The following is a 55,173-nucleotide window of genomic DNA, read 5'->3' as shown; positions in this document are numbered from 1 at the left end:
TGCAGGCAGATGCCGGCGTGCAGGGTGATCGCCTCGAAAACGTGGCGGGTCAGGGAGCCTGTGAAGTGACCGCCGATCAGGTGGTACTCCTGGCCCGCGGGCTCTCCGGCGTGCACGAGGTACGGGCGTCCGGAGACGTCGACGACGGCCTGCGCGAGGGCTTCATCCAGGGGAACCGTGGCTTCGCCGAAGCGCCGGATGCCGGCCTTGTTGCCAAGTGCGGTGCGAAGGACCTCGCCGAAGGTGATGGCAACATCTTCCACCGTGTGGTGCACGTCGATGTGTGTGTCCCCTGTCGCCTTGACCGTCATGTCGATCAGCGAGTGCTTGCTCAGCGCCGTCAGCATGTGGTCGTAGAACGGGACCGAGGTGCTGATGTCCGAGACGCCGGTGCCGTCCAGATTGATCTCGACCAGGACGGATGACTCGCTGGTGGTCCGTTCCATACGTGCGGTACGGCCCTGGGCAGCGGTTGATCCGGTGTTGCTCATGTGGAGGTGTCCTTTGGCTGAAGGCGTGGTGTGGGGCTTTTAGGCTCCGGGCTTGCGGGCGGGGCTTGCTGGCTCCGCTCTTAAGTCTAGGCCTGCTGTACTGCGCGGCTGGTCAGGATACTCTCCAGGGCTTCGAGGAAGGCTGTGGTTTCCGTCTCAGTGCCGGCGGTGACCCGCAGGTGTCCGGGGATGCCGACGTCGCGGATCAATACCCCCGCGTCCAGCAGGCCCTGCCAGGTCTCGTGCGAATTCTCGAGGCCGCCGAAGAAAACGTAGTTGGAGTCGGAGGCCGCGGGCTTGAGCCCCATCCGCCGCAGTCCGGAGACTATCCGGTCGCGCTGGCGCTTGATGTCCTCGACGTCGGCCATCAGCGCAGCCCGGTGATGCAGTGCGGCCAGGCCTGTCGCCTGTGTGATGGCGGAGAGGTGGTACGGCAGCCGGACGAGGCGCAGTGCGTCGGCGACCTCGGGGGCCGCTGCCATATAGCCCAGCCGCGCGCCAGCGAGGGCGAAAGCCTTGCTCATGGTGCGCGAGACGATCAGCCGCTCCCGGCCGGGCAGCAGCGTGAGGGCGCTCGGAGTGCCGTCGTGGGCGAACTCGTGGTAGGCCTCGTCAACGATCACGATGGTCTGGCTGGCTTCGCCGGCTTCATAGACCGCTGCCACGACGTCGAGGCCAAGGCCGGTGCCGGTCGGGTTATTCGGGGAGCACAGGAACACGATGCCGGGCTGGAGTTCGCGGACCTGGCGGGCCGCCGATTCGGCGGTGAGGCTGAAGTCATCGGCGCGGACCCCGACGATGTATTCCGTGTCCGTGCCGGCGGCCAGAAGGGGATACATCGAGTAGGTCGGAGGAAAGCCGAGGGCGGTGCGGCCCGGCCCGCCGAAGGCTTGGAGGATCTGCTGGAGGACCTCGTTGGAGCCGTTGGCTGCCCAGATGTTCTCCGCACCCAGGCCGTGCCCGAGGTATTCCGCCAGGCCTTCGCGCAGCTCGGTGAATTCACGATCGGGGTAGCGGTTGAGTCCGGCTGCAGCGATGGTCACGGCCTCGGAAATCGCGGCACGGACATCGGCCGGCACACCATGGGTGTTCTCGTTGACATTGAGCAGGATCGGCACGTCCAGCTGCGGCGCCCCGTAAGGGCTAAGGCCGCGCAGATTTGTCCGGAGGGGAAGTCGATTCAGGCGCTCTAACTGGTCAGTCACTTTAGTAGTTTAAGTGAGACACCGACGGGCCCTGAAACTGTGACGCCTGGCGGATCGCACGGGAAGCGTTACTTGGACGGAACGAAGAGCGTCTGGCCGGGCACCACACGCGCCGCCTCGAGGTTATTGAGCTGAAGGATGTCGGCAACCACATCGCGGGGGTCGCGCTCGGGTGCCACGGTTCCGGCAATCGCCCACAACGATTCCCCGGGCTGCACGGTGACCGACACGGCTGGTGTCAACCGCAGCTCCGCGGCGGACTCCGAGGCCTTGGCCGGCGCATTGAGAAAGCCACTGAAGGAAAGGATAAGGGCGGCCAGCAGGATGAGTGGAATGCCGAAGAAGACAAAGCGGCCGCGCCTGGTCAGCCGCAGCGGTGCCTGCCTGGTGCGGTCCCCGGAACCGTACCCGTCGAGGGAACGCTCCTCGCCGGAGGCATCAGCCCTTGCCGATGTGTAGCCGAATGTGTCGTGAAACGCGCTTGATGCTGACATGAACTGAGCCCTCCTGGACCATACGGTGCCGCGCGGCGTACTGCACCTACTTGCCGCCAACCGGCCTAACCATCGAACATAGAACCGAACATCGAGCCGTGCTCGAACAACGCTTAACTCGAACACATCTTCGAACCATGCTAGTTCTGTTTTAGCACTTATGGACGAACATTGTCGAGACTCGCTAGAACAAATGTTTGAAAAACCTCTGCGGCTGGCCTACGTTTGAGTCACAGGACAACCACATCTGCAGTTGATCAGCAGGGTCTGACAAACAGAGCCCGACGTTCCCGGCGACTGCAGCCACAGCAGCCGGGCGGAATGGAAAGGCGTTGGCGAATATGGCAGCACAAGCCACCGGCGGCAGGGCCACCCAGCGGAGCCCGCAGGCAGCCCGGCCCCCCAAGAGCCTCACCATCCGGCAGAAGAAGATCCTGGAAACCATCCAGCGCTCGGTATCGGACAACGGCTACCCGCCGTCCATGCGCGAGATTGGCGACACGGTCGGGCTGGCCAGCCTCTCCAGCGTCACCCACCAGCTGTCCCAGCTCGAAAAGCTCGGCTATCTGAGGCGCGATCCCAAGCGTCCGCGCGCCATGGAAGTGCTCATGCCGCTGACCCTGGATGAGGGAACGACCAAAATCCCAGGGGTCCAGAAGGCTGGAGTGCTGCGCTCAGCGGGCGGGCTGTCCGTCTCGGAACTCACCAGCGCCACGGACACCGCGATGGTGCCGCTCGTGGGCCGGATCGCTGCCGGCGGGCCCATTCTCGCCGACCAGCTCGTCGAGGACGTGATGCCGCTTCCGCGCCAGCTGGTGGGTTACGGTGAGCTCTTTATGCTCAAAGTCGCGGGCGATTCGATGATCGACGCCGCCATTTGCGACGGCGACTGGGTCGTGGTGCGCCGGCAGAGCGACGCCGTCAACGGCGACATCGTGGCCGCACTGCTGGACGACGAGGCGACGGTCAAAACGTTCCGCCAGCGCGACGGCCACACGTGGCTGCTGCCGCAGAACACCCAGTACGAACCCATCCTCGGCGATCACGCCGTCATCATGGGAAAAGTCGTCTCGGTACTTCGCTCCCTCTAGCTAAAATCAGATACCGGCTCTGACGCTCGCTCACCTTTCGCGGTGGACAAAAAACGCTGCCTCACTTTTCGGTTCGACCGTAAGCTCCGTCACGTCATGTGACGGAGCATTTGCCATTGGCACTCAGAATCGGAGTGCTCCCTGGTTCGGATCTTTCGCCGAATTACGCCGACGCGGGGTGGGCTGAATCGAGCGGGCACTGGGATATGACACGCAACCCTTCCTGCGACGCGCAGATGTCGTGGCGCTACCGGTATACCCGAAGCGCCAGGGCACTTGCGCGTCGCCAGGCTAAATGCGCCGCGTCAGCCAGCCGGCGCCGAAAAGCCCCGGATTTCCGCGGAACCTGGAGCCGGCAGGCCGGAGCAAGTGGGCGGGAACGCCACGGCTGCCGATATCCGGTCGCTTCGCAGCGCCTATTTGGCCGGCAGCCCGGATTCCTTGGACAGACGTTTCAGCGCCGCGAGGGCAATCGTGGGATCGGTAGTGGGCCAGAACGGTGGAAGGGCCGCGCGGAGGAATGCCCCGTAGCGTTCCGTGGATAGCCGTGAGTCCAGCACCGCCACGACACCCTTGTCCGTCGTCGTGCGGATCAGCCGGCCGGCGCCCTGGGCCAGCCGGATGGCGGCATGGGTCGCCGACACACTCATAAAGCCGTTGCCGCCCGCCTGGGCCACCGCGCGGGACCGCGCTGTCATCAGCGGGTCGTCGGGCCGGGGAAACGGGATCCGGTCGATGACGACCAGCCGGCAGGAGTCGCCCGGGACGTCAACACCCTGCCACAGCGACATCGTGCCGAAGAGGCAGGTGTCGGGCTCGTCGGCGAACTGCCGCACGAGCGCCGTCATGGTGGAGTCTCCCTGGCAGAGAATGCTGACGTCCAGCCGCGGCCGCATGGCCTCGGCGGCGTCTTCGGCGGCGCGACGGGAGGAAAAGAGGCACAAGGCCCCGCCGCCGGAGGCCCGGATCAGCTTCTCCAGCTCATCAAGCGCTTCCGGGGAGGTGCCGCGGCCGGGTTTGGGCAGGTGCTTCGCAACATAGAGAATCCCCTGCTTGGGGTATTCGAACGGCGAGCCGACGTCAACGCCGGTCCAGCTGGGGGCACCGGGGCCGACGAGGCCGAGGCCGCCGGCGGCCGGTTCGAACGCGGAGCCGATCGCCAGGGTGGCGGAGGTCAGGATGACGGTGTGGTCTGCGAACAGGCCCTCGCGGAGCCGGCCGCCGACGCTGAGCGGTGCCACGTTGATCAGGGCGGGCGCGGTTTCGTCCGGCTGGGAGTAGCCCTGCGCCGGGTCGAAGGTGCTGTTGCGGGAGAACCACACCACTTCACGGTTTTCCCGGGCCGCGAGCAAACGCTCACAGAGTTCCAGGATGACCATGAGGCGGGAGCGGGCCAGCTGACGGCCGCCGTCGGGGGTGTTGGCGCTGTCCCCCTTGGAATCGGACAGCGCGGCGCGGCAGGCATCACGCAACTGGTCCACGCAGTCCAGCTGTTCGCTGTTGAGGCCGTTGGGCATGAGTCCGCCGGGGACGCCTTCAATGGCCAGTTCGAGGTTGGCCGCGGCGTTGTTGAGCGCGTCCACGGTAATGCCGGTGTGCTTCCGGGCCCCCGAAGCGGCAACATGCACCATCGCGGCGGAGAGCTGTCCGGACACGGCGCCGGTGACGCGGTCCTGCAGTTCGTGGGCTTCGTCGACCACCACGACGTCGTAGTCGGGCAGCACGGCGAGGCCTTCGAAGGCGCTGACGGCCAGCATGGCGTGGTTGGTGACGACGACGTCGGCGTCGGCGGCGTTCTGCCGGGCCAGTTCGCTGAAGCATTCGGCGGCGAGGGGGCATTTCTGCGCGCCGAGGCACTCCATCGAGGTGACGGAGACTTGGCGCCACGCGCGGTCGGTCACACCGGGCATCAGCTCATCGCGGTCGCCCGTGACGGTCTCCTCGGCCCAGTCGCGCAGCCGGATTACTTCCTTGCCCAGCTGGGAGGACGGACCGCCCATGGCCGCGGCGAGATGCGGGACGGATGTGTCCTCGCCGAGGGAGAAGAGCTGGCCCTCGGAGGGCTCTTCGGAAGGGAAACCGCCGTCGAGCTTGTGCCGGCACACATAGTTTGAGCGGCCCTTGACCAGGGCGATCTTGACCGGCCGTTCCAGGGCCGGGGTGATGGTCTTGAGCAGCCGGGGCAGGTCGCGCCCCACGATCTGGGTCTGGAGGGCCAGGGTGGCGGTGGAGACGAGGGTTGGCTTCTGGCTGACCAGCGAATGGGCGATCAGCGGGACCAGGTAGGCGAGGGACTTGCCCGTGCCGGTGCCGGCCTGGACCAGCAGGTGGTCGCCGCTGTCGATCGCGCGCGCCACCTGCCGTGCCATTTCGTGCTGGCCGTCGCGGCTTTGGCCGCCCATGCCGGACACGGCCCGGTCGAGGAGCTCTATGACGAACTCCTCGCCGTGCGGCTGGAATCTTCCCGCCGTCTTTTTTGCGTCCGGCCCGTGGCCGTCAGGGCCGTCCCCGGCCGGGGACGCCCCGGCGGCGTCAGCCCCGGCGGACTCGGCGCCTGCCGGGCCGGTCCGCTCCGGGTCCGCCCCCGTCACTGCCGCCTCAGTCATTGGTGATGAACGAATCCAGTTCAGCGGCGAACCCCTCGCGCACCATCACAACGGCACGGGTGCCGGCTTCCTCGTGGTCGAGGCTGAGGATCTCGGCGTCGGTCTCGTGCAGTTTGCTGAGCAGGTCCCCGCGGTTGTACGGGATCATCAGTTCCAGCTTCACGCTGGGCCGCGGGATGCCGTCGCTGATGGCCCTGAGCAGTTCAGGAAGGCCTTCCCCGGTGCGGGCCGAGACCACCACGTGGCGCGGTTCGCGCTGCTTGAGCCGTTCGATCACGAAAGGATCGGCGGCGTCGGCCTTGTTCAGGACGATGATTTCCGGGACCTTGCGGGCGTCGACTTCGCTGAACACCTTGCGGACGGCGGCAATCTGGCCCTCCGGATCCGGGTGGGACACATCGACGACGTGCAGGATCAGGTCCGCGTCGGCAACCTCTTCCAGGGTGGAGCGGAAAGCCTCCACGAGCTGGGTAGGCAGCGAGCGGACGAATCCCACGGTATCGGCGAGCGTGTAACCCAGCCCATCGGACGTTTCGGCCTTGCGGACCGTCGGGTCCAGCGTGGCGAACAGGGCGTTCTCCACCAGGACACCAGCGTCGGTCAGCCTGTTCAGCAGCGAGGACTTGCCGGCGTTGGTGTACCCGGCGATCGCTACGGACGGCACGGAATTACGACGGCGGTTGGCGCGCTTGGTCTCCCGTGCCGGCTTCATCGCGGCGATTTCACGCCGCAGCTTGGCCATCCGGGTCCGGATCCGGCGGCGGTCCAGTTCGATCTTGGTTTCACCGGGACCACGCGAACCCATGCCGGCACCGGCGCCGCCCACCTGGCCGCCGGCCTGGCGGGACATCGAGTCACCCCAGCCGCGCAGGCGCGGGAGCAGGTATTCGAGCTGGGCCAGTTCCACCTGGGCCTTACCCTCGCGGCTCTTGGCGTGCTGGGCAAAAATGTCCAGGATCAGTGCCGTACGGTCAATGACCTTGACCTTGACGATGTCTTCCAGGCTGCGGCGCTGGGACGGGGCCAGTTCGGCGTCGACGACGACGGTGTCCGCACCGGTGGACATCACGATGTCCTTGAGTTCCTGGGCCTTGCCGGAGCCGAGGAAGGTGCCCGGATCGGGCTTCGCGCGGCGCTGGACGATCCCGTCGAGGACCTCCGAGCCGGCGGTCTCGGCGAGGGCCGCGAGTTCGCGCAGCGAGTTCTCGGCGTCGGCGAGCGTCCCTTCGGTCCAGAGGCCGGCCAGCACGACGCGCTCGAGGCGCAGCTGCCGGTATTCGACCTCGGTGACGTCTTCGAGTTCGGTGGACAGTCCGGCGGTGCGGCGCAGGGCGTGCCGTTCCTCGAGGTCCTGCTGGTCACCGTCGTAGTTGCCGTGTTCCCCGTCCAGCCGGGAGATGGCCTGGGCCTTGCCGAGCACCGGCCTGGACTCACCGGCAGCCGGGGCTGTCTTCCGGGCAGGGGTGTCCTTGGCGAGGATCCGGTCGATGACAGCCTGGATTTCCGCAGGACTCAGGTCCTGGGCTGCTGAATCGGGTCCGGTGTTGGGCTGGCTGGTCATGGTCTCCTTTAGAGGTTCGGCAGTTTCAGAATAGTGCCGATCGGTGCTGTGTGGGGCGGTATTCGCGCTGGGCTGACGACTATTGGTCAAACGGGTCCTCCTGGGTTGCCGGTGGCAGCGGTGCCGGGGCAGGGTGTGCTCCGGGTGGAGCGGTGGGATGAGGGAGGGAAATCATGGATTCGAGCGGATGGCCGGACCCGCCTGCGGGGACGTTTGTGCGCTCGACGTCTAATACGCTGGACTGTCTATGCACTCGACTGTTTAGGAAGCATCGTTGTTCTCCAAGTGATGCAGGCGCCGGGCCGGGACGGAAACACGGGATTGGGCGCGCTGCACGAAATCTAACTGGCGGAAGGTAACTACCTGCGTCGCTGCGGGGACGGGATTTAACCCGTACCGGCTACTTGAAGATTGAGAACATGTATTTAACACTAGCAGACCGTTCTTGTGCCTCCGACCGGCGGGCACCCGGCTGTGCGGCCGCGTTCCGTTCCGGGCCATCCCGGTTTCCCATAGGGGCCGGGCCCGAACTAATCTGCCAGTTATGGAGTCTGCACACTATTTCAGCGCCCAGCCTGCCGGGCCGTTCACCCGCAAGCCACTGACCGTGGAGCTTGCCGGCGAGACGCGCCGCCTGCAGACGTCCTCGTCCATCTTCAGCCCGGACGGTATCGATAAGGGAACCGCGGTCCTGCTGGCCGAGGTTCCCGCCCCGGCACCGCAGGGCAGGCTGCTGGACATCGGCTGCGGCTGGGGCCCGATCGCGCTCACCATGGCCCTGCGGGCACCGCATTCGCAGGTCCACGCCGTGGATGTCAACGAACGCTGTGTGACCTTGACCAACGAGAATGCGGCGCTCCTGGGGCTCGGGAACCTGACGGCCAGCACACCGGATGCCGTCGATCCGGAACTGCGCTTCGACACCATCTGGTCCAACCCGCCCATCCGGATCGGCAAGGACGAACTCCACGCCCTGCTGCTCCTGTGGCTGCCGCGGCTCGCGCCCGGCGGCACCGCCTGGCTCGTGGTCCAGAAGAACCTGGGGTCGGATTCGCTTCAGCGCTGGCTCGCCGCCGAACTGGACAGCAGCTTCACAGTGACGCGGGAGAGCACCTCGAAGTCGTTCCGCATCCTGCGGGTCAGGAAAGCATCCCACTAGCCACGATCACCGCGGGGCCGCTGAGCTCGACGTGCTCGTGGCCCGCCGCGCCGGGGAAGAACTTCACGCCGACGACGCCGCCCGGTACGTGCACGTTCCAGACGTCCGGGGCGCCCTGGCCGGCCCAGTGCCGGATCGCGACGGCGGCGGCACAGGCGCCGGTGCCGCAGGACTGGGTCTCCCCCACGCCCCGCTCGTGGACCCGCATCGTGATGGTCCCGACGCCCTCATGGACCAGCGGCTCGGACGGCACGACGAACTCGACGTTGGTGCCCTTGGGCGGCGTCGGATCCACGTGGGGTGCGGTGAGCAGCTGGGTGGCCTGGAGCTCGGCCAGTTCGGCCAGGGCGACGACCGTGTGCGGGTTGCCCATGCTCACCGAGAGCGCGGGCCGGGCGACCTCCAGCCCTGCCGCGCTGACCAGCGAATCCATGGCCCGTGCGGTGGCCTCGCCGGGGAAGATGAACTCCCAGGAGCCCATGTCGACGGCGTAGCCGGCGGCAGTGCGGACAATCGTCTTCGCGCCGCCCCGGGTGCCGATGGTCAGTGACTCGCCGGCGGGCAGCGCAACAAGTCCCTCGGCGATCAGGAAGTGCACAAAGACGCGGACACCATTGCCGCACATTTCGGAGAGCGAACCGTCGCTGTTGCGGTAGTCCATGAACCATTCGGCGTCCGGGTGGCCCGTGAGCAGTTCCTGGCCCTCGGGGAGGAGCCGGGACGGCACGGCACGGATCAGACCGTCCCCGCCGATGCCGCGGTGGCGGTCGCAGAGTGCCGCGACCTGCTCTGCGGTGATGGACAGGGTGCCGTTTGGGTCGGCGAGGAGCACAAAGTCGTTGCCCGTGCCGTGGCCTTTGGAGAACTTGAGTCCGCTCAGGGCTGTGGTGCTTCCGGCAGCGTTGAGGTCATCGGCTGCGGCAGGGGTCTTGTCCATGCTCCAAGGTTACCTTTCCGGGCGCGGCGCCCGGAAAGCTAGGACTAGTGTGGCGCGCCGGGGCCGCACAGCGCGGCTGCCCGGGCCACCAGATCCGGGTCCTGCCAGTGGAGCCAGTGGATGCGCGGGTCCGCACGGAACCAGGTGAGCTGGCGGCGGGCAAACTGCCGGGTCGCGACGATGGTTTCCTCCGCCGCCTGCGCCTCGTCCGACTCGCCGTCGAGGACCTTGAGGAACTGGGCGTAGCCGAGGGCTCGCGGGGCGGTCCTGCCGAGCCGGAGCCCCGCGGCGTCGAGCTTCCTGGTTTCCTCCAGCAGTCCGCGCGCCACCATGGCGTGGACGCGGGCAGCGAGCCGTTCCCGGAGCAACTCCCGATCCACCGCGAGGCCAATCTGCACGGCGGGCTGGAAATACTCGCGGGTGGGCATAAAGGAGCTGAAGGGCCGGCCGGTCAATTCGAACACCTCGAGGGCGCGGATGATCCGGCGTGCGTCGCCGAGCCGGCCCGCGGACACCGGGTCCGCGGTCTCCAGCCGCGCCCGCAGCGGGGCGGGGCCGGCCGTTTCCAGCTCCGCCTCAAGCCGGCGTCGGATGGTGGGATCGGTGCCCGGCAATTCCAGCACGTCCAGGGCGGCGCGGACGTAGAGCCCGGAGCCGCCGGCCAGGATAGCGCGTTTGCCGCGGCCATGGATCTCGGCAATCAGGGCCCGGGCCCGCTGCTGGAAATCCGAGACGCTGGCTTCCCCGGTCACATCCAGAATGTCCAGGAGGTGGTGGGGCACTCCCCTGCGTTCGGCGCCGGTGATCTTGGCCGTGCCGATGTCCATGCCGCGGTAGAACTGCATGGAGTCGGCGTTGATGACTTCGCCATCGAGCGCCAGCGCCAGCGAGACGGCGAGATCGGACTTGCCGGAGCCTGTCGGCCCGACGACGGCGATTACCGGGGGGTTCTGCTCCGCCATCCCGGATGGTTTGCCGGCCGGTGTGTCCTTTGCTGCGCCGCCCGGGGTGCCCTGCGGGGGTGCCACGGGGCTAGCGGCCGCGGACCGGAAGGGCAGGCATGCCCAGGGACACACCCGTGGTGCCGGCGGCTGCCCCCGGCACGGGTGCGCCGCAGGAGTCGGCCTGGGACCTGTCCCAGGCATCTCCCGCTCGGGAGCGGCGGAGGCTGTAGCCGTCCGCCGACGCCGGATCGGAGACTAGGTGGAAGGCCGCCGCCTCGGTGATGGTCACGGTCACCAGATCGCCGGGGCGGGGCGCTTCGGCGCCGGCGGGGACGGAGAAGTGCACCAGCCGCTGGTCCTGGGCGCGGCCGGAGAGCCGGCCGGTTTCCTCGGCTTTGCGGCCCGGCTGGGCCGTGACCATCACCTCGACGCGGCGGCCGAGCTGGCGGGCGTTCTCCTCGGCCGCGATCCGGTCTTGCAGGGCGGTGAGGCGTTCGAAGCGTTCCTGGACCACAGCCTTGGGGAGCTGGTCGGGCAGCTCCGCGGCGGGAGTGCCGGGCCGCTTGGAGTACTGGAAGGTGAAGGCGGTGGCGAAGCGGGACTTTTCCACAACGTCCAGGGTGGCCTGGAAGTCCTCTTCGGTCTCGCCGGGGAAGCCGACGATGATGTCCGTGGAGATGGCGGCGTGCGGGATCTTCTCGCGGACCTTGTCCAGGATGCCGAGGAACTTCGTCGAGCGGTAGGACCGCTTCATGTCCTTGAGGACCTTGTCCGAGCCGGACTGCAGCGGCATGTGCAGTTGCGGCATGACGTTGGGGGTCTCTGCCATGGCGTCGATGACGTCATCGGTGAAGGCGGCCGGATGCGGGCTGGTGAACCGGACGCGTTCGAGACCGGGGATGTCGCCGCAGGCGCGCAGCAGCTTCGAGAAGGCCTGCCGGTCACCGAATTCGACGCCGTAGGAGTTCACGTTCTGGCCCAGCAGGGTCACTTCGATGGCGCCGTCGTCCACGAGGGCCTGGATCTCGGCCAGGATGTCGCCGGGCCGGCGGTCCTTCTCCTTGCCGCGCAGGGCCGGCACGATACAGAAGGTGCAGGTGTTGTTGCAGCCCACGGAAATCGACACCCAGCCCGAATAGACCGAGTCGCGCTTGGTGGGAAGGGTAGAGGGGAAGACATCGAGGGACTCGAGGATTTCCAGCTGCGCCTCGTTGTTGTGGCGCGCGCGCTCCAACAGGGCGGGCAGGGCGCCGACGTTGTGGGTGCCGAAGACAGCGTCCACCCACGGTGCCTTCTCCAGGATGGCGTCGCGGTCCTTCTGCGCCAGGCAGCCTCCGACGGCGATCTGCATTCCCGGGTTGGCGGCCTTGACCGGGGCCAGCATGCCGAGGTTGCCGTAAAGCTTGTTGTCCGCGTTTTCCCGAACCGCGCAGGTGTTGAAGACCACGACGTCGGCCAGTTCCCCGGCGGCGGGGACGTAGCCGGCGGCTTCCAGCATCCCGGACATACGCTCGGAGTCGTGGACGTTCATCTGGCAGCCGAAGGTGCGCACCTGGTAAGTGCGGGGCTCTACCGCATCAGGCGCCGGCGCGGTGTCAGGTGCCTGCGCGGTGTCCGTTGAAGGGGTGGTACCGGCTACTGGGGAGGGAATGGTCAAACTCACCTGTTAAGGGTACCGGGTCGGCGCCGTCCCCGCGTGGCGTGCGCTGTTGAGCTCATTGTGCTCGATGCGCCGGGCGGCCGATTCAGAACTCCGGTTCAGCATCCGTTTCGGCGCCTGCCACGGCGGCATCGAGGACTTCGCCGACGATCCGGAAGGCCTGGGATGGCTGGTACCCCTTGCGGGCGAGCATCGAGGCAAGCCGGCGCGTGGTCTTGTCACGCTCGGCGCGGTCCTCGAATCCGGTGACCCCCCGGAGCTTTCGCTGGACCAGTTCACGCGCCGCGGACTCCTCGTCCTCGTCGCTGAGTTGTTCCAGGGCTCCGGCGGCAAGGTCCGCGTCGATGCCCTTTTCCGAGAGTTCCCGCCGGAGAACACCTTTGGCGAGCTTGCGGCTCTGGAAGCGGCTGCGGACCCACATCTCGGCGAAGTCGGCGTCGTCAATGAGCTTCACCTCTTCGAAGCGGTCCAGCACGGCCCCGGCGATGTCGTCCGGGATGTTGCGCTCGGCCAGCTTCCTGGCGAGCTGGAGCCGGCTCTTGGGCGAATTTGTCAGCTGCCGCAGCACGATGGCCCGTGCCACAGCCGCCGGATCGGCGTCGCGCTCCGGCTTCAACGGCGAATCCCGGGGAGGCGACCCCGACAGTATCTCCGCTCCGGGGCGGGTGCCCCCACCGAAGCCGGGGGCAGGTTTCCGGGATGGGAATCCTGCCCCCGTGCCTGCTGTGCGCCGGGAAGGCGCGGCTCCGGGCGTTCTGCTGTTAGAAGCCGTCAACGGCCTTCAGCTTCGGCGCTGCTTCGGTCTCGGCGGGGGCCTTGACACCGACGCCGAGCTTTTCCTTGATGAGGCGTTCCAGCTCTGACGCCAGTTCAGGGTTGTCCCGCAGGAACCGCCGGGAGTTCTCCATGCCCTGGCCCAGCTGGTCGCCGTCGTAGGTGAACCAGGAACCCGACTTCTTGATGAAGCCGTGCTCGACACCCATGTCGATGATGCCGCCCTCACGGGAAATGCCCTGGCCGTAGATGATGTCGAATTCGGCAATCTTGAAGGGCGGAGCCATCTTGTTCTTGACGATCTTGGCCTTGGTCCGGTTACCGACCGAGTCCGCGCCCTCCTTGAGGGTCTGGATCCGCCGGACGTCGATGCGGATCGAGGCATAGAACTTCAGCGCCTTACCACCGGTGGTGGTTTCCGGGGAACCGAAGAACACACCGATCTTTTCGCGCAACTGGTTGATGAAGATGGCGGTGGTCTTGGTCTGGCTCAGGCGGCCGGTGATCTTACGCAGGGCCTGGCTCATCAGGCGGGCCTGAAGACCGACGTGACTGTCGCCCATGTCGCCTTCGATTTCGGCGCGGGGAACCAGCGCGGCGACGGAGTCGATGACGATGACGTCCAGGGAACCGGAACCGATCAGCATGTCCATGATTTCCAGGGCCTGCTCGCCGGTGTCCGGCTGTGACACCAGGAGCGCGTCGGTGTCGACGCCAAGCCTGGCAGCGTATTCGGGATCGAGGGCATGCTCGGCGTCGATGAAGGCGGCGATCCCGCCCAGGCGTTGGGCGTTGGCTACGGCGTGCAGTGCCACGGTGGTCTTACCGGAAGATTCCGGACCGTAGATTTCCACGACGCGGCCGCGGGGCAGGCCGCCAATTCCCAGGGCGACGTCCAGCGCAATGGAACCGGTCGGAATGACCTCGATCGGCGCGCGGACTTCGTCGCCCAGGCGCATAATCGAGCCTTTACCGAACTGCTTGTCAATCTGGGCAAGCGCTGCGTCGAGCGCCTTCTGACGATCCGGGGCTGCTGCCATGGTTCACACCTCTAGTGCTTTCTCGCTGTGGAGTGGCCGTTGCGGCCCTGTGTTTGTGATCAGTTCTCTATCATCACTGACGCTAGCGGCACCCACCGACAGTGTTGCCGGCCGACGTCGCGTATGTGCATAAACGCTCTGAAAAAAGCATAGTCCTATCCGAACAGATATTCGAACAATCGGGCGGCGTGTCAGCCGCCGGCTGCGTCAGACCGGCATCCAGCGGCCTGGCGCAGGGACCTTGCCGCCGGGACTCGGCTGTCAACGGTGCTGCCGTCAGCGGGGTTTCACGTCGCGGCCCAGCCGCCGCTCAGGCGGAACTTCCTGGACCTCGCAGAGGGCGAGCCAGACTTTCCGGGGCGGCACACCGGCGCTGAGGGCCTGGTCGGCCGTGTGGCCGCCCACTCCGGCCAGGACCAGCGAACTGCTGAGGACACGTGAGTAGCCTGCTCCGAATTCGTCGTCCATGAGACGCCAAAAATCACTGATTCGCACGAATAAAGTCTCTCACGATGCGGGCGGACTCTAGAATGGTTGCCATGAGCAACGCCGTTGAGGGGCCCGGGATCCGCGGGAGTGCCGGGGACCCCGAAGAAGCCGGCCTGATCGCGGTCGAAAACCAATTGAGCCTGCTCTGGCGCCGCGGCCGCTCCATTTCACATCAGCTCTCGCGGCAGCTCCACCCGGACATGGAACCGGCGGCGTATGGCCTGCTGTCCGTCATCCGAAGGCAGGGCGCCGTGCGGCTTACCGAGCTGGCCTCGAGTATCGGCGTCGGAAAACCCTCGGTGAGCCGGCAGGTCGCGTTCCTCGAAGGCCTCGGGCTCGTGACCAAGCACGCCGATCCCCTCGACGGCCGCGCCCAGATGATCCGCCTGACTCCCCTGGGCGACGAGAAGATGCACCAGGTTCAGGACGCCCGGCGCGAGGTTTTCCGCCAACAGCTCGGAGACTGGCCGGTGGAAGAGCTGGAGACGCTTGCCCGCTACATTGCCAAGCTCAACGCCAGCTATGAGCGTGACGGCCTCCCCCGGGACGACGCCCGCTAGTCCACCAATTCGGTTCCGGCCACCTCCGGCCCGCACCAGCCGGCACCGCCCCGCACCACGCAAGAGGACCCCCGGCCCGTGGCCGAGGGTCCTCTTGTCCAGAGAAATCCGGGTCGGGGCTAGCGTGCCCCGGAGAGCAGGCCCTTGGCCAGCTCCTCGTTAAGGTCGGTGTTCAGCTCACGGTCCAGGTCACGGCCGTAGCGCTGGGCAAACTCCTGCGGGACGGTGTCCGGAACCGCGACGCCCTCGGCGACGGCGACGCGGTCGCTGACTTCGCGGAGCATAAGCGAAAGCGGAACATCAAGGGCCGAGCAGATCGAGGAGAGCAACTCCGAGGAGGCTTCCTTCTGGCCGCGTTCCACTTCACTCAGGTAGCCCAGGGAAACGCGGGCACTGTGCGAGACTTCGCGGAGGGTTCGGCCCTGGCGCTGGCGGACATCGCGGAGGACATCACCGATTTCGTGACGAAGTACAACCATCTTGCGCCCCTTCTGTTCGCTCTTAGCCTGATCGGCGAGGCCCACATCCTTCCAGCGGACAACGCCGTTTACGGATACGGGCTGCTTTACCATCTGTATCGCCTTGCTCCCTCGTATGTCGAGTCCGCCGGTTGAGGCGGACTACTGATGCTTTCATCCTAGGCGCCTCCTTTATTCGGAGGCGACACAATGTAACAACTAATGGGAATCGACTTTTGTTCCCGGCTACTTTACGCCCGGTAGCCTTATGATGCCAGAGCGTCGAGCAGTCGCTCCAGCGCGGCGCCGCAGGCCAGGGCGCGGATTTCAGGACGGGTGCCCTCGAAGCTGTACTCATACGACGTCGACCCCTCCGCGGTGGCGATCCCGATGAAGACAGCGCCGACGGCCTTGCCGCCGTGCGGTTCGGGGCCGGCGACGCCGGTCGTGGACACGCCGACGTCGGCCCCGCAGATCCTGCGGGCGCCGTCAGCCATGGCTTCAGCCACCTTACCGTCCACGGCGCCGACGTCGTCAAGGAGGTTCTGGGGCACGCCGAGCACCCGGGCCTTGACCGAGTTCTGGTACGCGACCACACCGCCCTGGAGCATCGCGGAGGCGCCGGGAGTGTCGGCAAGGACGGCAGCGACCATACCGGCGGTGAGCGACTCAGCGGTGGCCACGGTGAGGCCCCGACCGACCGCCCCGGTGACGGCCAGTTCAGCCATGCGGTGAAGATTGGGATGAAGATTGGTCATGGTTTGCCCTCCTGGACCTTCTGTTGCTCTGCCCGGATGCCGCTGGCGCGCAGCTTGAGGGCTTCGATGACGTACTGGCCCCCGGTCCAGACCGTGATCGCCACGGCCACCATCATGACCGCGAAGGCCACCGCCCCGAGCCACGGCGCCAGGGAGGCCAGCGGGATGATGTACAGGAAGATGGCCACCGTCTGGATGACGGTCTTGAGCTTTCCGCCGCGTGAGGCCGGGATCACCCCGTAGCGGATGACGAAGAAGCGCAGCGCGGTGACGCCCCACTCACGGACCAGGATCAGGACAGTGACCCACCACGGGAGCTCCTGGAGCACGGAGAGCATCACCAGGGCCGAGCCGATCAGGAGCTTGTCCGCGATCGGGTCGGCGATCTTGCCGAAGTCCGTGATGAGGCCGCGGCTGCGGGCGATGTCGCCGTCGAGCTTGTCCGTGTAGATGGCCACCGCGAACGTTGCGGCGGCGATCCAGCGCCAGATCCCGTTCTGGGCGTGCAGCCCCGGCGAGTCGAGAACGAGGAACCAGACAAAGAATGGCACCATCACAATCCGCAGCATCGTCAGGATGTTGGGCAGGTTCCAGATCCGCGGGGCGGACCCGGCGCTGTTTGCTTCGGCGCTAGTCACCTTCCTAGGCTACCGTCCGGTGAGCGACCAGGCGTCGTTGGAGCCGTTCTCATCATCGCCGGCGCCGGAGCCGTTGGCGCCGTCAGCGCCGTCGAAGTACTCGGTGTTCTGGCTCCGCCGGTCCAGGTCCGCGGCGACGAGGTCCTCCGCATACCCGCCCTGGGCGATGTTCGCGTTGGCGTTCTCGCTCAGCGCGGCAGTCTGGGAATCGGCGGTGGCGGGCACGTCCATGCCCTTCATGGCGGCGAGGACGGCGGCAAGGTCGTCCGGCTTGACCAGGACGTCACGCGCCTTGGAACCCTCGGAGGGGCCCACGACGCCGCGGGACTCCAGCAGATCCATCAGGCGGCCCGCCTTCGCGAAGCCGACGCGCAGCTTGCGCTGCAGCATCGAGGTGGAGCCGAACTGTGTGGTGACGACGAGTTCGGTGGCCTGGAGCAGGACCTCGAGGTCGTCGCCGATGTCGTCGTCGATCTGCTTCTTCGGCGCTTCGGGGGCGACGTCGTCACGGTAGACGGCCTTGAGCTGGCCCTTGACGTGCTCGACGACCTTGTGGATTTCCGACTCGGTGACCCAGGCGCCCTGGACCCGCATGGCCTTGGAGGCGCCCATCGGCAGGAACAGCGCGTCGCCCTGGCCGATGAGTTTCTCGGCGCCCGGCTGGTCAAGGACCACGCGGGAGTCGGTGACCGAGGAAGTCGCGAACGCCATGCGCGAGGGCACATTGGCCTTGATCAGGCCGGTGACGACGTCCACGGACGGGCGCTGGGTGGCCAGGACAAGGTGGATGCCGGCGGCACGGGCCAGCTGGGTGATGCGGACAATCGAGTCCTCGACGTCGCGCGGGGCGACCATCATGAGGTCGGCCAGTTCGTCCACGATCACCAGCAGGTACGGGTACGGCCGGATGACCCGCTTGGAACCCTCCGGCGGGTGGACCTTGCCGGCCCGGACGGCCTTGTTGAAGTCGTCGATGTGCTTGAAGCCGTAGTTGGCGAGATCGTCGTAGCGGGCGTCCATCTCCCTGACCACCCATTGCAGCGCCTCGGCGGCCTTCTTGGGGTTGGTGATGATGGGGGTGATGAGGTGCGGGACGCCTTCGTAGGCCGTGAGCTCCACGCGCTTGGGGTCCACCATCACCATGCGGACCTCGTCGGGCGTGGCACGCATCAGGATGGAGGTGATCATGGCGTTCACGAACGCCGACTTGCCGGCGCCGGTGGCGCCTGCCACCAGGAGGTGCGGCATCTTGGCGAGGTTGGCGACGACGTAGCCGCCCTCGACGTCCTTGCCGACCCCGATCACCATGGGGTGTTCGGTGCGGCGGGCATTCTGGCTCCGCAGCACGTCGCCGAGGGAGACGGTCTCGCGGTCCGTGTTGGGGATCTCGATGCCGATGGCGGACCGGCCGGGAATGGGGCTCAGGATGCGCACGTCCGAGCTGGCGACGGCGTAGGAGATGTTCTTGGACAGCGCCGTGACGCGTTCCACCTTGGTGCCCGGGGAAAGCTCGATCTCATAGCGGGTCACGGTGGGTCCGCGGCTGAAGCCGGTGACCTGCGCTTCCACATTGAACTGGTTGAGGGTCTCGGTCAGCGAGGCGACGATCGCGTCGTTGGCCTCGGTGCGCTCCTTGGGAATGGACCCCGGTGTCAGGACGTCCGACGGCGGCAGGGTGTACGTGACGTCGCCGGCGAGGGAGAGCTGCTCGGTGCGCTGCGGAATCGGTGTCGGCAGGGGTGGCGGCGTGACGGGCCGGGAGGGGACCTGGGCGGCAGCCGCGGCTGCCGAGGACACAACGTTGAGGGAACCGGCGGCCACCATGCCGGGGGTGACGAGTGGGATCGCTTCAGTGGCGTTCTCGCCCGCCGCTCCGGCAACACTGCCTGCTGCGGTACCCAGGCCCTGGGCCGCCTTGATCTTTTCGACGGCGATCTCGGCCTGCGTGGGCCGGCGCACGCCGGGTGCTACGGACTTGGAGCCGGTTGTGGAGCCTCCGGCGGATTTGGCGGCCTCGGCTTCTTCATCCTCGATGAGGGCACGTTCGAAGGCCTCGTCGCCGACGTAGCCCTCGAGGCCGGCGTCGGCGTCATGGTCCTTGCCGAAGAGGCGCCGGCGCTTCTTCTTCGCCGGGGCCGGAGCGTCGTTTTCGTACAGATAGCTGCGGTCGTGGCCGTCCCGGTTGTCGCCGTCGGCGGCCTGGAGGTCAATGCCCATGAGGTGCTCGTAGGCGTCGCGCAGCCGGCTCGGGATGGCCCCAAAGGGGGTGGCGGTGACGATCAGGAGGGAGGTGAAGGCCAGCAGGCTGTAGAACGCCACCGGGACGGCAGCGTGGATCGTGGCGAGTGGCGCCGCGGCGAGATAGCCGAGCATGCCGCCCGCATGGCGCAGTCCGTCGAAGCCGTCCGCGACGGTAGGCTGGCCGCCGATGATGTGGGCCAGGCCGCTGCCGGCGAAAATCATGATCAGGAAGCCGATGCCGATCCTGTTGTTTCCGCGGACGTCGTCCGGCTGGCGGAACAGCCGGAAGGCGCAGACGAAGAGCACGAGCGGCAGCAGCAGGGACATCCAGCCGAAGGTGCCGTTGACGATTCCGAAGACCATGTCCGGGAACCAGCCCCGGAAGCCCCACCAGGCAAAGGTGGCGATGAAGGCGCCGAGGGCGAGGTTGAACAGGGCTGCACCGTCGCGGCGCTCCCCGGGGGCGAGGTCGCTGACGTCGGAGCCGATCCGGCGGACGCCGGCGCCGACAACGTGGGCAACGCCCAGCCAGGCACCGGCCACCACCCGGACCAGCCAGGGCTGTTTGGGCTCGACGGCGGCCAGCTGGCGGGTGCGCGCGGTGCCTGCGGCTCCTCCGGACCTGCTGGTTTTGGACGCAGCCGGGCCGGAGCCCCGGGCCGGAGAGCTGCCTGATTTACCGCTGGAGTTTCCTCTAGGCGCGGAGGAAGTTCGTGTCGCCATACCCCCAACGGTACCCGACGACGGGCCGAAACCTGCGGATTTTCGGGCCTGCGCGGGGATCATGTTGCACCGGACGGGCACACAGAAACGGCCCTCCCGGACTGCCGCAGACGGAAGGCTGCGGGCCAGCCGGGAGGGCCGCCGTCGTGCTGGGCGTTACTGGGGCGGAGGCGCCTAGGCCTCCAGGACCACCGGGATGATCAGGGGCTTGCGGCGCAGCTTGCGGTTGACCCAGGTGCCGACGACGCGGCGGACAACCTGCTGCAGCTGGTGCGTGGTGTGGTCCGAGCGGTTGAGCACGGCCTCCTCCAGCGCGGCGTTGATCTTGGGGATGATCTCGTCGAAGACGGAGTCATCCTCGGCCACGCCGCGGGCGTGGATCTCCGGACCGGAGACCACCTTGCCGGTGGCGCGGTGGATCACGGTGATGATGGAGATGAAGCCTTCATCGCCGAGGGTCTGGCGGTCCTTCAGATCGGCGTCGGTGATTTCGCCAACGCTGGAGCCATCGACGTAGACGAAGCCGACCTCGACCTGGCCGACGATGTCCGCCTGGTGGTCACGGAGGTCGATCACGGTGCCGTTGTCCGCGAGGAGGATGCTTTCCTCGGGGACGCCGGAGTCCAGGGCGATCTTGCCGTTGGCGATCAAGTGGCGGGTTTCGCCGTGCACCGGCATTGCGTTGAGCGGCTCAAGGATGTTGTAGCAGTACAGCAGCTCGCCGGCGGCCGCGTGGCCGGAGACATGCACCTTGGCATTGCCCTTGTGGATGACGTCGGCGCCAAGCTTGAGCAGGCCGTTAATGATGCGGAAGACGGCGTTTTCGTTTCCCGGGATCAGGCTCGAGGCGAGGATGACGGTGTCGCCCTGGCCGACCACAACGCGGTGGTCGCCGTTGGCCATGCGGGACAGGGCCGCCATCGGCTCGCCCTGTGAACCGGTGGACATCAGTACCACACGGTTGTCCGGCAGGTTGTCGATGTTTTTAATGTCGACCAGGATTCCGGCCGGCACATCGAGGTAGCCGAGCTTCTCGGCGATCGCCATGTTGCGGACCATGGAACGGCCGACGAAGGCAACCTTGCGGTTGTGGTTGGCGGCAGCGTCCAGGACCTGCTGGACGCGGTGGACGTGCGAGGAGAACGAGGCCACGATCAGTCGCTTGGAGGCCTGGCCGAAGAGCCGGTCCAGGGTGGGGCCGATGTCCTTTTCGGCGGTGGTGAAGCCCGGCACATCGGCGTTCGTGGAGTCCGACATAAACAGGTCCACGCCTTCTTCGCCCAGCTTGGCGAAGTGGCGGAGGTCCGTGATGCGGCCGTCCAGCGGCAGCTGGTCCATCTTGAAGTCGCCGGTGTGCAGCACGGTGCCGCCGGCCGTGCGGATGAACACGGCGAGGGCATCGGGGATCGAGTGGTTGACGGCGACGAATTCGCATTCGAAGGGGCCGAACTTTTCAACCTGTCCCTCGGTGACCGTCTGCAGGACGGGCTTGATCCGGTGCTCCTGCAGCTTCGCCTCGATGAGGGCCAGCGTCAGCCGGGAGCCCACCAGGGGAATGTCGGCGCGCAGGCGCAGCAGGTACGGGACGGCGCCGATGTGGTCCTCGTGGCCGTGGGTCAGGACGACGGCGACGATGTCAGCGAGGCGGTTCTTGATGTAGGAGAAATCGGGCAGGATCAGGTCGACACCGGGCTGGGTCTCCTCCGGGAAGAGGACACCGCAGTCGACGATGAGGAGCTTGCCGTCAACCTCGAAGACGGTCATGTTGCGGCCGATCTCGCCCAGGCCGCCGAGCGGAACAATCCGCAGGGTGTCCTTGAGCAGTTTCGGCGGCGTGACAAGGCCGGGAAGGGCGGTTTGGGTCATAATGCACTACTTTCCAGGCAGGATCCGGCCTGGTCTTTGCCGATCGGAAACAACACCCGATCAGGAAAAGACCATTCCGGCTTCCGCCAAGTCCTCGCGGATGGTTTCGATCTCGGCGTCGCCCGGCTCCACGAGGGGCAAACGGACAACCGAGTTGGGCAGGACTCCCTGCCACTTAAGAACTTGCTTCGCAGCAACAGCACCCTGGCTATGGGTCATCACTGCACGGACCACAGGGTCCAGTTCGAAATGTATGGTGCGGGCGGCAGCAAAGTCGCCCGCAAGTGCGGCATCAATCATGGCGCGAAACTGACGCGTCGCGACGTGCGCGGTGACGCTGACGAGGCCGACTGCGCCGGCTGCCATCCACGGCAGGGTCAGTCCGTCGTCGCCGGAGTAGACGTCGAGGTCGGTGTTCGCGAGCACGCGGGTGACGGCGGCAAAATCCGCTTTGGCGTCTTTGAGCGCAATAATGTTCCGGTGCTCCGCGAGCCGGATCATGGTTTCCGGCAGGATCGGGACGCAGGCGCGGCCGGGAATGTCATAGACCATCACCGGAAGATCCGCCGCGTCAGCGACGGCTTCGATGTGGGCCCGGATGCCGGCCTGGCTCGGCTTGTTGTAATACGGGGTGACGATCAGCTGGCCGTGCGCCCCGGCCTTGACGGCCCGCTTGGCCATCTCGACCGAGTGCGAGGTGTGGTTGGTGCCGGTACCGGCAATGACCTTGGCGCGGTCCCCGACGGCCTCGACAATGACGCGGAACAGCTTTTCCTTCTCGTCATCTTCCAGGGTCGAGGTCTCCCCCGTGGTGCCGGAAACAACGAGGGCATCGTTGCCGTCGTCGACGAGCTTGTTGGCCAGCTCCGCGGACTGCTGATAGTCGACGTCACCGTCGGAAGTGAACGGCGTGACCATGGCGGTCACAAGGGTTCCGAACGTGTAAGAGCGAATATCAGAGTCAGCCATATGAAAAACGTTACCCTGTCCCCGGCATGTTATAACAATGCCGGGGACGTGATGAAGATCAAACCCGGCCGGCGGGCGTCTCCTGAGCCCGGCGTTCAGGCCCGCGGTTGTTCAAGAACACCGTGCTCAAGTACACCGTGCTGCAAGGTCGCGGTCAGCACCTCGGTCCCGGTCCCGGCCGCCGTGCGGATGGCGAGCCCGTCCGGCCCCCAGACGCCGCTGCATCCTGCGGACGGACCAAGCGGCGTGATGCCGCCCAGATTTGCCAGCACGCTGAACATCCGGTTGTCCCTGGCCCGCGCACCGAGATGCAGGGCGAGCCGGTGCTCGTCGCCGGCGGTGTAGAGGGCCGAGACCGCGTAGACGTCCGCGCCGTTGTCAGCTGCGGCGCCGGCATGCGCGGGGTGGGCTGCATCGAAGCAGATCGCCAGGGCGATTTTCCAACCGTCGAGGTCCACGACGACAACCCGCTCCCCAGCACGGAAGAGCTCATTCTCGGGCCCGTGCAGCCGCATCTTGAAGCCGGCTTCGATCACGCCGGAGGGGTGCACGGCGAGCGATGCAAGCCGAGGCGTGCCGTCCGTTTCTTTGAAGGGGGCTCCGAAGACGGCCGTGATCCCGGTCCGGCGGCAGATTTCGCGCAGGCTGTCCAGCCTGGTATCCCCGGCCGTCACCCACTGCTGCGGATCCGCGAGCAGCTCCAGCTCATAGCCGGTGAGGGACAGTTCCGGAAAGACCACGAGCCGTGCGCCGTGATCGTCCGCATCCTCGATCAGGCGAACGTGCTCCGGCACGTTGGCGGCGACGCCGCCGTCGAGGGCCCGGTACTGGATGGCGGAGAGCGTCAGCGCTGTGGTCACCCTGCCATCCTAGGCATTGCTCCGGTCTCACGGCAGGCACCGGCAACGGACTCCCTGCAGCTCACCCCGCCGGCGCCGCCCTGGCGGACGGTCCGGCGGACTGTCCGGCGGACGGTGCGGCGCAATACCGGCCGACGGCGTTCTCCCGCAGGGATTCGGCCCAGGCGGCCAGACGCTGAGCCGCGCGCACATAGTGGAACAGTTCGGTCGGCGTGAGGGCTTCAAGGTCGGTCTCAGCGAGCCGGCGGGCCAATTCGGCGCCGGGCGGCTGGGCCGACAGGGCCGTCCCCTCGCGGCGCCACTGGACATCCTCGGCAGAATTGCCGGCGACCAGGCGCCGGAAGAGGAAGTCCACGACGCCGGGACTCATTGCTTTGAGGACCCCCGCCGTCCCATCTCCGGAGCTGCGCTGCTCACAAACGCGCTCGTCGGAGGGCGTGTCCCCAAAGGGTCGGTCCTGGATGGATGGCTTCGGTACGTTGTCCATGGCCCCATGTTATTAGAACATATATTCGAATGCAAGGGCTTCCACCCGCCCTGGCCGCCTACTGTTCAAAGCTTCGGCACAGCCTAATATGAGACGATCGAACGATGACCCCGCGCGGAATGGCTCCTACATCCCGGACCGCCAAGGGCAAGACTGCCGGCGCCCGGCTGACGGGCATCGATGCCGCCCGTGGGCTGGCCCTGCTCGGAATGATGGCCACGCATGTTCTGCCGACCTTCGAATCCGATGCGCAGCTCACCCCCACCTGGCTCGGGCTCGTTTTCTCCGGACGCGCCTCGGCGCTGTTCGCCGTACTGGCCGGGATCGGCCTGGCGCTTTCAACAGGGAAGCAGCAGCCGCTGCAGGGCACGGACCTGTGGGCCGCCCGCCGGGGAATCGCGCTCCGGGCCCTCGTGGTCGGCGCCGTCGGACTCTCCATCGGCGGACTCGAGGTGAACATCGCTATCATCCTGGTCCACTACGCCGTGCTGTTCCTTTGCGTTCTGCCGTTCCTCGGATTCGACGTCAAACGCCTGCTCGTCCTTGCTGCCGGCTGGGTGCTGATCACGCCCGGACTCGCCTTCCTGCTCCGGCCCTGGCTGCTCACGGCCACACCACCCCTGCAGCTGGGCCACAACCCCAAGTGGGAGGACCTCTCCACGCCGGCCGCCCTGCTCGGCGACCTCTTCCTGACCGGCTACTACCCGGTTTTCCAGTGGATCGCCTACCTCCTGATCGGGCTCGCCATTGGCAGGCTGGCACTCACGACGGCGGCCGTTCCGGTCCTGCTGCTGGCGGCAGGTACCGCTGTGGCGGTCCTGGCCAAGTGGCTCAGTCTCGTGATGATGGAGGACTGGGGCGGCCGGGCAGCCCTGCAGGCTCAACTGGCCGATCCCTCGTACCCGCTGAAGAGCCTCCTGGAGGTTAATCTGGCTGGCATCGACCAGTCCGGCTCCCCCTGGTGGCTCGCCACAAGCGCGCCGCACTCCGGCACCACGCTGGATCTGCTGCACACCTCCGGGGTGGCGGCCGCCGTCGTCGGCGTGTGCCTGCTGCTGGGCCGGCTCGCCCAGGGTGCCAAGCGGGATGCGCTGCTTCCGCTGCGGGGTGCCGGCGCCATGACCCTGAGTCTGTACACGGCCCATCTCTGCGTGATGGCGTCCCTGTACGGCCAGCCGCTGCCGTCCGGGTGGACGGTGGAGGGCGTCTACTGGGTCCAGGCGGCCGCCGTTGTGCTGATCGGCGGGATCTTCGCGGCGATGTCCTGGCGGGGTCCGCTGGAATGGGTTGCCCATGCCGCCAACCAGCTCGGCCGGTACCGGCCCGCCAGGATCCGGTAGCCCCGGATCCACTAGTGCCGGATCGGTAATCCGGGCCGGTGGCGCCGCCGGTCAGGCCTGGGCGATGGGCCTGGGTCTTAGGCTTTCGGTGCGTCGCGGAACAGCCGGACAGCGTCCCGCATCGAGGCGCGGGCCCGCTTGCGGTCGCCGGCGGCATCGTAGGCGCAGCTGAGCCGGAACCATGAGCGCCAGTTCTCCGGCGCCGCTTCCGTCTCGACGCGGTACTTCTCGAACTCGGCGTCGGCTGCCTCCCGAATGATCCGTCCGGCCGGGGTGCGCGGCAGATTGTCTTCCGGCAGCCCGCCCTCGGCTTCCAGGATCCTGGCCATTTGTTCGGTCCGGACGCCGAACAGCAGTTCCCGCAGCAGGGCCCAGGCGCCGATGACGGGCAGGGCAAGGTAGGCCACACCGATGGCCTTCGCCATGGGGTTCTCGTCCGTCATCAGCAGCACCGAGCGCTGGAAGGACACCACCAGATAGAACACCAGCAGCAGGGTGACGGCGCCAACCCAGATCTTGGTTCGGTTTGCTTTCAGGGCGGTCAGCACAGTGGCCACGGCGCTCAGAGCCCCAGGTCCAGGTAGCCGTCGAGGCCCACGGTGAGGCCCGGGTTCGCCGCAACGCTGCGGATTCCCAGCAGGACGCCGGGCATAAAGGAGGCGCGGTCGAAGGAATCGTGCCGGAGGGTCAACTGCTCCCCGGGACCGCCGAGGAGGACTTCCTGGTGCGCTACGAGGCCGCGGAGCCGGACACTGTGGACGCGGACGCCGTCGACGTCGCAGCCGCGCGCGCCGGGGCGTTCGCTGGTGGTAGCGTCCGGGCCGGGCGCGACGCCGGCGGCGGAGCGCGCGGCGGAGATCAGCTGGGCGGTGCGCACGGCCGTTCCCGAGGGAGCGTCCACCTTGTCCGGGTGGTGCAGTTCGATGATTTCCACCGATTCGAAGTATCGGGACGCTTTGGCCGCGAAGGCCGTGGCGAGCACGGAGCCCAGGGCGAAGTTCGGGGCGATCAGGACTCCCACACCGGGCTTGCCGGCGAGGAGATCCTCGAGCCGACCCAGCCGGTCCTTGTCCCAGCCGGTGGTGCCGACGACGGCGTGGATGCCGTGCTCGACGGCGAAGCGGACGTTGGCTTCGGTGCTTTCCGGGACTGTCAGGTCCACCATGACCTGCGCGCCGGATTCGACCAGGCTGTCGAGGGAATCGTTCCGGCCCAGCGCGGCGACAAGCAACAGGTCCGCGGATGCCTCGACGGCCTTCACCGCTTCGGCGCCCATGCGCCCATTCGCGCCCAGCACGGCGACTGCGAGTTGTTCGGTCATGCCATCAACCCTACCGCCGGGGCGGGTGCCGCCTTGAACCGGGGCCCCTGCGTTACAGGCACCCACGGCCGGCCATCAAGGGCTTAAGCCCCTGCTCCGACCCACTCCACCGTGCCGTCGGCGAAGAACTGTTCCTTCCAGATGGGAACCTGCGCCTTGATCCGGTCCACGAGCTCCGAGCAGACCTCGAAGGCCTGGCCGCGGTGCGAGGCCGAGACCGCGCAGACGAGCGCGGGGTCGCCGATCTCGAGCATCCCGATCCGGTGCGCCACCCAGATCCGGACCGGCCCGCCGCCAGGAACCCCGGCGGCCGCCTGTTCGGCCACCAGGGACGCGACGACGTCGGCCATCACCTGGTGCGCCGTCGGGTGCGCGCTGTAGCTGAGCCGCTCTACCGGTCTGCCGCCGTCGTGGTTGCGGACCACGCCGCTGAAGCTGACCACGGCGCCGGCGGTATCCGATTCGACCGCGGCGATGGCCCGGTCCACGGAGAGGGGCTCGGCGCTCAGCACGGCGTGGACCACGTCAAAGGTTGATTCAGTGGCCATGGCTGCCTTCCAGCTGGTCGCAGAGGTGCCCGAGAATGGGATCCAGCACGCCCAGGCCGTCCATAACGCCCTTCGGGGATCCGGGGAGGTTGACGATGAAGGTCTGGCCGGCCGCGCCGGCGTGGCCGCGGCTAAGCATGGCCATCGGGGTCTTGCTCATCCCGACGCTCCGGATGCCTTCCATAACGCCGGGGATCTCGCGGTCCAGCAGGGGCAGGGTCTGTTCCGGGGTGGCGTCGGTGGGACTGAGACCGGTGCCGCCGCTGGTAATGATGACGGCCGGCGCCTGGCTCAGGAGGGCGCGCAGGGCGGCGCCGACGGCCGCCCCGTCCGGGACCACCATCACCGGAAAAGGTTCGAAGCCGTGTTCCGTGAGCCAGTCAATGATGACCGGCCCGGTGAGGTCCTCGTAGATTCCGGCCGCGGCCCGGGTGGAGGCGATGACGACGCCGGCCTTCCGCCCGGTGGCTTCACCGTGACGGTGTGGTTCGGGCATGTTCATAGTGTCCAGTCCCCGCTCTTGCCGCCGCTTTTGGCGAGCACTTTGATGTCGGTCAGCACCGCGTGTTTGTCCACGGCCTTGATCATGTCGTACACGCTGAGGGCGGCCACCGAGGCGGCGGTCAGCGCTTCCATTTCGACGCCGGTGACGCCGCGGGTTTTGACCGTGGCAAACACGGTGACCATGTCGGTGCCGAGCTCGAAGTCGACCGTCACCTTCGCGATCGGCAGCGGGTGGCACAGCGGGATGAGCTCGGGGGTCTTTTTGGCGGCCATGATGCCGGCGACGCGGGCGACGGCGAGGGCGTCGCCCTTGGGCAGGTCCCCGGAGCCGAGGAGGGCCAGGACCTCGGCCGTGGTGCGGACCGTGGCGGTGGCCGTGGCCTCGCGCGTAGTTTCGGCCTTGTTGGACACATCCACCATCTGGGCCGTGCCGTCCTGGCGCAGATGCGTCAGGACGGATTGTGCTGTTCCGGCGGTATTTGTTGGGAGGTCTTCTGCTTGGTTCACAGCATCCATACTTCCACCTCTGCGCCCGCGGCGAGCGCGGCAGTTCCTTCCGGCACATGCACGAGCGCATTGGAGTGCGCCAGGGCGCTGACCAGGTGCGAGCCGGCGCCGCCTTCCAGCCTGACCGTACCGTCCGGTAGGAGCGTGCCGCGCCGGACCTGGTGTTTGCCCGGCGGGGACGCCAGCGCCTCGGCCAGCCGCGCCCGGACCGCCGGGCGCGGCGCCGGTGAGCCGAACAGGGCGCCGAGCACCGGGCGGAGGAACATTTCGAAGGATACGAGGCAGCTGACCGGGTTCCCCGGAAACCCGAGGACGGGGACGCCGTCGAACATTCCGATCCCCTGCGGCCCGCCGGGCTGCAGGGCGACTCCGAGGAACTCGACGTCGTGTCCCTCCATCGCCTGCCGGACCACCTCGTAGGCGCCCTTGCTGACGCCGCCAGTGGTGACGATGAGGTCAACGTCCGGCGTGTGCCGGCGCAACAGGGCGGCGAGCTCCTCCGGGCGGTCGGTGGAGATCCCGGTCCTGGTCACCTCGAGTCCGGCCTGCCGCATGGATGATTCGAGCAGGGTGGCGTTGGAATCGTAGATCTGGCCCGGCCCCAGCGGGCTGCCGGGTTCAACGACTTCGTCCCCGGTGGTGACCAGGAGGATCCTCAGTGCGCGGTAGGCGGGCACCTCGGTGAAGCCCAGGGCTGCGAGTAGTCCCAGCTGTCCGGGCCCGAGGAAGGTCCCGGCCGCAAGCGCCGACTCCCCGGTGCGGATATCGCTGCCGGCAGGCCGGACAAAGTTCCCTGCCGCGGCGGCGGGCAGGCGGACCGTGGCCGGCTGCCCGGGGACGGGAAACGAATCGGGCACGGCCAGTTCAATCTGGACGACGGCGTCCGCTCCGGGGGGCATCATCGCGCCGGTCATAATCGGGACGGCGGTGCCGGGGGCCAGCTCCGCCGGGGCGGTGCCGGCGGGGACGGGAGCGCCGACGCGCAGCTCCGCGCCGCCGTCGGGCACGTCGGTGCTGCGGATCGCGAAGCCGTCCATCTGCGAGTTCGCGAAAGGCGGCAGGTCCAGCGGAGCCACGATGTCCGCTGCCAGTCCCCGGCCGAGAGCCGCGAGGAGCGGGAGCCGTTCGATCCGGTCCGGCCGGCGGAGCGGGGCCAGCAGCCGGCGGACTGCTTCGCGGTGCGCTTCCACGCTGACGTGCCGTGTCTGGGTGCGGTGCATACGTTGGTGACCCCTCATTTAACCCCGTGGTGTAGACCGTTAGGACTTCACGTCAACTCTAACCGTGTGATAGCCGGTGGCACCGTTGGGCACTACGGGGGCGCGGTCCTCCACCTGCGTGGCGCCGCCAAGGTCCGTGGCCCGGACCTGGACCTCGTACCGCCCCGGAGTCAACGGCAGCCCCAGCCTCCACTGGTACCAGGTGTCCTTGGAGATACCCGGGGCCAGCTCGGCCTCCTGCCATTCGCCGCGGTTGACCCGGAGCTCCACCTTGCCGATCCCGGTGTGCTGCGCCCAGGCGACGCCGCCGAAGGCCACGTTCCCGGCCGTCACGGAGCGCCCGTCCCGGGGAACGTCGATGCGGGAGGAGGTCTTGATGGGACCCCGCTCGGACCAGCCCCGGGGTGTCCAGTACCCAACGTCGTCCGCGAAGCGTGTGACCTTGAGTTCGGTGACCCATTTGGTCGCCGACACGTAGCCATAGAGGCCGGGTACGACGAGCCGGGCGGGGAAGCCGTGCTCCAGCGGCAGCGGCTCACCATTCATCCCGACCGCCAGGAGCGCATCACGGCTGTCTGTGAGCACCTCCAAAGGGGTCCCGGCGGTCCAGCCGTCCGTGCTGCGGGAGAGGACCATGTCCGCCCCGGCTTTCGGCCCGGCCAGCGCCAGCAGCTCGCGGACCGGCCAGCCGAGCCAGCGGGCGTTGCCGATCAGGTCCCCGCCCACCTCGTTGGAGACGCAGGCGATGGTCACGTGCCGTTCGATCAGGGGCTTGGCCAGCAGTGCCGCAAAATCCAGTTCCACCTCGCGCTCCACCAGGCCGGTGACCTTCAGCGTCCACTGGCCCGGATCCACCACCGGGACGCGCAGCGCGGTGTCGATCCGGTAGAAGTCCTTGTTGGGAGTGACGAGCGGGCCGATGCCGTCCAGCCGCAGCTCCGCCCCGGCCGGGACCGGCGGTGCGGGCGAAGCTGGTGAGGGGAGCACGAGCTTGCTGCGCAGTTCACTGACGACGGCGGCGGCTCCCCTTATGGTTGTGGCCAGCACCCCGGCAAGGGCGGCGACGGCGGCGGTCCCGCCGAGCGTCTGCAGGAATCGGCGCCGGGCGGGGCCTTCTGGCAGGGCGGGCTGGTGCGGGGCGGGGTCCTGCGGGGCGGGGCTGTCCTGGACGGGGATGTCCTGCCACTCCCCCAGCCGCCGGATCAGCCAGCGCAGCAGCACCATACCCGCCACGGCTACCAGCAGCGGGACCGGGACCGCGTTGGCGGTCAGTTCGGTGCGGCTCAGCACGGCCATGAGGCCCACCACCCCGAACACGGCGATGATGGCCACGCCGGCGAAACGGCGGCGACGCTCCACTATTCCGGCCATGGCCGCCAGCGCGGCGATGGCCAGGGCCATGCCGCCCAGCAGCGCAACCTTGTCCGCGGTGCCGAAGAGTGCGATGGCCCAGTCCTTAACCCCCGGCGGGACGGCGTCAATCACGGCGCCCCCCACGGCCGTCACCGGCGAGACGGAGGGGCTTACGATCCCGGCGGCAAGTTCGCCCAGGGCCACGCCCGCACCGACGGCGACGACGCCGGACGCCGCGGCCCACGAGCTCTGGTGCCGGCCGGAGGTGCGCCGGGACGGGTTCCGACGCCCGGGCCGTGGGAGCCGCTGTCGGGCGGCAGCCGCTGTGTCCGGCGGGCTCTGCGAGGTGTTCATCCCTCCAGCATAGGTTCGCCGGCGGTCCGGGGCACCGCGAAGGCGTCCTGCCGCCACCCGCAGAATCCCGTGGCTCAGCGGGCGTGATGCCGGGGCCGAGGTGGCGTAGCCTGACTTTATGAGTGTTCAACTTGGCATGCCCCAGCCGCGCGCGGATGACGGCCCCGGCACAGGCGCTTCCGGGCCGCCGCTGCCCGGGCGCCCGGCCGGACTGGCCCCCGGGCTGGTGGACCGCTACGGCCGCCGCGCCACGGACATGCGGCTCTCGCTGACGGACAAATGCAATCTGCGCTGCACCTACTGCATGCCCGCCGAAGGCCTGGAATGGCTCTCCAAGCAGGCCGCGATGTCGGCGGAGGAAATTGTCAGGATCGTGCGGATCGGCGTCGACATGCTCGGTGTGCGCGAGCTGCGGCTCACCGGCGGGGAGCCGCTGGTCCGCGCCGACCTGCTGGCCATCATTTCCGCGCTCCGCCAGGCCCACCCGGACCTGCCGATCTCCATGACCACGAACGCCGTCGGACTGGACAAGAAGGCCGCCGGGCTGAAGGCTGCCGGACTCTCCCGGATCAACGTCTCACTGGACTCGCTCCACGAGGAAACCTTTGCGAAGCTGACCCGCCGCCCGTTCCTGAATAAAGTCCTGGCCGGCGTGGACGCGGCCTGGGCCGCCGGGCTGGGCCCCGTAAAACTCAACGCCGTGCTGATGCGCGGCATCAACGACGTCGAGTCCCCGGCCTTGCTGGCCTGGGCGCTGGACCGCGGCTACGAACTGCGTTTCATCGAGCAGATGCCCCTCGACGCCGACCACGGCTGGACCCGCCGGAACATGATCACGGCCGCGGAAATCCGGGAGCTGCTCTCCGTGGACTATGTGCTGGGCGCGGACCCGCGGGACCGCGACGGCGCGCCGGCTGAACGCTTCGAAGTCCGGGCCCGGGTTCCCGGCTCGGCCGGGGCCACCGGCCCGGTGCTGGGCACCGTCGGGATCATCGCCTCCGTGACCGAGCCGTTCTGCTCGGACTGCCGCCGGACGCGCATCACCGCGGAGGGCAAGATCATGAGCTGCCTGTTCTCCCGCGAGGAAGTGGATCTGCTGGGGCTGCTCCGCGAAGGCGCCAGCGACGAACAGCTCGCCGAGCGCTGGCAGGACGCCATGTGGATCAAGCCCAAGGCGCACGGCATGGGCCACGTCGGACTGGATGCTCCTGACTTCGTCCAGCCGGACCGCAGCATGAGCGCCATCGGAGGCTGAACCACCCGTGAACGTACGTTACTTCGCTGCCGCGCGCGCTGCAGCCGGTGTGGACGAGGAACGCTATGACCTGGCCGACGGCGACACACTTGCCTCGCTGCTGGCGGCGATCCTTGCCGTCGAACGCCCGGAACCGCCGGCCGGGACACCGCCGCTGGCCCGGCTCCTGTCCCGGAGCAGCTTCCTGCTCAACGAAGTCGCCGTCCGGAACCGGGCGGCGGCGCTGAAGCCGGACGACGTCGTGGACGTGCTGCCGCCGTTCGCCGGCGGCTAAACGGCGCCCGCTCTCTCAGGTGCGGCGGCGTCCTCGGTCACGCGCCCGCAGGACATGCCCATTCCTCGCACCCGGGCCCGGGCATAACCGGGCTATGTCCACCCGCCGGCCGCGGCGCTGGGCATGTCCGGTCCAAGGGGCATTTTTGTTTACGTGGCCGGGCGCGGGCAGCCAGCGGCCGCTTTCCTTCCCGGCCGCGCTCCTTCCCTGCCGCGCTCCTTCCCGGCTGCCGCCGCCCGGCCGCCAGCCGGCCCGGGAAAAGCCCGGATTCCCGCGCGTTTGGCCTTTGGGGGCCGAAGCAACCGGGGAGGACCGACACTGCACGGGCGCGCGGGGCATGTCCGGCCACGCGTTGGTGTCTCCGGCGGCGGGGAGCCGGGCCGCACTGCGGGAGGACATGCCCAGTCCCCGCACCCGGGACCGGGCACAACCGGAACACGTCCACCCGCCGGCCCCTGCGTGGGGCATGTCCCTGAGCCCGGCCATCCCACACCCTTGGACCTCTGCCCCCGACGAAGCAACGGAAATGCCCACTAGGCGCCGCATACACGACCACTTGTGGGGGCCAACCCTGGGTCAAAGGGCCCGGGAAGCTAGCGCAGCGGAATCCGACGGCCGGAATCTTCAGGCGGCGGCGTCCCCGGTCACGCGGCGGCAGACCGAGGACATGAACGGGGTGAACGTACTCGCCTTGCCCAGGCGCAGTCCGGCGCTGTGCGTCAGCACGCCGTCGTCCACCCGGAAGGTGTGCCGCGCGGTGCCGCGATCGCTGCGCCGCTCCATCGTGAGGGTGCCCTCCTGCCAGCTGGCGCGCGCCGGCGCCTCCCGGGGCAGGCCCATGCTGTTGACGTGGTAGAAGAAAGTGTCCGGGCGGTCGGGGTCCATGGTGAACACACCGTGGCCCTCGGAGCGGGAGCCGTCGGCGTCCGTGTGCCGGTAGCTGTGGGTGACGGCCAGCCCGGCGGCAGCGCGGGCGAACGTCAGTTCGACGGCGGCAGCACGCGCAGGGCCCCAGGGCGTGGCCTCCCACTGCGTGGTTCCGGCCCAATGCCCCAGGAACGCCTCAAGCGCCTCGTGTGCACTGCCTGGCAGCGGCCGGTCCATCTGTTCCTCCCAGCGGAGTTCCTCTCGGGTGAGCCCGTCCCCATCATCACGCGGCGCCACCTGCCGTGTCTACCGCGCCGCGTCCTGCCAGTCCGGCGGAAGCCCAGCGGAGCCCCAGCTCAGAGGCCGAAGGTCTCGGTTTCCTCGAAGGGACCCACCACGGTGACGGTCCGCGGGGCGGCTGCGAGTTCGCGGGCCAGCTCTTGGACTTCGGCCGCGGTCACGGCCTTGATCTGGCGCAGCGTCTCGTCGATATCCTGATACTCGCCGGAGACCAGCTCGGCACGGCCCAGCCGGGACATCCTGGATCCGGTGTCCTCGAGGGCCAGCACAATCCCGCCGCAGAGCTGCCCGACGGCCTTGCGGAGCTCCTCGTCGGAGATGCCGCCCTCGGCCAGGTGGTCCAGCTCGGCGCCGAGGAGTTCCAGGACCTGGCGGACCTTCGACGGCGTGCAGCCGGCGTACATGCCGAAGTAGCCGGCGTCGGCATAGGAGGAGGCAAAGGAATAGGTCGAGTAGACCAGCCCGCGCTTCTCCCGGACCTCCTGGAAGAGCCGGGAGGACATGCCCCCGCCCAGCACTGCGTTGAGCACGCTCATGACGAAGCGGCGCTCATCGGTGGCGACGATCGTGGGGCAGCCCATGATGATGTTGGCCTGCTCCACGGGACGCTTGACCACGTGCAGCCCGGCAGTTCCGGTAATGTCCGCCCGCTCGGTCGAACGCCGCTGCACCGGGGCGGCGTCGGCTTCCAGGCTCCAGCCGGCGGTGTGCAGGGCGTCCACCACAAGCCCGCACACGACGTCGTGGTCCAGCCCGCCGGCTGCGGTGATGACGAGCTCGTCCGGCCGGTAGTAACGGCGGTAGTGGTCCCAGACCGAGTCGCGGGCGACGGCGCGGATGGCGTCCGGGGTGCCGCCGATCGGGCGGCCGAGCGGGTGGGTGCCGAGGACCGCGGCGACGAAGTGCTCATGGGCGACGTCGGTGGGGTCGTCGCTGTCCATCGCGATCTCCTCGAGGATGACGTCGCGTTCCTGCTCCATCTCCCGCGGGTCCAGCACGGCGCCGGTGATCATGTCCGCGATGACGTCGATGGCCATCGGCAGGTCGGTGTCCAGCACGCGGGCGAAGTAGCAGGTGCTTTCCTTCGCGGTGGCCGCGTTGGACTCCCCGCCCACCTCGTCGAAGGCTGAGGCGATCTCCAGCGCGGTGCGGCGCTTGGTGCCCTTGAACAGGAGGTGCTCCAGGAAGTGGGTGGAGCCGTGCTGGCCGGGAGCCTCATCGCGGGAGCCGACGGCCACCCAGAAGCCGATGGTTGCCGAGCGCTGGCCCGGCATCGCTTCGGTCAGGACGCGGACTCCGCCGGGCAGGACCGAGCGGCGCACCTCGGAACCGCCGTCGGCGCCATGGATCAGGGTGTCAGTGTGCTGGTTCTGCTCAAGCGGCAGGGGGACGACAGTCATCAAGGCCTTTCAGTAAAAACGTGCCAAATCTGCCTGCAATCGTACCTTTAACGGCGGCGGGGCCGGTGGAATGATCCACCGGCCCCGCCGTCACTAGCTGCAGTGCTAACTACTCTGCGGACTCCAGGGAGACCTCAGCGTCGTTGGCGTCTTCCCCGTCAGCCACAACGGGAGACAGGGAGAGCTTGCCGCGGTCATCGATCTTGGTGATTTCCACCTGGATCTTCTGGCCGACGGAGACGACGTCGTCGACGTTGTCCACGCGCTTGCCACCGGCGATCTTGCGCAGTTCGGAGATGTGCAGGAGGCCGTCCTTGCCCGGAGTCAGGGAAACGAAGGCGCCGAAGGTGGTGGTCTTGACGACCGTGCCCAGGTAGCGCTCGCCGATTTCCGGGATCTGCGGGTTGGCGATGGCGTTGATCGCGGACCGTGCTGCGTCGGCAGACGGGCCGTTCGTGGCGCCGATGTAGACCGTGCCGTCATCCTCGATCGAGATGTCGGCTCCGGTGTCTTCCTGGATCTGGTTGATCATCTTGCCCTTCGGGCCGATGACCTCGCCGATCTTGTCTATCGGGATCTTGACCGCGATGACGCGCGGCGCGAACTCGGAGAGCTCGTCCGGAGTGTCGATCGCGGAGTTCAGGACGTCCAGGATGTGCAGGCGCGCTTCGCGGGCCTGCTTCAGCGCGGCTGCCAGGACCGAGGCGGGGATGCCGTCGAGCTTGGTGTCCAGCTGGATGGCCGTGACGAACTCGGAGGTACCGGCAACCTTGAAGTCCATGTCGCCGAAGGCATCTTCGGCGCCGAGGATGTCGGTCAGGGCGGCGTAGCGGGTCTGGCCGTCGACCTGGTCGGAAACCAGGCCCATGGCGATACCGGCAACAGCGGCCTTCAGCGGCACGCCTGCGTTGAGCAGGGACAGCGTGGAGGCGCAGACGGACCCCATCGACGTCGAACCGTTGGAGCTGAGAGCCTCAGACACCTGGCGGATAGCGTAGGGGAACTCCTCGCGGGACGGCAGCACCGGCATGATGGCGCGCTCCGCGAGGGCACCGTGGCCGATTTCGCGGCGCTTCGGGGAACCGACGCGGCCGGTCTCGCCGGTGGAGTACGGCGGGAAGTTGTAGTTGTGCATGTAGCGCTTGCGCGTCACGGGAGACAGCGAGTCGATCTGCTGTTCCATCTTGAGCATGTTCAGCGTGGTGACACCCATGATCTGGGTCTCGCCGCGTTCGAAGATGGCCGAGCCGTGGACGCGGGGCAGAACCTCAACCTCGGCGGTGAGCTGGCGGATGTCCGTCAGGCCGCGGCCGTCGATGCGGATCTGGTCCGTCAGGATGCGCTGGCGCACAACGTGCTTGGTGACGGAGCGGAAGGCTGCGGACAGCTCCTTCTCGCGGCCTTCGAACTGGCCGGCCAGGGAAGAGGTGACCTCGTCCTTGAGCGCGTCGGAAGCGGTGTCGCGTTCCTGCTTGTCGGCGATCTGGAACACAGCGGCCAGCTTCTCGGCGGCAGCAGACTCCACGGCGGCGTAAACGTCGTCCTGGTAGTCCAGGAAGACGGGGAACTCGACGGTCGGCTTGGCGGCGCGTGCTGCCAGGTCGGACTGGGCGTCGCAGAGAGCCTTGATGAACGGCTTCGCGGCCTCGAGGCCTTCCGAAACAACCTCTTCGGTCGGGGCGGTGGCGCCCTGTTCCTTGATGAGGTTCCAGGAGTTGTCCGTGGCTTCGGCTTCAACCATCATGATGGCAACGTCGTCGTTCTTGACGCGGCCGGCAACCACCATGTTGAAGACGGCGTTCTCGAGCTGGGAGTGCTTCGGGAATGCGACCCACTGCGAACCGTGCTCGTCGGCGATCAGGGCAACGCGGACGCCGCCGATCGGGCCGGAGAACGGCAGGCCGGAGAGCTGGGTGGACATCGAGGAAGCGTTGATCGCTACCACGTCGTAGAGCTCGTCCGGGTTGATGGACAGCACGGTGACCACGATCTGGACCTCGTTGCGCAGGCCCTTGACGAAAGCGGGACGCAGCGGGCGGTCCATCAGGCGGCAGGCGAGGATCGCTTCCGTGGAGGGACGGCCTTCGCGGCGGAAGAACGAGCCCGGGATGCGGCCGGCGGCGTACATACGCTCTTCGACGTCGACAGTCAGCGGGAAGAAGTCGAAACCTTCACGCGGGTGCTTGCCGGCGGTGGTGGCGGACAGCAGCGCGGTCTCTTCGTCGAGGTAGACCATCGATGCGCCGGCTGCCTGCTTGGCAAGACGGCCGGTTTCAAAGCGGATTACACGCTTGCCGAAGCGGCCATTATCAATGACTGCTTCTGAGAACTGGATTTCGGGACCCTCCATAGAGAGTCACCTCCGTTTCATGGTTCACGGAGTCCAGCCGCATCAACCCAGCCCAGCATCTGTCTGCTGGACTGCACTGCACCCGGTCATCGATCGAGACCCTCGGGCCTGGGCAACATCGCCTGAAGCCGTTCCCGGAGATCACTACCGAAGACCGCGAATGCGTGATGCGGTTGATCCTCCTGTTGAGTTTTTGATTGAAGAAGGCGGCCCTTTCCGTCGCGGAAGGGGCCGCCCCTTAAAGCTGACTAGCGGCGCAGGCCGAGACGCTCGATGAGCGCACGGTAGCGGGTGATGTCAGTGTTCTTGAGGTAGGTCAGCATGCGCTTGCGGCGACCAACCATGGCCAGCAGACCGCGCTGGGTGTGGTAGTCGTGCTTGTGCACCTTCATGTGCTCAGTGAGATCCTTGATCCGCTGAGTCAGGACCGCGACCTGGACCTCCGGCGAACCGGTGTCGCCCTCGGACGTTGCGAAATCCTGGATGATGGACGTCTTTACAGCGGCTTCAAGTGCCACGATAACTCCTAGAGATGTGCCGTGAGGCCCGAATCAGTAACTCACTGCCGGGGGTGCTGCGCCGGTATTCCTCCTCCGAAGAGAGGGTTGCCCGTACACAACAAGAACCAGCCGCCACGGACTGCAGCCGGATCCAACGTTTAGTTTACCGGCACGCCGCTAATCTTGTCGAAACGGCCGGTCCTGCTACGTTCCGGAAGAGCCCTCTGCCAGCCGTTCGCGGATGGCGGCCACACCCCGGTACAGCTCGGTGAAGGACGTACTCAGCGGCGAGAGCCCGATCCGGAGGCCGTACGGCGCCCTGAAATCCGGGATCACGTCCTGCTCCCACAGTGCGGCGGTCATCTCCCGGAACGCGGGGTGGTCCACGGTGATGTGGCTGCCCCGAAGCTCCGGATCCCGCGGCGTCGAGAGCGTCACGCCCGCCGGCGCGAGCCAGGCGTCGTGGAGTTCGACGGCGAACGCGGTCAGCAGCCGGGACTTTTCCCGGACCGCGGCCATGCCCACCTCCTCGAGTAAGTCCAGGGTGCCACGAAGGGCGAGCATCCCGAAGATGGCCGGGGTGCCGCTGAGGAAGCCGCGGATGCCGGCGGCTGCCTCGTAGCCGGGGCCCATCTCGAAGGCGTCCTTGCGTCCCATCCAGCCCCAGATCGGCTGCTGGAGGCCGGGAAGGTGCCGGGCGTTGACGTAAGCGAACGCGGGCGAGCCCGGTCCCCCGTTGAGGTACTTGTAGGTGCAGCCGGCGGCGAAGTCGACGTCGGCGGCGTCCAGGCCGATCTCCACCGAACCGGCGGAATGGCACAGGTCCCACACCACCAGCGCACCGGCGTCGTGCACGGCGGCGGTGATACCCGGCAGGTCCGCGAGGAAGCCGGAGCGGTAAGCGATCTGGCTCAGGACCACCACGGCGGTGGCCGGGCCCGTGACGGCCCGCACCTGGTCGACGGTGACGCCGGAGGAGGGATCGGCGTCGATCCAGCGCAGCGTGAGTCCCTCTTCGCCGGCGATGCCCTCGACGAGGTAGCGGTCGGTGGGGAAGTTGTCCGTGTCCAGCACGATTTCCGTGCGGGCAGGGTCCGTGACGGCGGCCAGTGCGGCCCGGATCAGCTTGTACAGGACCACTGTGGTGGAGTCGGCGATGATGGTCTGCCCCGGTGCGGTACCGAGGACCGCCCGGCCGAGCTGGTCGCCGATGACCTGCGGGAGCTCCAGCCATTCCTCGTCCCAGCCGCGGATCAGCCGGCCGCCCCAGCTGTCCTGGATGAAGCTGCCGATGTCCGTAACGGTGCGCTTGAGCGGGCGGCCCAGGGAGTTGCCGTCGAGGTAGGAGAGTTCCGTGTCGTTGCCGATGAAGTGGTCGCGGTAGGCGGCGAGCGGATCAGCGGCGTCGAGCTGGCCGGCGCGCTGCAGCAGGGCTGTGTTGTCCCCGGCGGTGGCCGCTGCCGCCGGCCCCGCCGTTTCCGGGGTCAGGGCGCTCACTGGCCGATCTCCGTCCGGACGGCGAAAAGTTCGGGGAAGAAGGTCAGCTCGAGGGCCTTCTGCAGGAACGCGGCGCCGCTGGAACCGCCGGTGCCGGACTTCATGCCGATGGTGCGCTGCACCGTGCGCAGGTGCCGGAAGCGCCAGAGCTGGAAGTTGTCCTCGAGGTCCACGAGTTCCTCGCAGGCCTCGTAGGCGCCCCAGTTGTCGGCCGCGTTTTCGTAGATGTACTTGAAGACCGGGACCAGCTCGGCGCAGAACTCGTGCGCCTGGGTGACATCGCGCTCCAGCAGGGACGCCGGGACGTCGAAGCCCTGGCGCTTGAGGTAGGCCAGGAAGTCATCGTAGATGCTCGGCGATTCAAGGAGTTCCAGCAGCATTGTGTGGGCTTCGGGGTCGGATTCGAAAACCGGGAGCATCTTGCGGTTCTTGTTCCCAAGCAGGAACTCCACCGCGCGGTACTGGCTGGACTGGAATCCGGAGGAGTTGCCCAGGAAGCCCCGGAACTGCGAGTACTCCGTGGGCGTGAGCGTGGCGAGCACGGACCACTGCTCGGTCAGCGTCTTCTGGATGTGCTTGACCCGGGCGATCGCCTTCAGCGCGGAGCCGAGGTCGTCGTTGCGGAGCCAGGCGGCGGCGCTGCGGAGCTCGTGCAGGACCAGTTTCAGCCACAGCTCGGTGGTCTGGTGCTGGATGATGAACAGCATCTCGTCATGGTGTTCGGGGGCACTGACCGGCTGCTGCGCGCTGAGCAGCGTCGGCAGCTGCAGGTAGGACGCGTAGCTCATCCGGGAACTGAAGTCGCGGACAATATCCTTGTCCAGCTCCCGCGTGTTTTTCTCAATCGTCACGTCTCGTGCCTTCCTTGCCGATTGGCGGTAAATCTACCCTTGAAGTGGCCGGACCAGCGGCCGGCGGAGCGGCCGGCTTCCGGCCGCAGCTCAGTCGCGGGCTAGCGTAGAAAATCAGTGGGCGAACAGGATTTCGTGGGTCTGGACCACGTCCAGGCGTATCTGGTCCACCAACGCTTCAGGGCCACGGTACGCCACCATCCCCCGCAGCCGCGCGACGAATTCCACCACTACTGTCTGGCCGTACAGATCGAAGTCCTCCACGGCCTCTTCCGGGCGGTCGATCACATGCGCCTCGACCTGCCGGCTGACGCCGTCGAACGTCGGGTTGGAGCCGACCGAAATAGCGGCGGGCCAGCGGGTGCCGGCCTGGTCCACGAGCCAGCCCGCGTAGATTCCGTCCGCCGGAATGTAGCCGCTGGACTGCGGCGCCAGGTTGGCTGTGGGGAACCCTAGGTCGCGGCCGCGCGCGGCGCCGTGGACCACCTCGCCGCGCATCCGGTGCGGCCGGCCGAGGACGGCGGCCGCGGTGGCGACGTCGCCCTCCCGCAGGGCCTCGCGCACCCAGGTGGAGGAGCAGCGGCGGTCCTTGCCGGCGTCGTCGTCGTTCGGACCGCTGTGGAGCGGGAAGCCCTCGGAGCCGAACTCGCTGATGACCAGTACCTCGAAGCCGAGCTTCTTGCCGAGATCCTGCATGGTTATTAGGTCCCCGGAGTTGCCTCGGCCGAAGCGGGCGTCGTGGCCGATCACAACGTGGCTGGCCTTGAGGCTGCTGACCAGGATGTCGGCGACGAATTCTTCGGGTGTGAGGCTGGCCAGCTCCAGTGAATACTTCATCACGAGCACGGCGTCGAGGCCTACTTCGCCGAGGGCCACGAGTTTGTCTTCCAGGCCCATGATCAGTTCAGGGGCAGACTCGGGGCGGTGGACCTGTGCCGGGTGCGGATCGAAGGTGATGGCGACGGCGCGGGCCTGGTTCAGGCGGGCGATCCGGATGAGTTGGGAGAGCACCTGCTGGTGGCCGCGGTGCACACCGTCGAAGTTTCCAAACGTGACGACGGAGGGACCAAAGTCCGCCGGGACTTCGGACGGATCGTTCCAAATGTGGACCATCAACCTCGCCTTTTTGCTTCCTGCCATGAGCTCCTCCGGAGAATCGTGCCGGCTCCGGAACTCTCTAAGATTACCTGCTAACGGGGCGGGCTTCCGACGGAACTGGCTGGCTACAGGCAGGGTCCTTTCGTGTTCGGGAGAGTCTGCGCTGGCACCGTTTCCAACCAGGTCCGCACTCAGACCGGCGCTGGCGGGGCTGGTAGCCTCATCCCATCCGGGCCGGAAACCGCCGGCCGGACAATGTTGGGGGACATCATTATGAGCTTCACTACCAGGGCGCCGCACCTTGCGACCGTTGTATGGCTCCTCGCAGCGGGGGTGTCATTGAGCGCCTGCGGCGGCACGGCAGAAGCGGCCGGGAACGCCGGTGCCCCGCCGACGTCCGCTGAGTCGTCCACGGCCGCGTCCGCAGCGGCGTCGTCGGAAACCGCGGTCGGCGGCTACGAGGGCTGGTGGAACGCCACACCTGCCTCCGCCAACACGGCGGGACTCCCCCAGGAAACGGTGGCCATCAACACCAGGACGAACACGGTGGTCGATGCCTTCAGCCGGAAGATCAACGACGCCGGACGGCCGACCAAAATCACGGACGTTGCCTTCACCGTTGATCCCGATCCGTCCTGGCCGGCAGACTCCGTGATCATCATCGACACGGGGACAAACAGGGTGATCGAGACCTTCTTCGTGGATGTCAACGGAAACCCGATCCGCTAGTGTTCCCAACTGCCACCGGGACTGTGCCGTTGCTGAACCGTGGCGGTGCCGCCGGCGGCACGGTAATTCCGCCAGTGCAGGAGCACCGCGGCCAGGATCAACGGAACGTGGATGCCGGGGAGGTTCCGCGCGAACCACCGCGGCAGATAGATGTCGGTGACCGAGCCCGTCTCGTCGCCCAAGTCCTTGGCCACGGCGGTCAGCGGGCAATGAAAACCGTTGGCGGCAAAGACCAGGGTCTCAGCCGTCACGACGCCGGCGGCCAGACCCACTTTCTGGTCGGTGCGGCCGCGGACTCCGGTGTAGAGGACGTAGACCATGCAGGCCTCTATCGTGAACCAGGCAAAGGTGTGGAAGGACTTCACCGCTTTCAGGAGGATGGGGCGCGGGAGCCCACGCAGGACTCGTTGGGTCATGATCCCAGCGTAGTTTCCAGCCCTCGCGGGCCCGTCAGAGGCTTTCGGCCCGTCCCGGGTCATTCAAGCCTGAAGTAGCAGTTTCGCCGTGGCACTCGGCGTGGGTCCAGGTGCGGTGGCGGGATGAACCATGGAACGCCGCTTCGCATCTGGATGGTCCACTGTTCCTTGTGGATCAGGTGATGGTGATGGGAGCAGAGCAAGGTTCCGTTGCTGGTCCCGGTGCTCCCGCCGCGGGACCAGTAGTCGATGTGGTGCGCCTCGCACCAAGGCGCCGGGATGGTGCACTGGGGAAAGGCACAGCCCCGGTCCCGGGCCGTGATGGCCCTGCGGATGTGAGGCGGGAAGACCCGGGAGGCGCGGCCGATGTCGAGGATCCGGCCTTGTCCTCCCAGCACGATCGGGATGATGTCGGCGTCGCAGGCGATCTTGCGCACGGTCGAGGCCGTGATGGGGCCGGTGAACATCAGTGTCCCGGCGTCGGAGCCAGGCGCACGTGTACTCGAGTAGGCGCCTCCGAGCCGGTCCAGCAGGTCGCGGTAGTCAATGGTGACCATCACCTGCGGGCGCAGTCCTCCGGCAGCGGGCAGATTTCCGGCGGCGAGTGCCGCTTTGCAGGCTCCGACAAGCCCGTCAAGGAGCCGCTGCGGCCGGGTGCGCCGGTCCAGCCGCTCCGCAGCAGCGGCGTGGTCCGCATCGCTGCCGTCCGCATCGCCGTCGGATGCGGCATCAGCATCAGGCCCGGTATTCCCGGCCGGGCGGGGGCCGGTGCCGGCACCGGGCGCAGCGCCGGTCCGTGGGTTGGTGGCGACGTTCATGACCGTGAGCAGGTGCTCGAACTGGTCGGTTGTGGCGAAGATTTCCAGATGGTGCAGCCCACGGCGTGCCCGCCGGATGAAGGCGCCCTGGCGCTGGCGCAACTCCTGCGCGCCGGGTTCCTCGCCGTCCTGGTCCAAGGAGTCCGTCCAGCGATTGGCGGTCCTGGTCAGGAAATCCTGGTCGTTCCCTACCGCCGTCAGGGTGAGGGCATGCTCCATCCGGGCTGCTGCTTCGTGTGGGCACACGTGACGGACCCGCTCCAGGGACAGGCAGATGATGGACGCCGCCCGTGAGGCGATGTTCCCGGCGGTGATACCCGCAGCGAGCTCCTCCTTCGCGGCGGGCAGCGGCTGGCCCGATATGCCGGTGCGCGGCAGAACGTCCGCGGCAAGGGCAAGACGGCGCCGGGCTTCCCCAGAACTGATCCTTAGCCGCGCCCGCAGGAACTCCGCGGTGTTCCGGTACCCGTCGTCCAGGCGTTCCGCTGAAGTCCCTTCACTTCCCGGCACGGTCCACGTGGCGTCAGGCGGGCCACTTTCCGGCGCATCCGGCCCGGTGTTCCAGCCGGTCAACCAGCCGGCAGGGGCAGCAGAACCAAACTTCGCAGCAGCAATCTTCGCTCCAGCTGCTGCCTGGGTTCGGGTCCGGTCCACCGCCCCCGCGGCCACAAGCTGCAGGTAGTCGACCATGCGGGACAACTCCTCCACGCGGCCGGCGAAGTCCGCCGCTTCGGTCACCCCGAACAGCGCTGCATCAGGTACGGCCGTCCCGTTGCACGAGCGCAGCAGTGCAAGCGCTGTATCCAGAGCGCAGTCCACATCAACCGCCTCCCTTGGAACGGGCGACAGCCGGGGAACCCCAAGGAGTATTCCGGCGCCAGGCCGGGTGGCCTGTACCGGGATGAAATCTCCAATGGCTTCCATAGCTAAACACTACATTTGGGGTGTGACAGCAATGATGGAATTGGCACTCTTGGAGATGGTCCCTCATCAAAGCCCGGGACGAGCAGAGCCCGTGGCAAACTGAAGGCATGGACAGCACTGTTGCCCCGACTGCCAGCGCGGCGCTCCCCGACGACGCTCTCCCCGGGAAAGTGCGGTCCGGCGAAGCACCATCCAGCGAGCTCCCCTTCGAACTGCGTCGTCCCCTCGGTCCCCGTGATCCCGGTGATGCCTGGGTTGAGGGCGACCGCGGACGGTTCTGGGGGCGCTTCGGCTCGGCAGGACTACTGGTTCACGACGCCGCCCAGGGAATCCTGCTGCAGCACCGCGCCCTGTGGAGCGATCAGGGCGGCACGTGGGGACTCCCCGGCGGAGCCCTTCACCAGGGCGAAGAAGCAGTCCACGGCGCCTTGCGCGAGGCGAAGGAAGAAGCCGCGGTCCCGCCGGAAAACGTCCGGGTGCTGTTCACCTCGGTGTTCGACGTCGGCTACTGGACCTACACCACGGTCGCCGTCGAGGTTGTGGAAGCGTTCGAACCGGAAATCAGCGACCCCGAAAGCCTGGAGCTGCAGTGGGTGCCGGTTGGGCTCGTCGGCGACAAGGAATTGCACCCCGGGTTCGGAATGGCCTGGCCGGGCCTGCGGCGCAGGCTCCTGCGGCTCGACGCCGGGACGGACTGAGTCCACGACGGCCGCCCGGGCGGCAGCGAGCAAATGCGGGCATTCCGCGCTGGAGCAGTCCGTCCCAAGGCTCGGTTATGACTACCGAAAATCACACCCCGCCTCCCATCCGGCAACTGCGCCTCGTCGTCGAAACGGAGGACTACCACGCCGCCCTGACCTTCTACCGGGATGTCCTCGGACTCGTGGAACGTGAGGCGGCACGCTCATCGCGGAGCCGCGGGAAACACCGTGGCGCTCGCTGAACGCACGGCTGAACGGCCCCTCCGGGCTCCAAATCACGTTGTTCCAGGAACTGGACCAGCCCGCGGACTAGGACGTTCAGGCCTGCTTCGGCGCCGGACGTCGGCGGTACAGCCAGATCAGGCCCAGGATGGGCAGCAGCAGGGGAATGAAGGCGTAGCCGCGGCCAAACAGCGACCAGACGGTCTCATGCGGGAAGTTGACGGAGTCGAACACGCTCAGCACCCCTACAACGAGCACGCCGATCAACTCCACGAGCACCGCCGCAACGGACACCTTGAACCAGGTGCGGCCGGCTTTGGCGAGGGACACAGTAGCCACAAGATAGACGACGGCGGCGAATCCGGACAGCAAGTAGGCCAGCGGCGCTTCGGAGAACTTGGTCAGTATCTGGAATCCCGCCCGGGCGGTCGCCGAGATGGCAAACACAGCGTAGACGGCGATCAGCAGCCGGCCGGGCCCGGTATTGCGGGTGTCTTTTGTCGTCGGGGCCGTCGTCGGGGCCGTCGTCGAAACGTGGCCGGCCGGGGACGCCGTCGAACCCTTATCCTCGTGAGAAGATCCTGCCGTCATGTTCTTTGCCTCTTCCACGTCAGTACCAAATCTGGTTCATTCGGGCCGCCATCACCACGGCGGTGACGCCGACGGCGGCCAGTACGAAGTTGCTCCAGCGCGTGCGTTCCAGGATGGACCAGTACACGGCGCCGACCGGAAGCATCAGCGCCGTCACCAGATATCCCCAGAACTCCCACGGCTCCCCCGCGATCTGTTCCCCGCCCGCGACCCGGACGATCGAGCCGACGAGATACACCAGCAGGGACAGTTCGACGGCGGCCACCGACAGGATCGTCGTGTCGTTCGGGGCCTTCCTGACCAGGCCCGCGGTGAGGCAGATGATCGTCGAGGCCAGCCCGACCACCAGGATGATGTAGAAATACGCGTCCACTACTGGTCTGCCTGCTGTTCCGCCGTCGACTGCTTCGCGGCCCGCTTTTCGTTGTCCGGCGCGAAGACCAGCACGGGCTTGGCGTAGCTTCCCGAATCGGCCAGCAGCGCCACGAGGGTACCGTCCGGCGCGAAGGCGGCGACGGGCTTCTCCGCCGTAGCGGCGGCCGGTGTACCGGCCCCCACACCGGCCGCGATCCTGCGGCCGAACGAAATCTCGGTGGTTTCCTCGTCGCTGAGTTCACGGTTCGGCATCAGCGACCGGGCAGCCGTGGACATTTCCAGCACGTTCAGTTCCTCGGCGAGCTGTTCGAGCGTGCGGGCCTGGTCCAGGGTGTACGGCCCCACCCGGGTCCGGCGAAGCGCCGTCAGGTGGCCGCCGACGCCCAGCGCGGCCCCGAGGTCGCGGGCGAGGGCACGGATGTAGGTGCCGGAGGAGCATTCAACCGTGACGTCGACGTCGAGCGCCTCGCCGTCGCGTACCGGGCGCAGCCCGTGGACCTCGAAGCGGTGGATGGTGACCGGACGTGCGGCGAGCTTGACCTCTTCGCCGGACCGGACGCGTGCGTAGGCGCGTTCGCCGTTGACCTTGATGGCGCTGACGCTGCTGGGAACCTGCGCTATTTCGCCGGTAAGGTCGGCGACGCCGGCCCGGACGGCTTCCTCGGTGACCGCGGCGGCGCTGTGCGCGGCAGTGACGTCGCCTTCGGCGTCGTCGGTGACGGTTGATTCGCCGAGGCGGATGGTGGCTGTATACGTCTTGGAGGTGCCCACGATGTAGGTCAGCAGGCGCGTGGCCTTGTTGATGCCGACCACCAGCACGCCCGTGGCCATCGGGTCCAGCGTCCCGGCATGCCCCACCTTTCGGGTACCGGCGAGCCGCCGCATCCGTCCAACCACATCGTGGCTGGTCCAGCCTTGCGGCTTGTCCACTATCACCAGTCCTGAAAGCACGCTTCCCAGTATATCTGCGCGGGACGCTTCCCCCGCCCGGGCCTGCTCCTGCCCGCCGGTTAGGATGGCAGACATGCCCGAGCTAGCCGCCCATGTCCGCGACGTCCCCATCAACCAGATCCGGGAGATCACCGAAGCCGCCTGGGGCACCCCCGGCGCCATCATCCTGAGCATCGGCGAACCCGGCTTCGCCCTCCCCCGCCACATCCTCGACGCCGGGATGGCGTGCCTCGACCGGGACGAAACCAATTACACGCCCAACGCCGGTATCCCGGCGCTGCGCGAGGCCTTTGCGGCGAGGTTCCGGGAACACAACGGGACGCCGATCGGGGCGGACCGGGTGTACGTCGTCGACGGCGCCCAGCAGGGCCTTCATTTCGCGATGACCCTGCTGCTCTCCCCCGGTGACGAGATCCTCATCCCCAACCCGGGCTACCCCACGTTTGCGATGACGAGCAGCCTGCTGCATGCCGTCCCGGTGCGGTACCCGCTCTATCCGGATCATGATTTCCAGCCGCGGATCGCGGACATCGAGGACCTCATCACGCCGCGGACCAAGGTGCTGATCCTGAATTCGCCGTCCAACCCGCTTGGCGCAGTGCTGGGCGAGGAACTCACCCGCAGCCTCGTGGAACTGGCCCGGCGCCATGACCTGTGGATCATTTCGGACGAATGCTACGAGGCATTCACCTACGACGTCCCCCATGTAAGCCCGGCCCGCTTCGACAGCGAAGTCCCCGGCGAGGCCCGCGTTTTCACTTCGGTGACACTGTCCAAGACCTACGGCCTGACGGGGCTGCGCATCGGCGCGCTGATCTGCCCGCCCGGGCTGGAGCTGAAGATGAACAACGTTATGGAGTCGATCGTCTCCTGCGTCGCGTCGCCCTCGCAGTACGCGGGGCTCGCCGCGCTGACCGGCCCGCAGGACTATGTCAGCCACGCCCACGCCCACTACCGCGCGAACCGGGATGCGGCCTCCGCCGTGCTCGAGTCCAAGGGCATCCCCTTCCTCAGCGCGCAGGGGGCGTTCTACCTCTGGGCGGACATGTCCCACGTCAGCGGCGGGGACGTCCGGTCCTGGGTCCGGCGTTTCCTGGCCGACTCCGGGGTGGCGTTCGCCCCGGGCACGGCCTTCGGCTCGATCGGTGAAGGCTGGATCCGGATTGCCCTCTGCAGCAGCAAGGCGGATCTGGTGGAAGGACTCAACCGTCTCCCGGCCAGGCTGGCCTGACCGGTCCGCCGCCGCCCACAAGCCTCTACCGCAGGGACGCCTCAGCCCTTAGCCTGAGCCCAGGGCGTTTTCCGCCCGGTGGTCAACGGACCGTGTTCCTGGTTCAGTCGGGGAGGTACTCATGTGGTGGCAGGATTTGCTGTGGGGCGTCTGGAACGGGCTGACGGCCTGGATCGTCTTTATCGTCCATGTCTTCGGACAGTGGAGTGAATTCCCGTTCTACAACACCGCCCGCGCCGGAAACTGGTACGACTTCGGCTTCCTGCTGGGCATGGGTTCGCCCGTCCTGGGCGGGCTGGGGGCCCGGGGCCGGACCAAGCGCCGCTGAGGTGCTGCTGATGCCCAGTTCGGGCGTCACGGTTCAGGCGTCATTTGGCGCCCGCGGCCAGTGCCCCGTCCAGCCAGCCGCGCAGGGCCGCCGCCGTCGGTGCCCCCGTTTGGCGGGCCACGACGTGGCCGCCCCTGATCAGGAGCAAGGTGGGGATTGCCTGGACGTCGAAGCGGCGCGAGAGCAAGGGTGACTTGTCGACGTCGACCTTCACGAGCTTGACCTGTCCGGCGCGCTCCTGGGCCAGCTTGTCCAGCACGGGACTGACCATCCGGCAGGGCCCGCACCAGGCGGCCCAGAAGTCGATCAGTGCCGGCGTCGAGGATTGCTCGGCGACCACCCCGAAGTCCGCGTCGCCGGCCTCAACGATCCAGGGCAGGTCCTTGCGGCAGTTGCCGCAGCGCGGGTGGCCGGCCGCCGCCGTCGGAATCCGGTTGGTCTTCCCGCACGAGGGGCATGTGATCAGGCTGGAGCCCACGGCCGGCCGCCTTCCGATGTCCCCGCTGTCATGGCTCCATCAGACCCCACGGCGAGGACCGGATCAAGAGTCAAAAGTCCCGCCGCCGCCGGCGTCAGCGGCAGAGTCGGGCCTCAGTACTCGGTGCGGTCCGGGTTGTCGCGCCACGCCTGGAAGGGAAAGTCCGACGCCGGAACGGCCGCGTGGCGTACCGGCATCAGCTCCGGCCGGGTTCCGTCGAAGTACTCGTAGAAAAGGGCATCGTCGAAGCCGGCCGCGGCGGCTGCGTTTCGATCCGCCGCGAAGTAAACCCGCTCCACGCGGGCCCAAAGCGCGGCCGCGAGGCAGAGCGGGCACGGCTCGCAGCTGGCGTAGAGCACGGCACCGCTGAGATCGAAGTTGGCCGTGGCCGCGGCAGCCCTGCGGATGGCGACGACCTCGGCGTGGGCTGTGGGATCGCTATCTCGCCGTGAGCAGCGGACGGCCCGCACCGGGTTTCCGGAAAGCATCGACTTTGGCGGCCCGGCGGATTAAACTCCGCTCGTGGGGCAGCCGTGTTTTCCCGGCCGCCGTATCACCGGTCTCGTTGGTCTCGTGCTGTGGATTCTTCATCACTCGCCACTGGAGCAAACCATGAGAAAGAAACTGTCATTACTAGCCTCGGTTGCCACCGCAGCCGTGATCCTCTCGGCCGGGTCCGCTGGTGCAGCCGCGGACGGGACCTCGACCGGGAAATCCCCGGTCCAACTCGCTGACGGACTCGTGGGTCCGCTGCATATCAGTGCCGGGAGCCACGGCTCGGTCACGGTGAGTGAGGAATTCGCCGGCCGGCTGACCCGGATCGCCTCCGATGGGACCAAGAAGGTCCTCTACGAAGCCGCGGACTGGGACATTGCCGGCAATACCCAGTGGCACGGCTCGACGTATTTCCTCGAGAGCCAGGGGGCCGGGCCGGGTGACCAACGCGACCTCCTCGGCCACATCCGGATCATCGACGACGACGGCGACCAGCGGACCCTGGGAGATTTCGCCGCCCTCGAAAAGGACGACAACGCCGACGGCAAGACCCTGTACGGCTTCCGCGGCCTGCCCACCGGCTGCGCGGCGCTGTTGCCGCCGGAGATGCCGGCCACGTATAGAGGCGAAGTGGATTCCCATCCGTACGCCATTGCCGTGACCGAACACACCATCTACGTAGCCGACGCCGGCGCCAACAGTGTCGTGTCCGTGGACGCAGAGAGCGGCAACACGAAGACCATAGCGGTGCTGCCGCCGCGGCCCTACAAGATCACCGCTGAAGTTGCGGCCTCCAACGGCCTGCCGGATTGCGTGGTGGGAACGATCTACGATTTCGAGGCTGTTCCCACCGACGTTGCTGTCGGGCCCGGCGGTTGGCTTTACGTCACCTCGCTTCCGGGCGGACCGGAAGACCCGGCGCTCGGTGCCCGCGGGGCGATCTTCAAGGTGAACCCGGACGACGACGATGTGAAGCTCGTTGCCGACGGGATCATGTCCCCCACCGGACTGGTGATTGACGACTACGGCGAAATGTACGTCGCGTCGCTGTTCGGCGAGGGTATCCTCAAAATCGACCGGGAATCCGGCGAACAGACGGTCGTGCTCGCCGCGGGCCTGACGGCCGACGTCGCCCTCCGCGGACACCGGCTCTACGCGACGGCCAATGCCCTCGGGCCGAACGGCCAGGTGCTGTATCTGGAGCTGGACCACGGCTCGAACGATCGCGACAGCGGCTCCTGACCGCTGCGCCTGGCACGGGCCTGAATCGGGCCACCCGCAAAGCCGAGAAGGCCGGCCCCGAAATCGGGGCCGGCCTTCTCGTTGCAGAAATCCTGCGGTGCTGCGGGACTACTTGTTGCTGTCCTCGTCGACGCCGTCTTCGTCAAGAAGGTCGAGGCCCTCTTCGTCGAAGTCGTCTTCGTCGAGGTCCACGTCCTCGGGTGTGTCACTCTTATACGGATCGGCGTCGCCGGCGTGCTTCGCGCTTGCCGCAAGTGCGGCGACTTCGGCGTCGCGCTTCTTGGCGGCCCGGAGCAGTTCCTCAAGGTTGGAGGCGTTGACCGGGATCTGGTCGGCAACGAACTCGAGGGTCGGGGTCAGGCGGACCGTGATGTTCCGTCCGACTTCCTGCCGAAGCACGCCCTTGGCCTTCTCCAGCCCCTTCGCGGCCTCTGCCTGGACCAGCTGGTCACCGAACACCGTGTAGTAGATCGTGGCATGCTGCAAATCATTGGTCACGCGGGCATCAGTGACAGTAATACCCTCAAGCCGAGGGTCCTTGACCCTCCGGCCCAGCGCCTCCGCAACAACAACCTTAATCCGCTGCGCCAACTTGGCAGCCCGTGCGGGATCAGCCATTTCCACTCCTAAAAATTTGGATGTACGACGGCGCCTGTTGGGCGGGGTCGCTCGTTTCAGTTTTCTGCCACGCACTACGGCGAGTCAACGATGGACTCCCGTTGGAATTTTTCCGGCGGCCCGGGTGGCATCCAAGGTGGCAGCCGAGGGCCCCGATGCGAGCTTGCGAGCATTGGGAAGGCTGCCGCCGCTGCCGAAGCTGGGCGGCAATGGATCGCAGATCCATTGCCGCCCAGCGTAGGGGCGGGGCCGCCGGAAAAATTCCGACGGCCCCACCCGTGAAGCAACACCTTAGACGCGCGGCTTTTCGCGCATCTCGAAGGTCTCGATGATGTCACCCTCGTTGATGTCGTTGAACGAGCCAAGACCGATACCACACTCGAAGTCCGTGCGGACCTCGGTGGCGTCGTCCTTGAAGCGCTTGAGCGTCTCAACGGCGAGGTTGTCACCGAGGATCTTGCCGTCGCGGGTGATGCGGGCCTTCGCGTTGCGTCGGATAACACCCGAGCGGACGATCGAGCCTGCAATGTTGCCGAACTTGGAGGAACGGAACACTTCGCGGACCTCGGCGGTGCCAAGCTGGACTTCTTCGTACTCCGGCTTGAGCATGCCCTTGAGGGCCATCTCGATGTCATCAATTGCTGCGTAGATGACGGAGTAGAAGCGCATGTCCACGCCTTCGCGGTCTGCCAGTTCGGCAACACGCTCGGCGGGCTTGACGTTGAAGCCGATGATGACGGCGCTGTCGACCGTTGCCAGGTTGACGTCGTTCTGCGTGATCGCACCGACACCGCGGTGGATGATGCGGAGCTGGACGCCTTCGCCGACGTCGATCTTGAGCAGCGCGTCTTCGAGGGCTTCCACTGCACCGGACACGTCACCCTTGAGGATGAGGTTGAGGGTGTCGATCTTGCCTTCGGCGACGGCCTGGTCGAAGTCTTCCAGGCTGATGCGCTTGCGGCGCTTGGCCAGGGCCGCGTTGCGGTCGGCGGTTTCACGCTTCTCGGCGATCTGGCGGGCGGTGCGCTCGTCAGCGGTCACGAAGAAGGTGTCGCCGGCACGCGGGACGTTGGACAGACCCAGGACCTGCACGGGGCGGGACGGGCCGGCCTCGGTCAGGACGCTGCCGTCGTCGTCGAACATCGCACGGACACGGCCGTGGGCCGTGCCTGCCACGATGGTGTCGCCGACGTGCAGGGTGCCGGACTGAACCAGGACGGTGGCCACGGAACCGCGGCCCTTGTCCAGATTGGCTTCAATCGCGATACCGCGGGCATCCTTGTTCGGGTTGGCGCGCATGTCCAGGGCAGCGTCTGCGGTCAGCAGGACAGCCTCGAGCAGCTCGTCGATGTTGAGGTTCTGGCGGGCAGAGACCTCCACGAACATGGTGTCGCCACCGTACTCTTCCGGAACCAGTCCGTACTCGGTCAGCTGGCCGCGGACCTTCTCCGGGTTGGCGCCTTCCTTGTCGATCTTGTTCACGGCCACGACGATCGGCACGTTGGCCGCCTGGGCATGGTTGAGGGCCTCAACGGTCTGCGGCATCACGCCGTCGTCCGCTGCGACCACCAGGATGGCGATGTCGGTGACCTTCGCACCACGGGCACGCATGGCGGTGAACGCCTCGTGGCCCGGAGTATCGATGAACGTGATCTTGCGATCGATGCCTTCGTGCGGGTGGGTGACCTGGTAGGCACCGATGTGCTGCGTGATGCCGCCGTGCTCGCCCGCCATAACGTCGGACTTGCGGATGGCATCGAGCAGGCGGGTCTTACCGTGGTCAACGTGACCCATGACGGTGACAACCGGAGGACGCGCCTCGAGGTCTTCGTCGCCTTCGGCTTCCAGCTCTGCTTCGAAGTCGATGTCGAAGCCGGAGAGCAGCTCGCGCTCCTCATCCTCCGGCGACACGACCTGGAGTTTGTAGCCAAGCTCCTCGCCGAGCAGTGCGAAGGTCTCTTCATCCAGCGACTGCGTGGCCGTAGCCATTTCGCCGAGGTGGAAGAGGACCGTCACCAGTGCGGCGGGGTTCGCCTCGATCTTGTCGGCAAAGTCCGTGATGGACGAGCCACGGCGAAGCCGGACTACGGTGTTGCCGTCGCCGCGGGGAACGCTGACGCCACCCAGCGACGGAGCACTCATCTGCTCGAGTTCCTGGCGCTTGGCACGCTTCGACTTGCGCTGCTTGCCACGGCCTGCGCCGCCCTTGCCGAAAGCACCCTGGGTTCCGCCGCGACCGCGGCCACCCTTGCCGAAGCCACCGCCGGCCGGAGCGCCGCCGCCGGCACCGGGAGCACCGGTACCTGGAGCGCCACCCGGACGGCCCGGACCACGGGCGCCGCCACCGGGACGGCCTGCACCGGCCGGTGCGGGACGTTCGGTGCGGTTGGGCATCATGCCGGGAGTCGGGCGGTTTCCGCCGGCTCCTGCCGGACGGCCAGCGCCGGCAGCGCCAGCCGGACGGGGAGCACCCGGGCGGGCACCCGGAGCGCCGCCGGTACGGGGAGCACCCGGACGGGGACCCCCTGCGCCTGCTGCGGGACGCGGGCCGCCGGGGCGTTCGCCCTCGGTGCGGTTTCCGCCCGGACGCGGCATGCCCTGGGAAGGAGCGAAGGGGTTGTTACCCGGACGCGACGGACGTTCGTTGTCGCCGCCGCGGCCCCGGGGCATGCCCTGGGACGTAGCGAACGGGTTGTTGCCGGGTCGGGGACCGCCCGGGCGAGGTGCCGAGCCGCCCTGGCGTGCCGGAGCGGCCGGAGCTTCAGCCTTCGGAGCAGGCCGTGCGCCGGGCTTGATGCCCGTCGACGGAGAGGCCGGAGCCTGGGCAGCGGGGGCTGACGGTGCGGCGGCGGGTGCCGGAGCAGCTGCTGCCGGGGCCGGAGCCTCACTCTTGGTCGCTGCAGCCGCCGGCGCTGCGGGCGCGGCCGGAGCCGGCGCGGGCGCCGGACGGGTTGCCGAGGGGCTGGCGGGTGCCTTGGGGGCGGACGCAGGCGCTTCTGCCTTCGAAGCTGCTGCTGCGTCGGGGAATGCGTTGCGGAGTTTCCTCACAACGGGGGCCTCAATGGTGGAAGAGGCAGAGCGAACGAATTCGCCCAGTTCCTGCAGTTTGGTTACTGCATCTTTGGAAGTAATACCGAGCTCTTTTGCAAGCTCATGTACGCGGACCTTGGCCACATTTCTCCTGTCTCGGTCCGCACCGAGCCAGGCACGAACCGTCTACTTCTTAATGCGGACCTCCGCCGCGAGTGCAGCTGAAAGGTCCATTGCAGAGCGCAACAAAGTTGTCATCGTTGCGCACTCATCGCTGGGAACTCATCGGGTTTCCATCAGTTTTCTGACCCGCTTTCAGGTTGGACGGTTGTTGCTGCGGCCACCGGGGTGTCCACGGCTTTCGTGACTGCGGTGATCCGGCGTTCGACGTCGGTTGTTCCGGTTGCGCCGTTGAGGGCGCGACCGAACGCTCGACGTTTGACCGCCAGTGCCAGGCACTTCTCGCTGGGGTGC

The 55,173-nt window shown here is 67.5% G+C and carries 55 protein-coding genes (2 of these 55 only partly in view); 12 read left to right on the top strand and 43 right to left on the bottom strand.

Translation table 11 applies throughout. The features are described from left to right. The 3 genes from hisB to ACZYZE_RS09870 all read right to left on the bottom strand — a co-directional run. Nucleotides 1–491, bottom strand: partial view of an imidazoleglycerol-phosphate dehydratase HisB gene (gene hisB / locus ACZYZE_RS09880; protein WP_459318714.1) — the 5' portion only. The gene continues 136 nt to the left of window position 1, outside the view; the window shows 491 of its 627 coding nt (coding positions 1–491); its start codon is at nt 489–491; its stop codon lies beyond the left edge, outside the window. 86 nt (nt 492–577) lie between these two features. After that, the gene (locus ACZYZE_RS09875) at nt 578–1,696 is read right to left on the bottom strand and encodes a histidinol-phosphate transaminase (RefSeq protein WP_463907489.1); all 1,119 of its coding nucleotides are present in this window, start codon (nt 1,694–1,696) and stop codon (nt 578–580) included. 68 nt (nt 1,697–1,764) lie between these two features. Continuing rightward, complete coding sequence (locus ACZYZE_RS09870; RefSeq protein ID WP_459318712.1) at nt 1,765–2,190, bottom strand: LysM peptidoglycan-binding domain-containing protein; 426 nt, start codon at nt 2,188–2,190, stop codon at nt 1,765–1,767. Nucleotides 2,191–2,531: 341 nt separating this feature from the next. Here ACZYZE_RS09870 and lexA point away from each other — a divergent pair, with 341 nt between their 5' ends. Then, nucleotides 2,532–3,281, top strand: a complete 750-nt coding sequence (gene lexA, locus ACZYZE_RS09865) for a transcriptional repressor LexA (protein ID WP_463907488.1) — start codon at nt 2,532–2,534, stop codon at nt 3,279–3,281. Nucleotides 3,282–3,697: 416 nt separating this feature from the next. Here the strand turns inward: lexA and ACZYZE_RS09860 are convergent, their stop codons facing one another. Continuing rightward, complete coding sequence (locus tag ACZYZE_RS09860) at nt 3,698–5,887, bottom strand: ATP-dependent DNA helicase (RefSeq protein ID WP_463907487.1); 2,190 nt, start codon at nt 5,885–5,887, stop codon at nt 3,698–3,700. Next, entirely contained in the window at nt 5,880–7,448 is a 1,569-nt protein-coding gene (hflX, locus tag ACZYZE_RS09855) for a GTPase HflX (protein ID WP_463907486.1), read from the bottom strand. Before hflX ends, ACZYZE_RS09860 begins: the two co-directional genes overlap by 8 nt. Nucleotides 7,449–7,992: 544 nt before the next feature. Between hflX and ACZYZE_RS09850 the strand changes: the two genes are divergently transcribed. After that, the gene (locus ACZYZE_RS09850) at nt 7,993–8,607 is read left to right on the top strand and encodes a class I SAM-dependent methyltransferase (RefSeq protein ID WP_459318708.1); all 615 of its coding nucleotides are present in this window, start codon (nt 7,993–7,995) and stop codon (nt 8,605–8,607) included. Here the strand turns inward: ACZYZE_RS09850 and dapF are convergent. From dapF to ACZYZE_RS09820, 6 genes are all read right to left on the bottom strand, one after another. Continuing rightward, nucleotides 8,588–9,544 carry a diaminopimelate epimerase gene (gene dapF, locus ACZYZE_RS09845; protein ID WP_463907485.1) on the bottom strand — a complete coding sequence of 319 codons (957 nt, stop codon included), beginning with the start codon at nt 9,542–9,544 and terminating at the stop codon, nt 8,588–8,590. The genes ACZYZE_RS09850 and dapF overlap by 20 nt on opposite strands. Nucleotides 9,545–9,588: 44 nt before the next feature. Beyond that, nucleotides 9,589–10,506 carry a tRNA (adenosine(37)-N6)-dimethylallyltransferase MiaA gene (gene miaA / locus ACZYZE_RS09840; protein ID WP_463907514.1) on the bottom strand — a complete coding sequence of 306 codons (918 nt, stop codon included), beginning with the start codon at nt 10,504–10,506 and terminating at the stop codon, nt 9,589–9,591. Nucleotides 10,507–10,576: 70 nt separating this feature from the next. Next, on the bottom strand, nt 10,577–12,151 hold the full coding sequence (gene miaB, locus ACZYZE_RS09835; protein WP_459318705.1) for a tRNA (N6-isopentenyl adenosine(37)-C2)-methylthiotransferase MiaB: 1,575 nt from the start codon (nt 12,149–12,151) through the stop codon (nt 10,577–10,579). 82 nt (nt 12,152–12,233) lie between these two features. Next, a complete protein-coding gene (locus ACZYZE_RS09830) occupies nt 12,234–12,764 on the bottom strand; it encodes a regulatory protein RecX (RefSeq protein ID WP_463907484.1) in 531 nt (176 codons plus the stop codon). 145 nt (nt 12,765–12,909) lie between these two features. Next, nucleotides 12,910–13,962: a recombinase RecA gene (recA, locus tag ACZYZE_RS09825; RefSeq protein ID WP_459318704.1), complete on the bottom strand. Its 1,053-nt coding sequence runs from the start codon at nt 13,960–13,962 to the stop codon at nt 12,910–12,912. 276 nt (nt 13,963–14,238) lie between these two features. Then, nucleotides 14,239–14,457 (bottom strand): DUF3046 domain-containing protein, encoded by a 219-nt coding sequence (locus ACZYZE_RS09820; RefSeq protein ID WP_463907483.1) that lies wholly within the window; start codon nt 14,455–14,457, stop codon nt 14,239–14,241. A 44-nt stretch (nt 14,458–14,501) separates the two neighbouring features. Here ACZYZE_RS09820 and ACZYZE_RS09815 point away from each other — a divergent pair, with 44 nt between their 5' ends. After that, nucleotides 14,502–15,011 carry a MarR family winged helix-turn-helix transcriptional regulator gene (locus ACZYZE_RS09815; protein ID WP_463907482.1) on the top strand — a complete coding sequence of 170 codons (510 nt, stop codon included), beginning with the start codon at nt 14,502–14,504 and terminating at the stop codon, nt 15,009–15,011. Nucleotides 15,012–15,130: 119 nt separating this feature from the next. Here ACZYZE_RS09815 and ACZYZE_RS09810 read toward each other — a convergent pair whose 3' ends face one another. The 8 genes from ACZYZE_RS09810 to ACZYZE_RS09775 all read right to left on the bottom strand — a co-directional run bounded on the left by ACZYZE_RS09810 (nt 15,131) and on the right by ACZYZE_RS09775 (nt 24,011). Beyond that, the gene (locus ACZYZE_RS09810; RefSeq protein WP_459318701.1) at nt 15,131–15,583 is read right to left on the bottom strand and encodes a helix-turn-helix domain-containing protein; all 453 of its coding nucleotides are present in this window, start codon (nt 15,581–15,583) and stop codon (nt 15,131–15,133) included. 152 nt (nt 15,584–15,735) lie between these two features. Further along, a complete protein-coding gene (locus ACZYZE_RS09805; RefSeq protein WP_463907481.1) occupies nt 15,736–16,227 on the bottom strand; it encodes a CinA family protein in 492 nt (163 codons plus the stop codon). Beyond that, nucleotides 16,224–16,865, bottom strand: a complete 642-nt coding sequence (gene pgsA, locus ACZYZE_RS09800; protein ID WP_459318699.1) for a CDP-diacylglycerol--glycerol-3-phosphate 3-phosphatidyltransferase — start codon at nt 16,863–16,865, stop codon at nt 16,224–16,226. The genes ACZYZE_RS09805 and pgsA overlap by 4 nt, the downstream gene beginning before the upstream one ends. A 9-nt stretch (nt 16,866–16,874) precedes the next feature. Next, nucleotides 16,875–19,829 (bottom strand): FtsK/SpoIIIE family DNA translocase, encoded by a 2,955-nt coding sequence (locus ACZYZE_RS09795; protein ID WP_459318698.1) that lies wholly within the window; start codon nt 19,827–19,829, stop codon nt 16,875–16,877. Between the two features lie 174 nt (nt 19,830–20,003). Beyond that, nucleotides 20,004–21,695 (bottom strand): ribonuclease J, encoded by a 1,692-nt coding sequence (locus tag ACZYZE_RS09790; protein WP_459318697.1) that lies wholly within the window; start codon nt 21,693–21,695, stop codon nt 20,004–20,006. A 60-nt stretch (nt 21,696–21,755) separates the two neighbouring features. After that, nucleotides 21,756–22,664: a 4-hydroxy-tetrahydrodipicolinate synthase gene (gene dapA / locus ACZYZE_RS09785; RefSeq protein ID WP_463907480.1), complete on the bottom strand. Its 909-nt coding sequence runs from the start codon at nt 22,662–22,664 to the stop codon at nt 21,756–21,758. Between the two features lie 95 nt (nt 22,665–22,759). Beyond that, complete coding sequence (locus ACZYZE_RS09780; RefSeq protein ID WP_463907479.1) at nt 22,760–23,524, bottom strand: carbon-nitrogen hydrolase family protein; 765 nt, start codon at nt 23,522–23,524, stop codon at nt 22,760–22,762. A gap of 61 nt (nt 23,525–23,585) precedes the next feature. Next, nucleotides 23,586–24,011 (bottom strand): hypothetical protein, encoded by a 426-nt coding sequence (locus tag ACZYZE_RS09775; RefSeq protein WP_463907478.1) that lies wholly within the window; start codon nt 24,009–24,011, stop codon nt 23,586–23,588. A gap of 104 nt (nt 24,012–24,115) precedes the next feature. Here ACZYZE_RS09775 and ACZYZE_RS09770 point away from each other — a divergent pair, with 104 nt between their 5' ends. Next, nucleotides 24,116–25,351 (top strand): heparan-alpha-glucosaminide N-acetyltransferase domain-containing protein, encoded by a 1,236-nt coding sequence (locus ACZYZE_RS09770; protein ID WP_463907477.1) that lies wholly within the window; start codon nt 24,116–24,118, stop codon nt 25,349–25,351. A 77-nt stretch (nt 25,352–25,428) separates the two neighbouring features. On the opposite strand, the gene ACZYZE_RS09765 is transcribed toward ACZYZE_RS09770, so the two are convergent. From ACZYZE_RS09765 to ACZYZE_RS09735, 7 genes are all read right to left on the bottom strand, one after another. After that, a complete protein-coding gene (locus tag ACZYZE_RS09765; RefSeq protein WP_463907476.1) occupies nt 25,429–25,908 on the bottom strand; it encodes a hypothetical protein in 480 nt (159 codons plus the stop codon). Nucleotides 25,909–25,913: 5 nt separating this feature from the next. Further along, nucleotides 25,914–26,672 carry a 4-hydroxy-tetrahydrodipicolinate reductase gene (gene dapB, locus ACZYZE_RS09760; protein ID WP_459318691.1) on the bottom strand — a complete coding sequence of 253 codons (759 nt, stop codon included), beginning with the start codon at nt 26,670–26,672 and terminating at the stop codon, nt 25,914–25,916. A gap of 83 nt (nt 26,673–26,755) precedes the next feature. Continuing rightward, the gene (locus ACZYZE_RS09755; protein ID WP_463907475.1) at nt 26,756–27,220 is read right to left on the bottom strand and encodes a molybdenum cofactor biosynthesis protein MoaE; all 465 of its coding nucleotides are present in this window, start codon (nt 27,218–27,220) and stop codon (nt 26,756–26,758) included. Continuing rightward, entirely contained in the window at nt 27,210–27,722 is a 513-nt protein-coding gene (locus ACZYZE_RS09750; protein WP_463907474.1) for a MogA/MoaB family molybdenum cofactor biosynthesis protein, read from the bottom strand. Before ACZYZE_RS09750 ends, ACZYZE_RS09755 begins: the two co-directional genes overlap by 11 nt. Then, nucleotides 27,719–28,240 (bottom strand): cyclic pyranopterin monophosphate synthase MoaC, encoded by a 522-nt coding sequence (gene moaC, locus ACZYZE_RS09745; RefSeq protein ID WP_463907473.1) that lies wholly within the window; start codon nt 28,238–28,240, stop codon nt 27,719–27,721. The genes ACZYZE_RS09750 and moaC overlap by 4 nt, the downstream gene beginning before the upstream one ends. Further along, nucleotides 28,228–29,451 carry a molybdopterin molybdotransferase MoeA gene (locus tag ACZYZE_RS09740; protein WP_463907472.1) on the bottom strand — a complete coding sequence of 408 codons (1,224 nt, stop codon included), beginning with the start codon at nt 29,449–29,451 and terminating at the stop codon, nt 28,228–28,230. Before ACZYZE_RS09740 ends, moaC begins: the two co-directional genes overlap by 13 nt. Before the next feature lie 39 nt (nt 29,452–29,490). Next, nucleotides 29,491–31,158: a molybdopterin-dependent oxidoreductase gene (locus ACZYZE_RS09735; protein ID WP_463907471.1), complete on the bottom strand. Its 1,668-nt coding sequence runs from the start codon at nt 31,156–31,158 to the stop codon at nt 29,491–29,493. 118 nt (nt 31,159–31,276) lie between these two features. Here ACZYZE_RS09735 and moaA point away from each other — a divergent pair, with 118 nt between their 5' ends. Both moaA and ACZYZE_RS09725 read left to right on the top strand, forming a co-directional pair. Beyond that, complete coding sequence (moaA, locus tag ACZYZE_RS09730; RefSeq protein ID WP_459318685.1) at nt 31,277–32,413, top strand: GTP 3',8-cyclase MoaA; 1,137 nt, start codon at nt 31,277–31,279, stop codon at nt 32,411–32,413. Between the two features lie 7 nt (nt 32,414–32,420). Continuing rightward, nucleotides 32,421–32,687: a MoaD/ThiS family protein gene (locus tag ACZYZE_RS09725; RefSeq protein WP_459318684.1), complete on the top strand. Its 267-nt coding sequence runs from the start codon at nt 32,421–32,423 to the stop codon at nt 32,685–32,687. Nucleotides 32,688–33,311: 624 nt separating this feature from the next. On the opposite strand, the gene ACZYZE_RS09720 is transcribed toward ACZYZE_RS09725, so the two are convergent. The 7 genes from ACZYZE_RS09720 to ACZYZE_RS09690 all read right to left on the bottom strand — a co-directional run bounded on the left by ACZYZE_RS09720 (nt 33,312) and on the right by ACZYZE_RS09690 (nt 41,565). Next, on the bottom strand, nt 33,312–33,851 hold the full coding sequence (locus ACZYZE_RS09720; protein WP_459318683.1) for a DUF1579 domain-containing protein: 540 nt from the start codon (nt 33,849–33,851) through the stop codon (nt 33,312–33,314). Nucleotides 33,852–33,910: 59 nt separating this feature from the next. After that, nucleotides 33,911–35,254: a M16 family metallopeptidase gene (locus ACZYZE_RS09715; protein WP_459318682.1), complete on the bottom strand. Its 1,344-nt coding sequence runs from the start codon at nt 35,252–35,254 to the stop codon at nt 33,911–33,913. Nucleotides 35,255–35,363: 109 nt separating this feature from the next. Continuing rightward, entirely contained in the window at nt 35,364–37,604 is a 2,241-nt protein-coding gene (locus ACZYZE_RS09710; protein ID WP_459318681.1) for a polyribonucleotide nucleotidyltransferase, read from the bottom strand. A 248-nt stretch (nt 37,605–37,852) separates the two neighbouring features. Further along, on the bottom strand, nt 37,853–38,122 hold the full coding sequence (gene rpsO / locus ACZYZE_RS09705; RefSeq protein ID WP_069951170.1) for a 30S ribosomal protein S15: 270 nt from the start codon (nt 38,120–38,122) through the stop codon (nt 37,853–37,855). Between the two features lie 186 nt (nt 38,123–38,308). Next, nucleotides 38,309–39,592 carry a kynureninase gene (locus tag ACZYZE_RS09700; protein WP_463907513.1) on the bottom strand — a complete coding sequence of 428 codons (1,284 nt, stop codon included), beginning with the start codon at nt 39,590–39,592 and terminating at the stop codon, nt 38,309–38,311. Between the two features lie 5 nt (nt 39,593–39,597). After that, complete coding sequence (kynA, locus tag ACZYZE_RS09695) at nt 39,598–40,452, bottom strand: tryptophan 2,3-dioxygenase (RefSeq protein WP_463907470.1); 855 nt, start codon at nt 40,450–40,452, stop codon at nt 39,598–39,600. A gap of 114 nt (nt 40,453–40,566) precedes the next feature. Continuing rightward, nucleotides 40,567–41,565, bottom strand: a complete 999-nt coding sequence (locus ACZYZE_RS09690; protein ID WP_463907469.1) for a bifunctional riboflavin kinase/FAD synthetase — start codon at nt 41,563–41,565, stop codon at nt 40,567–40,569. Nucleotides 41,566–41,823: 258 nt separating this feature from the next. On the opposite strand from ACZYZE_RS09690, the gene ACZYZE_RS09685 reads away from it, so the two are divergent. After that, the gene (locus ACZYZE_RS09685; RefSeq protein WP_459318679.1) at nt 41,824–42,279 is read left to right on the top strand and encodes a hypothetical protein; all 456 of its coding nucleotides are present in this window, start codon (nt 41,824–41,826) and stop codon (nt 42,277–42,279) included. Here the strand turns inward: ACZYZE_RS09685 and ACZYZE_RS09680 are convergent. Continuing rightward, nucleotides 42,276–42,695, bottom strand: coding sequence for a hypothetical protein (locus tag ACZYZE_RS09680; RefSeq protein WP_463907468.1), 420 nt, complete (start codon nt 42,693–42,695; stop codon nt 42,276–42,278). The two genes, ACZYZE_RS09685 and ACZYZE_RS09680, sit on opposite strands and share 4 nt — an antisense overlap. 59 nt (nt 42,696–42,754) lie before the next feature. Then, the gene (locus ACZYZE_RS09675) at nt 42,755–44,437 is read right to left on the bottom strand and encodes an HNH endonuclease signature motif containing protein (RefSeq protein ID WP_463907467.1); all 1,683 of its coding nucleotides are present in this window, start codon (nt 44,435–44,437) and stop codon (nt 42,755–42,757) included. Nucleotides 44,438–44,544: 107 nt separating this feature from the next. On the opposite strand from ACZYZE_RS09675, the gene ACZYZE_RS09670 reads away from it, so the two are divergent. Continuing rightward, nucleotides 44,545–45,135 carry an NUDIX domain-containing protein gene (locus ACZYZE_RS09670; RefSeq protein WP_463907466.1) on the top strand — a complete coding sequence of 197 codons (591 nt, stop codon included), beginning with the start codon at nt 44,545–44,547 and terminating at the stop codon, nt 45,133–45,135. Nucleotides 45,136–45,212: 77 nt separating this feature from the next. Next, the gene (locus ACZYZE_RS09665) at nt 45,213–45,380 is read left to right on the top strand and encodes a hypothetical protein (RefSeq protein WP_459318674.1); all 168 of its coding nucleotides are present in this window, start codon (nt 45,213–45,215) and stop codon (nt 45,378–45,380) included. A gap of 76 nt (nt 45,381–45,456) precedes the next feature. Here ACZYZE_RS09665 and ACZYZE_RS09660 read toward each other — a convergent pair whose 3' ends face one another. The 3 genes from ACZYZE_RS09660 to truB are packed head-to-tail and all read right to left on the bottom strand — an operon-like array spanning nt 45,457 to nt 47,277. Further along, nucleotides 45,457–45,951 (bottom strand): hypothetical protein, encoded by a 495-nt coding sequence (locus tag ACZYZE_RS09660; RefSeq protein WP_463907465.1) that lies wholly within the window; start codon nt 45,949–45,951, stop codon nt 45,457–45,459. 19 nt (nt 45,952–45,970) lie between these two features. Then, complete coding sequence (locus ACZYZE_RS09655; RefSeq protein WP_463907464.1) at nt 45,971–46,324, bottom strand: hypothetical protein; 354 nt, start codon at nt 46,322–46,324, stop codon at nt 45,971–45,973. After that, nucleotides 46,324–47,277, bottom strand: coding sequence for a tRNA pseudouridine(55) synthase TruB (gene truB, locus ACZYZE_RS09650; protein ID WP_459318672.1), 954 nt, complete (start codon nt 47,275–47,277; stop codon nt 46,324–46,326). The genes ACZYZE_RS09655 and truB overlap by 1 nt, the downstream gene beginning before the upstream one ends. A 73-nt stretch (nt 47,278–47,350) precedes the next feature. Between truB and ACZYZE_RS09645 the strand changes: the two genes are divergently transcribed. Continuing rightward, the gene (locus tag ACZYZE_RS09645; protein WP_459318671.1) at nt 47,351–48,508 is read left to right on the top strand and encodes a pyridoxal phosphate-dependent aminotransferase; all 1,158 of its coding nucleotides are present in this window, start codon (nt 47,351–47,353) and stop codon (nt 48,506–48,508) included. 121 nt (nt 48,509–48,629) lie between these two features. Beyond that, nucleotides 48,630–48,836 carry a hypothetical protein gene (locus ACZYZE_RS09640; protein WP_459318670.1) on the top strand — a complete coding sequence of 69 codons (207 nt, stop codon included), beginning with the start codon at nt 48,630–48,632 and terminating at the stop codon, nt 48,834–48,836. Between the two features lie 40 nt (nt 48,837–48,876). Here the strand turns inward: ACZYZE_RS09640 and trxA are convergent, their stop codons facing one another. Together trxA and ACZYZE_RS09630 are read right to left on the bottom strand one after the other, a co-directional pair. After that, a complete protein-coding gene (gene trxA, locus ACZYZE_RS09635) occupies nt 48,877–49,314 on the bottom strand; it encodes a thioredoxin (RefSeq protein WP_459318669.1) in 438 nt (145 codons plus the stop codon). A gap of 113 nt (nt 49,315–49,427) precedes the next feature. Then, a complete protein-coding gene (locus tag ACZYZE_RS09630) occupies nt 49,428–49,802 on the bottom strand; it encodes a deaminase (RefSeq protein WP_463907463.1) in 375 nt (124 codons plus the stop codon). A 124-nt stretch (nt 49,803–49,926) separates the two neighbouring features. Between ACZYZE_RS09630 and ACZYZE_RS09625 the strand changes: the two genes are divergently transcribed. Beyond that, entirely contained in the window at nt 49,927–51,051 is a 1,125-nt protein-coding gene (locus tag ACZYZE_RS09625; RefSeq protein ID WP_459318667.1) for a ScyD/ScyE family protein, read from the top strand. 108 nt (nt 51,052–51,159) lie between these two features. Here ACZYZE_RS09625 and rbfA read toward each other — a convergent pair whose 3' ends face one another. The 3 genes from rbfA to ACZYZE_RS09610 form a co-directional block, all read right to left on the bottom strand. Then, nucleotides 51,160–51,669 carry a 30S ribosome-binding factor RbfA gene (rbfA, locus tag ACZYZE_RS09620; protein ID WP_463907462.1) on the bottom strand — a complete coding sequence of 170 codons (510 nt, stop codon included), beginning with the start codon at nt 51,667–51,669 and terminating at the stop codon, nt 51,160–51,162. Nucleotides 51,670–51,960: 291 nt separating this feature from the next. Continuing rightward, nucleotides 51,961–54,843, bottom strand: coding sequence for a translation initiation factor IF-2 (infB, locus tag ACZYZE_RS09615; protein WP_459318665.1), 2,883 nt, complete (start codon nt 54,841–54,843; stop codon nt 51,961–51,963). A 152-nt stretch (nt 54,844–54,995) separates the two neighbouring features. Further along, nucleotides 54,996–55,173 carry the 3' portion of a YlxR family protein gene (locus ACZYZE_RS09610; RefSeq protein ID WP_459318664.1) on the bottom strand. 164 nt of this gene lie beyond the right edge of the window, so the window shows 178 of its 342 coding nt (coding positions 165–342); its start codon lies off the right edge, out of view; it ends in the stop codon at nt 54,996–54,998.

The sequence above is a fragment of the Pseudarthrobacter woesei genome, from assembly GCF_055412745.1.
This window is presented reverse-complemented; position numbering and strand designations above follow the sequence as displayed.

Excerpts from the sequence above, each read along its gene's own strand:
- ACZYZE_RS09680 (WP_463907468.1), bottom strand. The coding sequence starts at position 42,695 with ATGACCCAACGAGTCCTGCGTGGGCTCCCGCGCCCCATCCTCCTGAAA.
- ACZYZE_RS09660 (WP_463907465.1), bottom strand. The coding sequence starts at position 45,951 with ATGACGGCAGGATCTTCTCACGAGGATAAGGGTTCGACGGCGTCCCCG.
- dapA (WP_463907480.1), bottom strand. The coding sequence starts at position 22,664 with ATGGCTGACTCTGATATTCGCTCTTACACGTTCGGAACCCTTGTGACC.
- ACZYZE_RS09685 (WP_459318679.1), top strand. The coding sequence starts at position 41,824 with ATGAGCTTCACTACCAGGGCGCCGCACCTTGCGACCGTTGTATGGCTC.
- ACZYZE_RS09850 (WP_459318708.1), top strand. The coding sequence starts at position 7,993 with ATGGAGTCTGCACACTATTTCAGCGCCCAGCCTGCCGGGCCGTTCACC.
- recA (WP_459318704.1), bottom strand. The coding sequence starts at position 13,962 with ATGGCAGCAGCCCCGGATCGTCAGAAGGCGCTCGACGCAGCGCTTGCC.
- ACZYZE_RS09775 (WP_463907478.1), bottom strand. The coding sequence starts at position 24,011 with ATGGACAACGTACCGAAGCCATCCATCCAGGACCGACCCTTTGGGGAC.
- ACZYZE_RS09870 (WP_459318712.1), bottom strand. The coding sequence starts at position 2,190 with ATGTCAGCATCAAGCGCGTTTCACGACACATTCGGCTACACATCGGCA.
- rbfA (WP_463907462.1), bottom strand. The coding sequence starts at position 51,669 with ATGGCTGATCCCGCACGGGCTGCCAAGTTGGCGCAGCGGATTAAGGTT.
- ACZYZE_RS09640 (WP_459318670.1), top strand. The coding sequence starts at position 48,630 with ATGTGGTGGCAGGATTTGCTGTGGGGCGTCTGGAACGGGCTGACGGCC.
- moaA (WP_459318685.1), top strand. The coding sequence starts at position 31,277 with ATGAGTGTTCAACTTGGCATGCCCCAGCCGCGCGCGGATGACGGCCCC.
- ACZYZE_RS09750 (WP_463907474.1), bottom strand. The coding sequence starts at position 27,722 with ATGAACATGCCCGAACCACACCGTCACGGTGAAGCCACCGGGCGGAAG.
- ACZYZE_RS09690 (WP_463907469.1), bottom strand. The coding sequence starts at position 41,565 with ATGGTCCACATTTGGAACGATCCGTCCGAAGTCCCGGCGGACTTTGGT.
- dapF (WP_463907485.1), bottom strand. The coding sequence starts at position 9,544 with ATGGACAAGACCCCTGCCGCAGCCGATGACCTCAACGCTGCCGGAAGC.
- moaC (WP_463907473.1), bottom strand. The coding sequence starts at position 28,240 with ATGGATGCTGTGAACCAAGCAGAAGACCTCCCAACAAATACCGCCGGA.
- ACZYZE_RS09810 (WP_459318701.1), bottom strand. The coding sequence starts at position 15,583 with ATGGTAAAGCAGCCCGTATCCGTAAACGGCGTTGTCCGCTGGAAGGAT.
- ACZYZE_RS09815 (WP_463907482.1), top strand. The coding sequence starts at position 14,502 with ATGAGCAACGCCGTTGAGGGGCCCGGGATCCGCGGGAGTGCCGGGGAC.
- ACZYZE_RS09625 (WP_459318667.1), top strand. The coding sequence starts at position 49,927 with ATGAGAAAGAAACTGTCATTACTAGCCTCGGTTGCCACCGCAGCCGTG.
- miaA (WP_463907514.1), bottom strand. The coding sequence starts at position 10,506 with ATGGCGGAGCAGAACCCCCCGGTAATCGCCGTCGTCGGGCCGACAGGC.
- ACZYZE_RS09770 (WP_463907477.1), top strand. The coding sequence starts at position 24,116 with ATGACCCCGCGCGGAATGGCTCCTACATCCCGGACCGCCAAGGGCAAG.
- ACZYZE_RS09805 (WP_463907481.1), bottom strand. The coding sequence starts at position 16,227 with ATGACCAATCTTCATCCCAATCTTCACCGCATGGCTGAACTGGCCGTC.
- lexA (WP_463907488.1), top strand. The coding sequence starts at position 2,532 with ATGGCAGCACAAGCCACCGGCGGCAGGGCCACCCAGCGGAGCCCGCAG.
- ACZYZE_RS09670 (WP_463907466.1), top strand. The coding sequence starts at position 44,545 with ATGGACAGCACTGTTGCCCCGACTGCCAGCGCGGCGCTCCCCGACGAC.
- ACZYZE_RS09755 (WP_463907475.1), bottom strand. The coding sequence starts at position 27,220 with ATGGCCACTGAATCAACCTTTGACGTGGTCCACGCCGTGCTGAGCGCC.
- ACZYZE_RS09790 (WP_459318697.1), bottom strand. The coding sequence starts at position 21,695 with ATGACCCAAACCGCCCTTCCCGGCCTTGTCACGCCGCCGAAACTGCTC.
- ACZYZE_RS09675 (WP_463907467.1), bottom strand. The coding sequence starts at position 44,437 with ATGGAAGCCATTGGAGATTTCATCCCGGTACAGGCCACCCGGCCTGGC.
- ACZYZE_RS09715 (WP_459318682.1), bottom strand. The coding sequence starts at position 35,254 with ATGACTGTCGTCCCCCTGCCGCTTGAGCAGAACCAGCACACTGACACC.
- ACZYZE_RS09795 (WP_459318698.1), bottom strand. The coding sequence starts at position 19,829 with ATGGCGACACGAACTTCCTCCGCGCCTAGAGGAAACTCCAGCGGTAAA.
- ACZYZE_RS09645 (WP_459318671.1), top strand. The coding sequence starts at position 47,351 with ATGCCCGAGCTAGCCGCCCATGTCCGCGACGTCCCCATCAACCAGATC.
- dapB (WP_459318691.1), bottom strand. The coding sequence starts at position 26,672 with ATGACCGAACAACTCGCAGTCGCCGTGCTGGGCGCGAATGGGCGCATG.
- ACZYZE_RS09740 (WP_463907472.1), bottom strand. The coding sequence starts at position 29,451 with ATGCACCGCACCCAGACACGGCACGTCAGCGTGGAAGCGCACCGCGAA.
- ACZYZE_RS09710 (WP_459318681.1), bottom strand. The coding sequence starts at position 37,604 with ATGGAGGGTCCCGAAATCCAGTTCTCAGAAGCAGTCATTGATAATGGC.
- hflX (WP_463907486.1), bottom strand. The coding sequence starts at position 7,448 with ATGACCAGCCAGCCCAACACCGGACCCGATTCAGCAGCCCAGGACCTG.
- ACZYZE_RS09630 (WP_463907463.1), bottom strand. The coding sequence starts at position 49,802 with ATGCTTTCCGGAAACCCGGTGCGGGCCGTCCGCTGCTCACGGCGAGAT.
- ACZYZE_RS09665 (WP_459318674.1), top strand. The coding sequence starts at position 45,213 with ATGACTACCGAAAATCACACCCCGCCTCCCATCCGGCAACTGCGCCTC.
- ACZYZE_RS09860 (WP_463907487.1), bottom strand. The coding sequence starts at position 5,887 with ATGACTGAGGCGGCAGTGACGGGGGCGGACCCGGAGCGGACCGGCCCG.
- ACZYZE_RS09735 (WP_463907471.1), bottom strand. The coding sequence starts at position 31,158 with ATGAACACCTCGCAGAGCCCGCCGGACACAGCGGCTGCCGCCCGACAG.